The 56,856-nt window shown below is 62.8% G+C and carries 52 protein-coding genes, 1 tRNA gene and 1 riboswitch (2 of these 54 cut by a window edge); of the genes, 20 read left to right on the top strand and 33 right to left on the bottom strand.

Features of this window, described 5'->3' with window-relative positions:
* A protein-coding gene (locus tag GO014_RS15740) for a cobalt-precorrin-6A reductase (protein ID WP_246204667.1) crosses the window boundary here: on the top strand, positions 1–258 show its final stretch. Its footprint begins 474 nt before the window's first position; 258 of the gene's 732 nt are visible here — the last part of the coding sequence; its start codon lies beyond the left edge, outside the window; its stop codon occupies positions 256–258.
* On the opposite strand, the gene GO014_RS15735 is transcribed toward GO014_RS15740, so the two are convergent.
* Complete coding sequence (locus GO014_RS15735; protein ID WP_157291240.1) at positions 189–662, bottom strand: cobalamin biosynthesis protein; 474 nt, start codon at positions 660–662, stop codon at positions 189–191. The genes GO014_RS15740 and GO014_RS15735 overlap by 70 nt on opposite strands.
* A 287-nt stretch (positions 663–949) precedes the next feature.
* Between GO014_RS15735 and GO014_RS15730 the strand changes: the two genes are divergently transcribed.
* Positions 950–1,843: a cation diffusion facilitator family transporter gene (locus GO014_RS15730; RefSeq protein WP_157291239.1), complete on the top strand. Its 894-nt coding sequence runs from the start codon at positions 950–952 to the stop codon at positions 1,841–1,843.
* A gap of 40 nt (positions 1,844–1,883) precedes the next feature.
* Positions 1,884–2,354, top strand: a complete 471-nt coding sequence (locus GO014_RS15725; protein ID WP_157291238.1) for a hypothetical protein — start codon at positions 1,884–1,886, stop codon at positions 2,352–2,354.
* Here the strand turns inward: GO014_RS15725 and cobO are convergent.
* The 5 genes from cobO to GO014_RS15700 all read right to left on the bottom strand — a co-directional run bounded on the left by cobO (position 2,351) and on the right by GO014_RS15700 (position 9,657).
* Entirely contained in the window at positions 2,351–2,992 is a 642-nt protein-coding gene (gene cobO, locus GO014_RS15720; protein WP_246204666.1) for a cob(I)yrinic acid a,c-diamide adenosyltransferase, read from the bottom strand. The genes GO014_RS15725 and cobO overlap by 4 nt on opposite strands.
* A complete protein-coding gene (gene cobN, locus GO014_RS15715; protein ID WP_157291237.1) occupies positions 2,989–6,861 on the bottom strand; it encodes a cobaltochelatase subunit CobN in 3,873 nt (1,290 codons plus the stop codon). The genes cobO and cobN overlap by 4 nt, the downstream gene beginning before the upstream one ends.
* Before the next feature lie 3 nt (positions 6,862–6,864).
* The gene (cobW, locus tag GO014_RS15710; protein WP_157291236.1) at positions 6,865–7,914 is read right to left on the bottom strand and encodes a cobalamin biosynthesis protein CobW; all 1,050 of its coding nucleotides are present in this window, start codon (positions 7,912–7,914) and stop codon (positions 6,865–6,867) included.
* A 70-nt stretch (positions 7,915–7,984) separates the two neighbouring features.
* On the bottom strand, positions 7,985–8,656 hold the full coding sequence (locus GO014_RS15705) for an energy-coupling factor ABC transporter permease (protein WP_157291235.1): 672 nt from the start codon (positions 8,654–8,656) through the stop codon (positions 7,985–7,987).
* Between the two features lie 149 nt (positions 8,657–8,805).
* Positions 8,806–9,026, bottom strand: a riboswitch (cobalamin riboswitch).
* Positions 9,027–9,057: 31 nt separating this feature from the next.
* Positions 9,058–9,657 carry a hypothetical protein gene (locus tag GO014_RS15700; RefSeq protein ID WP_157291234.1) on the bottom strand — a complete coding sequence of 200 codons (600 nt, stop codon included), beginning with the start codon at positions 9,655–9,657 and terminating at the stop codon, positions 9,058–9,060.
* Between the two features lie 99 nt (positions 9,658–9,756).
* Between GO014_RS15700 and GO014_RS15695 the strand changes: the two genes are divergently transcribed.
* On the top strand, positions 9,757–10,011 hold the full coding sequence (locus GO014_RS15695) for a DUF2164 domain-containing protein (RefSeq protein ID WP_157291233.1): 255 nt from the start codon (positions 9,757–9,759) through the stop codon (positions 10,009–10,011).
* Between the two features lie 50 nt (positions 10,012–10,061).
* Here the strand turns inward: GO014_RS15695 and aztD are convergent, their stop codons facing one another.
* Together aztD and GO014_RS15685 are read right to left on the bottom strand one after the other, a co-directional pair.
* On the bottom strand, positions 10,062–11,243 hold the full coding sequence (gene aztD / locus GO014_RS15690; RefSeq protein ID WP_157291232.1) for a zinc metallochaperone AztD: 1,182 nt from the start codon (positions 11,241–11,243) through the stop codon (positions 10,062–10,064).
* A gap of 296 nt (positions 11,244–11,539) precedes the next feature.
* A complete protein-coding gene (locus GO014_RS15685; RefSeq protein WP_157291231.1) occupies positions 11,540–12,544 on the bottom strand; it encodes a zinc ABC transporter substrate-binding protein in 1,005 nt (334 codons plus the stop codon).
* 194 nt (positions 12,545–12,738) lie between these two features.
* Here GO014_RS15685 and GO014_RS15680 point away from each other — a divergent pair, with 194 nt between their 5' ends.
* The 3 genes from GO014_RS15680 to GO014_RS15670 are packed head-to-tail and all read left to right on the top strand — an operon-like array spanning position 12,739 to position 14,768.
* Positions 12,739–13,557, top strand: coding sequence for an ATP-binding cassette domain-containing protein (locus tag GO014_RS15680; RefSeq protein ID WP_157291230.1), 819 nt, complete (start codon positions 12,739–12,741; stop codon positions 13,555–13,557).
* The gene (locus GO014_RS15675) at positions 13,547–14,365 is read left to right on the top strand and encodes a metal ABC transporter permease (RefSeq protein ID WP_157291263.1); all 819 of its coding nucleotides are present in this window, start codon (positions 13,547–13,549) and stop codon (positions 14,363–14,365) included. The genes GO014_RS15680 and GO014_RS15675 overlap by 11 nt, the downstream gene beginning before the upstream one ends.
* A complete protein-coding gene (locus GO014_RS15670) occupies positions 14,349–14,768 on the top strand; it encodes a Fur family transcriptional regulator (protein ID WP_425482090.1) in 420 nt (139 codons plus the stop codon). The genes GO014_RS15675 and GO014_RS15670 overlap by 17 nt, the downstream gene beginning before the upstream one ends.
* A 43-nt stretch (positions 14,769–14,811) precedes the next feature.
* Here GO014_RS15670 and rsmD read toward each other — a convergent pair whose 3' ends face one another.
* The 5 genes from rsmD to ileS form a co-directional block, all read right to left on the bottom strand.
* Positions 14,812–15,366 (bottom strand): 16S rRNA (guanine(966)-N(2))-methyltransferase RsmD, encoded by a 555-nt coding sequence (gene rsmD, locus GO014_RS15665; protein WP_157291229.1) that lies wholly within the window; start codon positions 15,364–15,366, stop codon positions 14,812–14,814.
* 6 nt (positions 15,367–15,372) lie between these two features.
* A complete protein-coding gene (locus tag GO014_RS15660; RefSeq protein ID WP_179952992.1) occupies positions 15,373–17,088 on the bottom strand; it encodes a pseudouridine synthase in 1,716 nt (571 codons plus the stop codon).
* Between the two features lie 125 nt (positions 17,089–17,213).
* Positions 17,214–17,906, bottom strand: a complete 693-nt coding sequence (locus GO014_RS15655) for a hypothetical protein (protein ID WP_157291227.1) — start codon at positions 17,904–17,906, stop codon at positions 17,214–17,216.
* A gap of 87 nt (positions 17,907–17,993) precedes the next feature.
* On the bottom strand, positions 17,994–18,530 hold the full coding sequence (gene lspA, locus GO014_RS15650) for a signal peptidase II (RefSeq protein WP_343030988.1): 537 nt from the start codon (positions 18,528–18,530) through the stop codon (positions 17,994–17,996).
* 33 nt (positions 18,531–18,563) lie between these two features.
* Positions 18,564–21,488 (bottom strand): isoleucine--tRNA ligase, encoded by a 2,925-nt coding sequence (ileS, locus tag GO014_RS15645; protein ID WP_157291226.1) that lies wholly within the window; start codon positions 21,486–21,488, stop codon positions 18,564–18,566.
* 381 nt (positions 21,489–21,869) lie between these two features.
* Between ileS and GO014_RS15640 the strand changes: the two genes are divergently transcribed.
* Complete coding sequence (locus tag GO014_RS15640; RefSeq protein WP_157291225.1) at positions 21,870–22,871, top strand: helix-turn-helix transcriptional regulator; 1,002 nt, start codon at positions 21,870–21,872, stop codon at positions 22,869–22,871.
* On the opposite strand, the gene GO014_RS15635 is transcribed toward GO014_RS15640, so the two are convergent.
* Both GO014_RS15635 and GO014_RS15630 read right to left on the bottom strand, forming a co-directional pair.
* On the bottom strand, positions 22,868–23,842 hold the full coding sequence (locus GO014_RS15635) for a bifunctional riboflavin kinase/FAD synthetase (RefSeq protein ID WP_210252468.1): 975 nt from the start codon (positions 23,840–23,842) through the stop codon (positions 22,868–22,870). The genes GO014_RS15640 and GO014_RS15635 overlap by 4 nt on opposite strands.
* A gap of 8 nt (positions 23,843–23,850) precedes the next feature.
* Positions 23,851–24,717 carry a TIGR01459 family HAD-type hydrolase gene (locus tag GO014_RS15630; RefSeq protein WP_116589330.1) on the bottom strand — a complete coding sequence of 289 codons (867 nt, stop codon included), beginning with the start codon at positions 24,715–24,717 and terminating at the stop codon, positions 23,851–23,853.
* 226 nt (positions 24,718–24,943) lie between these two features.
* Here GO014_RS15630 and GO014_RS15625 point away from each other — a divergent pair, with 226 nt between their 5' ends.
* A complete protein-coding gene (locus GO014_RS15625) occupies positions 24,944–27,388 on the top strand; it encodes a methyl-accepting chemotaxis protein (RefSeq protein ID WP_179952991.1) in 2,445 nt (814 codons plus the stop codon).
* Between the two features lie 15 nt (positions 27,389–27,403).
* Here GO014_RS15625 and GO014_RS15620 read toward each other — a convergent pair whose 3' ends face one another.
* Both GO014_RS15620 and GO014_RS15615 read right to left on the bottom strand, forming a co-directional pair.
* Entirely contained in the window at positions 27,404–28,660 is a 1,257-nt protein-coding gene (locus GO014_RS15620) for an EAL domain-containing protein (RefSeq protein WP_179952990.1), read from the bottom strand.
* Positions 28,661–28,771: 111 nt separating this feature from the next.
* Entirely contained in the window at positions 28,772–29,992 is a 1,221-nt protein-coding gene (locus tag GO014_RS15615; protein WP_157291221.1) for an ROK family transcriptional regulator, read from the bottom strand.
* A 121-nt stretch (positions 29,993–30,113) separates the two neighbouring features.
* Between GO014_RS15615 and GO014_RS15610 the strand changes: the two genes are divergently transcribed.
* Positions 30,114–31,541, top strand: coding sequence for a sigma-54-dependent transcriptional regulator (locus GO014_RS15610; protein ID WP_157291220.1), 1,428 nt, complete (start codon positions 30,114–30,116; stop codon positions 31,539–31,541).
* Here the strand turns inward: GO014_RS15610 and GO014_RS15605 are convergent.
* From GO014_RS15605 to GO014_RS15590, 4 genes are all read right to left on the bottom strand, one after another.
* Positions 31,538–31,918 (bottom strand): hypothetical protein, encoded by a 381-nt coding sequence (locus GO014_RS15605; RefSeq protein ID WP_157291219.1) that lies wholly within the window; start codon positions 31,916–31,918, stop codon positions 31,538–31,540. The two genes, GO014_RS15610 and GO014_RS15605, sit on opposite strands and share 4 nt — an antisense overlap.
* Before the next feature lie 267 nt (positions 31,919–32,185).
* Positions 32,186–33,154, bottom strand: coding sequence for a DMT family transporter (locus GO014_RS15600; protein ID WP_157291218.1), 969 nt, complete (start codon positions 33,152–33,154; stop codon positions 32,186–32,188).
* 18 nt (positions 33,155–33,172) lie between these two features.
* Positions 33,173–33,364: a hypothetical protein gene (locus GO014_RS15595; protein ID WP_157291217.1), complete on the bottom strand. Its 192-nt coding sequence runs from the start codon at positions 33,362–33,364 to the stop codon at positions 33,173–33,175.
* 61 nt (positions 33,365–33,425) lie between these two features.
* Complete coding sequence (locus GO014_RS15590; protein ID WP_116589338.1) at positions 33,426–33,785, bottom strand: DUF427 domain-containing protein; 360 nt, start codon at positions 33,783–33,785, stop codon at positions 33,426–33,428.
* Positions 33,786–33,982: 197 nt separating this feature from the next.
* On the opposite strand from GO014_RS15590, the gene GO014_RS15585 reads away from it, so the two are divergent.
* Complete coding sequence (locus GO014_RS15585) at positions 33,983–34,273, top strand: co-chaperone GroES (protein WP_104891883.1); 291 nt, start codon at positions 33,983–33,985, stop codon at positions 34,271–34,273.
* Between the two features lie 59 nt (positions 34,274–34,332).
* Positions 34,333–35,976, top strand: coding sequence for a chaperonin GroEL (gene groL / locus GO014_RS15580; protein WP_157291216.1), 1,644 nt, complete (start codon positions 34,333–34,335; stop codon positions 35,974–35,976).
* 484 nt (positions 35,977–36,460) lie between these two features.
* On the opposite strand, the gene GO014_RS15575 is transcribed toward groL, so the two are convergent.
* The 7 genes from GO014_RS15575 to GO014_RS15545 form a co-directional block, all read right to left on the bottom strand.
* Complete coding sequence (locus GO014_RS15575) at positions 36,461–37,210, bottom strand: TSUP family transporter (protein ID WP_157291215.1); 750 nt, start codon at positions 37,208–37,210, stop codon at positions 36,461–36,463.
* A 14-nt stretch (positions 37,211–37,224) separates the two neighbouring features.
* Positions 37,225–38,436 carry a glycosyltransferase family 2 protein gene (locus tag GO014_RS15570; RefSeq protein WP_210252467.1) on the bottom strand — a complete coding sequence of 404 codons (1,212 nt, stop codon included), beginning with the start codon at positions 38,434–38,436 and terminating at the stop codon, positions 37,225–37,227.
* A 63-nt stretch (positions 38,437–38,499) separates the two neighbouring features.
* Positions 38,500–38,658 (bottom strand): hypothetical protein, encoded by a 159-nt coding sequence (locus GO014_RS15565; protein WP_157291214.1) that lies wholly within the window; start codon positions 38,656–38,658, stop codon positions 38,500–38,502.
* A 3-nt stretch (positions 38,659–38,661) separates the two neighbouring features.
* Positions 38,662–39,354: an ATP phosphoribosyltransferase gene (gene hisG / locus GO014_RS15560; protein WP_157291213.1), complete on the bottom strand. Its 693-nt coding sequence runs from the start codon at positions 39,352–39,354 to the stop codon at positions 38,662–38,664.
* Entirely contained in the window at positions 39,351–40,415 is a 1,065-nt protein-coding gene (locus tag GO014_RS15555) for an ATP phosphoribosyltransferase regulatory subunit (protein WP_179952989.1), read from the bottom strand. Before GO014_RS15555 ends, hisG begins: the two co-directional genes overlap by 4 nt.
* A complete protein-coding gene (gene hisS / locus GO014_RS15550) occupies positions 40,412–41,830 on the bottom strand; it encodes a histidine--tRNA ligase (RefSeq protein WP_157291211.1) in 1,419 nt (472 codons plus the stop codon). The genes GO014_RS15555 and hisS overlap by 4 nt, the downstream gene beginning before the upstream one ends.
* Before the next feature lie 404 nt (positions 41,831–42,234).
* Positions 42,235–42,501 (bottom strand): hypothetical protein, encoded by a 267-nt coding sequence (locus tag GO014_RS15545; RefSeq protein ID WP_157291210.1) that lies wholly within the window; start codon positions 42,499–42,501, stop codon positions 42,235–42,237.
* A gap of 475 nt (positions 42,502–42,976) precedes the next feature.
* Here GO014_RS15545 and GO014_RS15540 point away from each other — a divergent pair, with 475 nt between their 5' ends.
* From GO014_RS15540 to GO014_RS15530, 3 genes are all read left to right on the top strand, one after another.
* The gene (locus tag GO014_RS15540; RefSeq protein WP_157291209.1) at positions 42,977–43,396 is read left to right on the top strand and encodes a response regulator; all 420 of its coding nucleotides are present in this window, start codon (positions 42,977–42,979) and stop codon (positions 43,394–43,396) included.
* Between the two features lie 136 nt (positions 43,397–43,532).
* Positions 43,533–44,162 (top strand): L,D-transpeptidase, encoded by a 630-nt coding sequence (locus GO014_RS15535; protein ID WP_157291208.1) that lies wholly within the window; start codon positions 43,533–43,535, stop codon positions 44,160–44,162.
* A 57-nt stretch (positions 44,163–44,219) separates the two neighbouring features.
* Entirely contained in the window at positions 44,220–46,085 is a 1,866-nt protein-coding gene (locus GO014_RS15530; RefSeq protein WP_157291207.1) for a TadE/TadG family type IV pilus assembly protein, read from the top strand.
* Positions 46,086–46,100: 15 nt separating this feature from the next.
* On the opposite strand, the gene GO014_RS15525 is transcribed toward GO014_RS15530, so the two are convergent.
* Positions 46,101–46,177: transfer RNA gene (locus GO014_RS15525), tRNA-His, on the bottom strand.
* Positions 46,178–46,497: 320 nt separating this feature from the next.
* On the opposite strand from GO014_RS15525, the gene GO014_RS15520 reads away from it, so the two are divergent.
* The 5 genes from GO014_RS15520 (at position 46,498) to GO014_RS15500 (ending at position 54,296) form a co-directional block, all read left to right on the top strand.
* On the top strand, positions 46,498–49,254 hold the full coding sequence (locus tag GO014_RS15520) for a histidine kinase dimerization/phospho-acceptor domain-containing protein (protein ID WP_157291206.1): 2,757 nt from the start codon (positions 46,498–46,500) through the stop codon (positions 49,252–49,254).
* A gap of 68 nt (positions 49,255–49,322) precedes the next feature.
* Positions 49,323–50,801, top strand: coding sequence for an ABC transporter substrate-binding protein (locus GO014_RS15515; protein ID WP_157291205.1), 1,479 nt, complete (start codon positions 49,323–49,325; stop codon positions 50,799–50,801).
* 141 nt (positions 50,802–50,942) lie between these two features.
* A complete protein-coding gene (locus GO014_RS15510; protein ID WP_157291204.1) occupies positions 50,943–51,893 on the top strand; it encodes an ABC transporter permease in 951 nt (316 codons plus the stop codon).
* Positions 51,890–52,738, top strand: coding sequence for an ABC transporter permease (locus GO014_RS15505; protein ID WP_179952988.1), 849 nt, complete (start codon positions 51,890–51,892; stop codon positions 52,736–52,738). Before GO014_RS15510 ends, GO014_RS15505 begins: the two co-directional genes overlap by 4 nt.
* Positions 52,725–54,296: a dipeptide ABC transporter ATP-binding protein gene (locus GO014_RS15500; RefSeq protein WP_157291203.1), complete on the top strand. Its 1,572-nt coding sequence runs from the start codon at positions 52,725–52,727 to the stop codon at positions 54,294–54,296. Before GO014_RS15505 ends, GO014_RS15500 begins: the two co-directional genes overlap by 14 nt.
* 10 nt (positions 54,297–54,306) lie before the next feature.
* Here the strand turns inward: GO014_RS15500 and GO014_RS15495 are convergent, their stop codons facing one another.
* The 4 genes from GO014_RS15495 to GO014_RS15480 all read right to left on the bottom strand — a co-directional run.
* Positions 54,307–54,888 carry a UPF0149 family protein gene (locus GO014_RS15495; RefSeq protein ID WP_116589351.1) on the bottom strand — a complete coding sequence of 194 codons (582 nt, stop codon included), beginning with the start codon at positions 54,886–54,888 and terminating at the stop codon, positions 54,307–54,309.
* Positions 54,889–54,933: 45 nt separating this feature from the next.
* Complete coding sequence (locus tag GO014_RS15490) at positions 54,934–56,247, bottom strand: GH1 family beta-glucosidase (RefSeq protein WP_157291202.1); 1,314 nt, start codon at positions 56,245–56,247, stop codon at positions 54,934–54,936.
* 104 nt (positions 56,248–56,351) lie between these two features.
* The gene (locus GO014_RS15485) at positions 56,352–56,693 is read right to left on the bottom strand and encodes a type II toxin-antitoxin system PemK/MazF family toxin (protein ID WP_157291201.1); all 342 of its coding nucleotides are present in this window, start codon (positions 56,691–56,693) and stop codon (positions 56,352–56,354) included.
* On the bottom strand, positions 56,680–56,856 hold the 3' portion of the coding sequence (locus GO014_RS15480) for an AbrB/MazE/SpoVT family DNA-binding domain-containing protein (protein ID WP_116589354.1). It continues 39 nt past the right edge of the window; the window shows 177 of its 216 coding nt (coding positions 40–216); its start codon lies off the right edge, out of view; its stop codon occupies positions 56,680–56,682. The genes GO014_RS15485 and GO014_RS15480 overlap by 14 nt, the downstream gene beginning before the upstream one ends.

The following is a 56,856-nucleotide window of genomic DNA, read 5'->3' as shown; positions in this document are numbered from 1 at the left end:
CCCCTCCCCGTCCATGCGGAATTGATCGTCAGTCGCCCGCCCTATCGGCTGGACGATGAGATTGCCCTGATGCGGCGTCATGGCATTACCCATCTGGTCAGCAAGAACTCGGGCGGCGGACAGACCGCGGCCAAGCTCGAGGCGGCGCAGCATTTGGACGTTCGCGTGGTCATGATCGAGCGTCCCATTTACGGCCCCGCCCTTGAGGTCGAAAGCGTCGATGCGGCCATTGATGCACTCGAGTGGGCCAGTTCATGAGGCCGATCCAGCCGCGCAAATGCGCATGTCACGCCAGCACCGCGGCGCTTTTCAAGCACAAGGGCGCCGTACCGCATGGCCGTAGCTTCTGCAATCGAGCTGATACCGCTGTGACGGCGAACCCGCTCCGAGGGATTGGGCGCATCAATTGCAAGCTGAGATTCAACAACGGACACGATCGGCACAGCGAGGGCGCTTGCGGCCTCGCGTAGGGCGGGATGTGCCTGCTTGCGGTTCAGCGTGGCCAGCGCCGCGATATCGGCCCGGACAAGGCTTGCCTCTGCCAGGCATGCTTCGATCAATTGCAGGATGTCGCTGGCCTGAGCGCCCGCACGCAGGCCGATGCCGGCGACAATGCCGCTCGTCGTGAAACCCGCGATCGGGTCTGAATAAGAATCGACCATATTTGCCTCGTTCGGACGAGGCAGCTTCACTCAAAACCGGAGCAGCCCCGGGCTTGGTCCCGCAAATTGGTCAACCGCACCGAGCTCTGTTTCAGTTCCGTCACGGGAACGCTGCGCTATCATTGCTTCTAGGCCGAGCAAAGTTCTTGGTCAATCAAAGGCTTGGCCCCGGCGCCGACAGAATGACCCGCAGTTACGAATGCTTCTGAAAATCGTTCGCAAATACAATGACTTGCGACCGGACGGCGGGTCCGCTATGGCCAGTATTCCAGACCAAGGAGAGCACAATGGCGGCCAACCGCACCCTGGCCATCGCCGCGTCCAGCATTCTGGTGGGGCTGATCGTTCTGGGGCTCAAATTCCTGGCCTGGTGGCTGACCGGCTCAATCGCGCTTTACTCCGACGCGCTGGAATCCATCGTCAATGTCGTGACCGCCATGGGTGCGCTGATCGCGGTGCGCCTAGCACAGCGCCCGGCCGATGCCAGCCTGCCCTATGGCTATCATAAGGCCGAATATTTCTCCGCCGTACTGGTGGGGGTGATGATTATCGTTGCCGCCATCCTGATTTTGCGCGAAGCCATCATGGGCTTTCTGGCGCCGGAGATGCCGACAGCACCCATGCAGGGGTTGGCGATCAGCGGCGTGGCAACAGCGATAAACCTGGTCTGGGCCTTTGTGCTGCTACGCCAGGGAAATGCCGCGAAGTCGCCGGCGATTGCGGCCGATGGCAAACATCTGATGACCGATGTGATCTCGACCTTCGGCGTGCTGGCTGGGCTGGCGCTGGTCTATGCCACCGGCTGGGCGCAGTTGGACGCCGTGTTGGCCGCACTGGTTGCGCTCAATATCCTTTGGTCCGGCTGGGGCGTCATCCGGGACAGCGTGGGCGGGTTAATGGATGTGGCCGTTCCCGGCGAGACGCAAAAAACCATACGCGAAGTGATCGCAACCAGCGCCGACGGGGCGATCGAAGCACACGACATCCGTACACGACAGGCCGGCAAGATGACCTTTATCGACTTTCACCTCGTCGTGCCCGGCGCAATGAGCGTGGACGACGCCCACGGCATCTGCGACCGCATTGAAGGCCAGTTGCGCAAGGCGGTCCGGGATGTGCAGATCACTATCCATGTCGAGCCGGAAGACAAAGCCAAGCACGCCGGAATTGTTGTTCTCTGAGCGGCTTGCCCGGTGGGGGAAGGACAGGCACAGTGCTGCCATGCGCTATCTGATCGCCATCGCCCTGCTCCTGGTTGCCGCCCCCGCAATGGCGCAGTTCTGGACGCATTATACGAACGAACGCTACGGCTACGAGCTTGATATCCCGCCCAGCTTTGAAGGCGGGGGCGAAAGCGACAATGGCGACGGGCAGGCCTTTTACCGGCCGAAGTCAGAGCAGGTCCTTACTGTCTGGGGCGGCCATCTTCTGGAGAATTTCGAAGCCGAGGTCGCACAGCGGCAACGCTTCGCCAACGAGCAAAACTGGGCGATCACCTACCAGGCCTCAACACCGCAATGGGCGGTGTTCTCTGGCCAACGCGATCACCGCATTTTCTATCAGCGCATGATCCCACTCTGCGACGGGGCCAGCTATGCCGCTTACCGGATCGAATACAATGTTCGTGATCTGGCAGCGATGGAAGGCATTATCGACGGACTGACGCGATCTTTCATGCCAATGGGCTGCTAAAACTCGATGCCCTTCTGCGCTTTAACGCCGGCCCGGAAATGGTGTTTGATTTCGGTCATTTCGGTGACCAGATCGGCGATTTCGATCAACTCGTCCTTGGCATTGCGGCCAGTGACGATAACGTGCTTTTCAACTGGCTTGCTGTGCAGTGTCTCAACCACTTCCTCGAGCGGCAGGTAGTCGTAGCGCAGGCAGATATTGAGCTCATCGAGCAAAACCATATCGTAGGCCGAGTCAGCGATAAGCGCCTTGGCCTGATCCCAGGCCTTTCGGGCGGCCGCTAGATCGCGCTGCCGGTCGGCAACGTCCCAAGTGAATCCCTCGCCCATGGCATTGATGGTCACCTGATCGGGGAACTTGTCGAGTACGTCGCGTTCCCCGGTATTCCACACGCCTTTGACGAACTGCACCACGCCGACGCGCATGCCATTGCCCAGGGCCCGGAACACCATGCCGAAGGCCGCCGTCGACTTTCCCTTGCCCTTGCCGGTATGGACGATGAGCAGGCCCTTTTCCTCGGTCTTGGTGGACAGGATCTTGTCACGCGCCGCCTTCTTTTTCTTCATCTTTTCGGCGTGATAGGCGTCGCGCTCCGCCTCGGTCATGAGGTCGGTTTTCTTGACGGGTTTTTCAGTCATGCGAGGCGCTCCAGATAGGCGAAGGCGGAATTGGATCGTGGCGACCAGAGGCCGCGCCGGCGGGCGTCGTTCAGCTTAGCGAGCAGTTCGTCATAGCCGAAACGATTGACCTCAATCAGCCATTCGCGCACGGCATCGTCCTCGACAAAAGCCTCGAAAGCGAGGTCGAAATGATGCGTTTTCACCGCGCCGGTGGTGGCTGCGAAGGCGAACATGAAATCGACCGTGGCTATCATCTCGAAGGCACCGCGATAGCCGTGGCGCTGCATGCCCGCGATCCACTTGGGATTGACCACGCGCGAGCGCATGACGTGGCTGACTTCCTCGTCCAGCGTGCGGATTTTCGGCGTTTCCGGACGGGAATGGTCATTGTGATAGGCGGCGGGCTTGTGGCCGGAGAGGGTCTCGGCCGCGACCGACAGGCCACCCTCGAACTGGTAGTAGTTGTCGCTGTCGAGCAGATCGTGCTCGCGATTATCCTGATTGTGAATGACGGCGTCGATCTGGCCCAGGCGGGCGCGGAAACGATCCTGCATGGCTAGTCCCTCGGCAGTTGCGCCATAGGCATATTGGCCCCATGAAACGGCCTGATGGGCGAGTTCGGCCTTGTCCGACCAGGCGCCATTGTCGATCAACTGACCCAGGCCGGCGCCATAAGTCCCTGGCCTGGAGCCGAAAATCCGGGCACCGGCTTCCAGGGCTGATGCGCTTTCCGACTTGCCAGATGCCATCAAGCCCAGCGCCTCGGCGCGCATGCGGGCGGCGAGTGGGTTGTCGTCTTCCGGCTCGTCCAGCGCACCGATGGCGCGAACGGCCCGGTCGAACAGGGCGATCTGGGCCGGGAAGGCATCGCGGAAAAAGCCGGAGATGCGCAGGGTCACGTCAACGCGGGGGCGGCCAAGTTTGGCCAGCGGGATGATTTCATAGCCCGAGACGCGCAGCGAGCCCGGGTCCCAAGTGGGGCGCGCGCCAATGAGGGCAAGCGCCTGGGCGATATCGTCCCCGCCGGTGCGCATATTGGCCGTGCCCCAGACCGAGAGGGCGACGGCGCGGAGGTGTTGACCATGGTCCTGCAGATGGCGCAGGGCCAGACTCTCGGCCGATTTTCTGCCGAGTTCCCAGGCACTGGGAGTGGGGACGGCACGGGCATCAACCGAGTAGAAATTGCGGCCCGTGGGCAGGACGTCAAGGCGGCCGCGTGAGGGAGCGCCGGAGGGGCCGGGGACAATGAACTTGCCGTCGAGCGCGTCGAGAAAAGCCTGCATTTCTGCAGGTCCCGAGGCGGCAAGGCGGGGCTGGATAATGGTTTCGACAGTGTCGAGAACGGCGCGGGTCGCGGACCAGTCGGGCGGGCAAGTGCGCGTGCCAGCGACGAGGTCGGCGGCGATGATTTCGAGTTGCTCGACCATGTCGCCAACCCGACGCACCCTTCCCTGCATGGAAGTCGGGGCGTCCAGTGATGGCCCGGTCCAGGGGTTGCCCAGCTTGGCGGTGAGCGGGTCGAAACCGAGTTTCAGATCATCGGCGAGGGCGCGAATGAGCGAGTTATCCCCGGCCGCTTCCCCTCGGGGTATTCTGGCCAATGCGACGGCGAGGTCTCGCGCGAAGCCTCCCGCGGGCGATGACCCGAACACATGCAGACCGTCGCGTATCTGGGCTTCCTTCAAATCGCAGAGGAAGTTGTCGATCTTGATCAGGGCTTCGGTGTCGCCTTCGGGCAGACCGATGTCCTGGTCGAGGCGACTGTCGCGGGTGAAATCGAGAATGCGACGCTTGAGATCGGCGAGGCGGCGGCGATCCATGCCGGAGGCGGCGTAATATTCATCAAGCAGGGCCTCCAGATCTTTAAGCGGCCCATAAGTCTCGGCGCGCGTGAGCGGGGGCACCAGATGGTCGATGATGACAGCACCTGTGCGGCGCTTGGCCTGGGTGCCCTCGCCGGGATCATTGACGATGAAGGGATAAAGATGCGGCAGCTGGCCCCAGAGCGCATCTGGATAGCAATCGGCATCGAGCGCCGCCGACTTACCGGGCAGCCATTCAAGCGTGCCATGCTTGCCATTGTGGACGAGCGCATGGGCACCGAACTCGTGACGCAGCCAGAGATAGGCGGCGACATAGGCGTGCGGCGGCACCAGGGCCGGATCGTGATAGCTCTCGGTTTCGTCCAGATGATAGCCGCGGGCGGGCTGGAGCATGAGAACCACATTGCCGAAGCGATGGGCGGGCAGGTGGAAAGCGTTGTCCCTGATGAAGGGATCCGTTGCCGGATCGCCCCAGCGGGCGGTGACCGCGTCCTGAATTTCGGCGGGTAGCGCGGCGAAGAGTTCGATGTAGCGTCGGAGCGGCAGGACAGCGCCGGAATGACAGCGTTGGGGATTGGCGTTGGTGGGCCCGGATTGCAGGCAGGCGACGAGGTCGGTGGAAGTTTTAGGGTAGGCCGCACGGCCTGCGGCCGCCGCGCAATCGTACCCCGCCCTATCCAGCGCCATCAGCATCTGAACGGTCGATTCGGGCGCGTCGTAGCCGACGCCGTTGGCAAGTCGTCCGTCGCGGATGGGATAGTTGGCGAGGACGAAAGCAACTTTGCGATCTGCGCGGGGGGTGCCCCGGAGGCGAGCCCAGTTGAAGGCGAGATCGACGGCGCGCCTGACGCCCCCTTGGTCGGGGGTATAAGCAGAAAGCGGGCACTGGGTGCGCTCATGCCAAACCGCGTCGGCCTTATGGCCCACCAGAAGGCCGCCAATACGGCCATCAACTTCGGGCATGACGAGATACATCGCCATGTCTTTGGATGAGAGGCCCTGCGGGTCGGCTGCCCATTGGCCCATGGAACGGCCAGTCTGGATGAGCTGGATCACCGGGGCATCGGTGCCGGCGAAGGGGTTTGATGCCTCATCGAGATCGGCAACCCCGAGGGCGAAAGCGGTGAGATTGAAAATGGCGGCAGGAGGGAAATCGGCGAAGACCTGCTGCACGAAGGCGATGCAGCCCGCTTCCTTGAGCGAAGACACGACGATGGGCACCGGGGTGAGGCCACGGGCTTCCAGTTCGGCAATGAGGGCCTCGAGCGTGGCGGTGCCAGCGCCCTCAAGAGCGGCGCGGTAGAAGAGGATGGGGATGTGGGGCGTTGCATCGAAGTACCCCCTCCCGGCCTCCCCCTTACAGGGGGAGGTGTCGGCCGGTGGCCGTTCGTGGGTGGCGCGAAGACCCGCTTCATCGGTCATGCCGGTTCTTGGGTGCCAGAGGCCGAAGCGGGGGAAGGGGTGCGGGGCGCTTCCTCCGTCCAGTCGAGCGTAGCTCTCCTGGCCTTCTTGCCTCAAATCGCTCCGCTGGAGCGATTTGCCCTGCGGGACAGCTCGAAGCCCCTCAAGGGGGAGGGTGGGCAGGACCGCCAGTCTCGAGAATGCCTGCAGAATTGCATCGGCATTGTCGGGGCCGCCGGCGATGAAGAATTGGTGCAGGCTCGTCCAATCGTCGGGGTGAATGGTCGAGCGCGATTGCAGGATCGGATCGGGATTGGCGTCGCCGGGGAGGAGTGCCAGCGGGATATTGTTGTTCGCACAAAGGGCCGTCAGTTCGTCCACGCCATACTGAAAATAGGCCGCGCCGCCGATGAGGCGGAGCACGACCAGCCTGGCATGAGCGACGGTTTGCTCCAGCCACATATCGACGGACAAATTGTTGGTGAGGCGCAGCGTATTGGCGAGGCGTAGTCCGGTCTCCCCTGCCCGGTCTGCGGCGCCCGCCAGCATGGCCAGTTCGCTGTCTGCCGAGGATGCGAAGACGTAGTCCCCGGGGGACTGGGCGAGGTCGATGGCCTCGCCCTCCTGCTGGATCGCGCCAGCCTGGGCGGAGAGGAGGTGCATGGATCAGGCCGCCGCCTGCTCCAGACTGGCCGTGATCGCCGCGCGATCCAGCGGCTGTTCGCCGATGACGACGAGCGAGGTCACCTTGGGCTCGCCGGGTTTCCAGGGCCGGTCGAAATAGGCGGTGACGCGGGGGCCCACGGCCTGGATGGCGAGGCGGGCCGCCGCACCAGGGACGGCGGCAAAGCCCTTCAGCCGAAGGACATCGTGGGCCTTGATGGTGCGCTCAATGGTGGCCAGCAGATGATCCTTGTCCTGAATGGACGGCAGGGTCAGCGAGAAGCTGTCGAAATCGTCGTGCTCATGGGTTTCACCGCCATGCTCCAGCTCGTGGTGGCTGGGGCGATTGGCGATGTCGTCCTCTGAGGACATGCCCATGCCGAGGAGCGCGGTGATATCGACATGCCCATTGGCGGCCCGGATGACACCAACGCCGGGCCTGAGTTCGGCCCGAATATTGGCTTCCACCACATCGAGCATGGTTGGATCGACCAGGTCGGTCTTGTTGATGACGATCATGTCGGCGGCGGAAAGCTGGTCCTCGAACAATTCCCCGAGAGGGGTTTCGTGATCGAGCATTTCGTCCTGCCGGCGCTGGGCATCCACCGCGGCCTCGTCACTGGCAAAGCGGCCTTCTGCGAGGGCAGCGGCATCGGCCACTGTGACAACGCCGTCAATGGTGACCTGGGCCTTGATCTCTGGCCAGTTGAAGGCGCGGATCAGTGGTTGGGGCAGCGCCAGACCCGAGGTTTCAATGACGATGTGATCGAACTTGTCCTCGCGGGCCAGCAGCGCCTGCATGGTGGGAATGAACTCGTCGGCCACGGTGCAGCAGATGCAGCCATTGGAGAGTTCGACCATGTCCTCCTCACGGCAGGTTTCATCGCCACAGCCGGCCAGGATGTCCTTGTCGACGCCCAGATCACCGAATTCGTTGATGATCAGGGCAATGCGCTTGCCCTTGGGCGCGTGGGCCAGCATGTGGCGCACCAGCGTGGTTTTTCCAGCACCGAGAAATCCGGTGATGACGGTGGTGGGAATCTTGGTGGTCATATCGGGTCCGCCTGCATGAAGAAGACGCGCCTCCCAAAAGGATGCGCGCCTTGAGGATTGAAACGGTGGATCAAGCGTAGAGGCGCGGCGTGACGAGACCCGTTTTTGCCAGGCCCCGCGCCAGCTTGGCACCGGCCAGAACCGCCAGGTCGACCAGTGGTTCGAGCAGCACGACCAGCATGTAAGCGCCGCCAAAAGTGACAATGGAGGTGAGGTTTTCAGCGCCGAAGCCCTGGCCATAGAGGGCCCAGAAACCCACCCAGACGACAACGCCGCCCTGGTAGGTCGTCGACAGCGCAAGGGCCTGGCCGTAGCGCAGATCGACATAGGCGGTGCCGGGCGCGATGATACGATCGGCCAGGAACTTGATTGCGACCAGTGGCGCCACCAGCGTCGTCACGTTGGCGAAATATTGCGGCAGATCAAATGGCGCAAAAAACAGTCCTTGAAGCAGCAGCCCAATCGCCAGGCCGATGGCGGCCGGTGCCGCGCCAAAGACCAGCAGCAGGGTCGAGCCGAGGATGAAATGTACCTCGCTGATGCCTACGGGGAAGTGCGGGAAAATTTCAAAGAATGTGAAGACGGCGGCAGAAGCCAGCACGGTTCGAGCCGCCAGGGAAGCAGCGCCACGCTCGCCGACGGCATCGGTGGCAAATTTGACCGTCATGGCGCCGGCGGCGGCAGCGGTACCATAGGCAAGCAGCATTTTTTCGGGGGATACGAGTTCGGGTTCGATATGCATGATCAAGTGTCCAGAATCGGAATGATGAGGATGTGGGAACAGCGCGCAATGGTGCTCTCGCAGCATGGCGCATGGGACTCCGGGTCCCGTACCAGGGTTAGCCGGACGGCTTGAACATCTTGGCCTCCATCTGTCCCACCGACAGTCGAGCAATCGATCAGAGGCTGGCAGGTCTCCTGGCTCACGGGTCAATGTGCCGCTCCACCTTCCCAATCTCCCAAGGCAGATCAGTGGCTTTTCTGGAGGGCACTCGCCGCTTACAGTTGCGGGGGCAGCCACGGATTTGGTCCCTGATGGGTACGCCGCACCGTGTTCCCTTTTGATCCCGTTGCGCCCTTGCGCGCGGGGAACCAACCTGAAACCAGTGTTAGGCGCAGCCAGGCCACCGGTCAATGGCGGGCTTACTCGCGATAGTCGGGATGGGGGTAGCTGACAAAGACCAGATCGACCCGGGCATTGACCTGTTCAAGCAAGGGGTTGGTCGATTGCACCGGGCGGTCGCCGATAATTTCGTCCACCTCGAGCCCTTCTGGATAGTTTTCGGGGCTGAAGGTGACGCCGACCGCGCAGCCGCCGGGGAGGTTGGACAGAGCCCCTGCTTCGAAACCGGCATGGCCGCCATAGTCCCAGCCGAAACCGCTCAGGGTGAAGGGCGCGCCATTGAGCGCTTCGACTTGAGCCACACTCATTCCGTAGCGCACGCCACCGGGACCAGTCATTTTAGGCGGCAGTTCGACATAGCTGAGATCGGTGCGCGCCTCTTCGTTCCACCAGACAAATTGCAGCCGCCGTTTGGCGCTGTCGGGATAGACCTCGGTGGCAAGCATCTCGGTGCCCTCCGGGCCGGGCACAATGCCGGTGCGGACATTTTCGGCGCCATAGATCCCAATCAGCCTAGCTTCGGAGGAATCGATGGCAAAGGCGTCTTCGCAGGCAATCTCGAGAGCAGCAGCCGGGCTGGTCATCAGCAGCAGAGGCAAGAGGCACAGGCGCAATGTCATGGTGTGATCTCCTCCATTGGCGCCAGATTGGCTCAAACGCACGTCCACAACAAGGAGCGACTCGCTTAATGAACGGGACCAGAAGCAGGGAGCAATGTCATGAAACCGATTACCTTCAGCCGCGAGGAAACCAAGGCCATAGTCGGAGAGATCCAGGACTATTTCCGCGAGGAGCTGGACCAGTCGATCGGCGCCATTCCGGCGGAGCTCCTGATGCAGTTCTTCGCCGAGAAGATGGGCGCCTATTTCTACAATCGCGGCCTTTATGACGTGCAGGCGCTGGTCAGGAAAAAGATCGACGATGTCAGCGACGAGATATTCTCGCTTGAGCAGGTGACCAAGCACGCACGCTGATTGCGCAGGCCTGCTCCGGCGCACCGGAGCAGGCTCGATCCAAGCTGGTTTTAGTGCTCGGTCCCTGAACCACCGACGGCGACGATGGTATAGGGCAGGCCTTCAACGCTGAGCTCGCGGGTGATTTCGAAGCTTCCGGCATCGACCAGATGCACCTTGCCGGCCAGCGGGTCGGTGACGGCAATGACGTCGCCGGCGACAACCAGGCGGGGGCGCGGCAGACTCCATTCGCCATCCATGGAATAGGGCTCGGTGATGTTCACGGACCTGGTGATCTCGCCCTTGAGCACGTCGAGCTGACGAAGCTGGCCATCCTCGGTGAAGATGTAAGCGAATTTGGGCCGTACCGGATCGGTGACGAAATGCACCCGGCGGGTGGGGAGGTCGATCAGCCGATAGGGCTCGGCTTCGGCGGGATCGATGATGACCAGCTTGTCGGCGCCGTAATTGCCCAGGAAGTATTGCAGCCCCTGCCCGCCAATCAGCGTGGTCACCTTACCCTGGGGAAGGCCCGCATAGTCGAGCTTTTCGATTGTGGGCGCATCTGAGCCGGAGACGATCAGCAGACCATCGCCGCAGCCGACCGCGACGAGATTGCCCGAACCCGCCTCGCCATGCAGATCCGGGCACGGATAGGTTTCACCCACCTGATCGCCATTCGCGTCGAGCACGTCGAGGCCGAGACGTGGCTTTTTCTCGTTATCGGCATCGGCGGTCGAGACGAGCGTGTAATCGCCCCAGGGGATGGCCACGCCGTGATGAGCGGTGCCGCTGTCCAGTTCGGACGTTACGAGCTCGCCGCCATGTGCCCAGTCATGTGCACTGAACAGATTAACCAGGCCCGAGCCGTCGAAGAATACGGCGACCTTGCCGTCGTGCTCGACGAAATGGGCGGGTTTCTCGCCGGTGAGCACAGCCTCGACCAGGGACGGCGCGGTGATCTCGATATCGCCGTGGTCACCGTGATCGTCCACGGCAATCCCTGCGTCTATGGCCGAGACCTGATTGCCGGCGCCTTGCACGGCCAAGACAGCGCCATCTGTGGTGTAGAGACTGGCCGAGCTGGCCATCGGAAAGGTGGCAATGGCTTCGCCGGTATCGAGGTCCAGCGCCGTCACCTGTGGCGCAGTATGATCGCCGATGAACAGGCGCCAGGCGCTGGTTTCATCAGCAAAGGCGGGGACGCTGAGCACCGTGGCGGCGAGCAGCGCCAGGGAGAAGGTCTTGTGCATATCAAACTCCGGTATGTTAGCACATTACATCGTAGGAGGCGCGAATGGACGGGATTAGGTCGTGGGAGGAATGTGTTTGGGAAATGGAGAGCTTTTGGGTGGCGGGCTGTGGGGGCAGGTCTGACGCGTGACCGCTCAGGCGGTGACAAGGTGTACTTGGCCTCAAGACGCCAGGTGTCGCCATGTTCGGATGTGGACATAGCGCAGGCCCACCCTCCTGACACGCTCAGGATAGGCCCCGGTCTGCGCCGGGGAGACATTGATCGTGGCGAGGATTTTCGGTCAGCCCGCGACCTTTACCCCAGGCACTCGACCAGCCCATCGGCGAGGCTGCGCAAGAGCGCGTGATAGAGGTCGGCCCCCTCGGTCAGGGCACTGCCCTCGGGATCCAGCGTACCCGCCTGGGCAGTTGTGCCTTCAACGATGGTGCGGACGATGGCCGGCTCGAAATTGGGTTCGGCAAAGACGCAGGTGGCGCCCAGCTCGTCCACCCTGGACCGCAATTCGTCGATGCGCGCGGCGCCAGGCATGGCTTCGGGCGAGACGGTGACCGTGCCGGCGACCATCAGGCCAAAGCGGTTCTCGAAATACTGGTAGGCATCGTGAAAGACGATGAAGGGCTTATCGGCGACCGGCGCCAGGGTGGCCGTCAGTTCGGCGGAGAGGGCGTCCAACCGGGCCGCTTCGGCCTCGGCATTGGCGGCGTAAGCGGCGGCATTGTCGGGATCGGCGGCGGAGAGCGTCTGAGCGATATGGGCGACCATCAGCCTGGCGTTTTCGGGGTCGAGCCAGAAATGCATGTCGCCGTTCCCTTCGGCATGATCGTGCCCCTCGTGATCGTCACCCTCGTGCTCACCATGGCCATGTTCATCGGCATCATCGTGACCGTCGTCCTCATGGTCCCCGTCGTGCGGGTCTTCTCCCTCATGCATATGCGCCTCAAAGGCCCCACCTTCGCGGATAGGCAGCAATGCGATGCCGGGGGCTTCGGCCAGCTCGACCACATGGGCATTGGTGGACAAGGTCTCGAGTGCTTCGGCCAGGAAAAGCTCCATGCCATGCCCAGTCCAGAAGACGATGTCGGCTGCCTCAAGAGCTGCCGCATCGGATGGACGGAGCGAATAGGTGTGCGGGGAGGCGGCGCCTTTGACGATGAGGGCAGGCGCTCCAACATCACCCATGACGGCGGAAACGAGCGAGTGAACGGGCTTGGTTGACGCCACGACAGCGGGGGCAGCGAATGCCGTGCCGGTCAGTAGCAGGGTTGCGAAGGCGGCGAGAGGGAGGGTGAATCTTGTCATGGTCTGGCCTCTTGGCAACGGAAGGGTCGAGAACGATATGTTATGTTATTACGCTTGCAGCAGCGTTATGCTATAACGTATTGATTGGCGTCAAGACGGGTTGTTGGGCTTTTTTGGTCGCGTAGGCGAAGGGGCCACCAACCGCCACCGACCTCCCCCGAAGCAGTGGGAGGAGCGAAGGAAACCTGAATTTCATGCATGACCATCGGCAGAGAGAAACCCTGATCACCCTTGCCGGCGCCGGCGTGCGCAGCGGCGGGCGGGTATTGGTGGAAGGCGTGGACCTGACGATTTCACGCGGCGAGATCGTCACCCTGATCGGGCCGAACGGATCGGGCAAATCGACAACGGCCAAGATGGTGACCGGCGTCTTGCGTCCGGGCGTGGGCACCGTGACCCGCAAACCGGGCCTGACAATCGGCTATGTGCCGCAGAAGCTGGCCATTGACTGGACGCTGCCACTGACCGTTGAGCGGTTGATGACATTGACGGGACGGTTCTCACCCGGCGAGATTGAAGAAGCCCTCGAGGCGGTCGGGGCAGCACGCCTGCGCAAAGCGGCCGTGCAGGAACTTTCAGGGGGTGAGTTTCAGCGCGTGCTGTTTGCCCGAGCCATGATCCGCAAGCCTGACCTTCTGGTGCTGGACGAGCCGGTGCAAGGGGTCGACTTCTCCGGTGAAGTGGCCCTCTACCAATTGATCCGGCAGATCCGCGACAAGACGCAAGCGGGCATATTGATGATCTCGCATGACCTGCATGTGGTGATGGCCGAAACGGATACTGTCATCTGCCTCAATGGCCATGTCTGCTGCCGGGGCACACCAAATGCAGTCAAGACCAGCCCGGAATATCTGCGGCTGTTCGGCGACCGGGCGGGTTCGGCCCTGGCGATCTATGAGCATCATCACGACCATGAGCACCACGAGGATGGGTGCGTGGTCGGTGTGCATGGAGAGCATGAGCATTCCCACGGCCATCAGCACGAGCATGGAGAGCCCGGCCATGTTCGGTGATTTCTTTTCCCGCGCCCTGATTGCCGGAGTGGGTCTGGCCGCCGTGACCGGTCCGCTGGGCTGTTTCGTTGTCTGGCGCCGCATGGCCTATTTCGGCGATACCATGGCGCATTCGGCGCTGCTGGGCGTCGCCCTGTCGATCCTGCTTTCGGTCAATGTGACGCTGGGCGTCTTTGCCGTTGCGGCGCTGGTGGCGGGAGCACTGTTGCTGCTGCAGAAGCAGAACACGCTGTCGACCGATGCCCTTCTGGGGATTCTCAGCCATTCGAGCCTGGCTGTCGGGCTGGTGATTGTCGGCTTTCTGACCCAGGTGCGGATCGACCTGATGGGCTTTCTGTTCGGCGATATCCTGGCCGTCTCGGTGGAGGATATTGCGATCATCTATGGCGGGGGCATCGCCATTCTCGCCATCCTGATGCTGAACTGGCGACCGCTGCTGGCCGCAACGGTCAGTCCGGAACTGGCCGAGGCAGAAGGATTGCGCCCGGAAGTCAGCCGCATCATCCTGATGCTGCTGATGGCAAGTGTGATCGCCATTGCCATGAAGCTGGTGGGGGTTCTGCTGATCACCTCCCTCCTGATCATTCCAGCCGCCACAGCACGCCGGCTGAGTGCCACGCCGGAAATGATGGCCGCGATCGCGGCGGTGCTGGGCGGGCTTTCGGTGGTCGGCGGCTTGTTCGGGTCGCGGACCTGGGATACCGCTTCTGGACCATCCATCGTGGTGATGGCGCTGGCGCTGTTTTTACTGTCGCTGGTGGTGCCCACAGCGCGGCTGTTTGGCAGGAGGGATCACTATGGCACATGACCATGTCATGCCCACGGACCTGACCCGGAACCAGGAACTGGTGCTGGGCACGCTCAACCACGCCCCGGCTCCGCTTTCGGCCTATGACATTCTCGACCTGCTGCGCAGTGAAGGTCTGCGCGCGCCATTGCAGGTCTATCGGGCGCTGGACAAGCTGGTGGAACGCGGCCTCGCGCATCGGCTGGAATCACTCAATGCCTTCGTTGCCTGCGCAGACGAGCACTGCCATCGCAAGGGGCTGATCGCCTTTGCCATTTGCGAGGGTTGCGGCAAGGTTGATGAATTCGCCGATGCGGTGATCGAGGAGCGGCTGGGCACATGGGCAGGTACGACCGGCTTCAAGGTCGAACGGACAACCATGGAAATTCGCGGCAAATGCGCGGAGTGCCTCAAGGCGGCATGACGCACGGGCTGCCGCTTTTCTCTTCATGGCCGCATTGCAGCCGTTAGCCGAATGTCAGAAACCGCACGGCGGCCGCGCCATATTCACGGGTGTCGTCGAGCTCGAAGCCAACGGGAATGGTGACCTCGGCATTGGCGGCCTCTTCCCAGACAATGGTGGCACCGGGCGCGATCCAGCCATTGGCGGCGAGCTCGGCGAGGGCCTTTTCGCCCAGTCCCTGCCCATAGGGTGGATCGAGAAAGATCAGGTCGAACTGACCAAAGGTGCCCGGCGTGCCGAGCGCGGTGGCATCGCGGCGCAGCAGCTTGGTGATGCCGGCGGCGCCAAAGGCCTGGATGTGATCGCGAATGAGGCCGCGCGCCTCTGCCCCGGTGTCGACAAATGTGACATGGGCCGCACCGCGGGAGAGCGCCTCGAGCCCCAGGGCACCCGTGCCGGCGAACAGATCAAGCACCCGCTTGCCCTCAAGCACCGGCCCAAGCCGGGACCCGAGAATATTGAACATCGACTCGCGCGCCCGGTCCGAGGTGGGGCGGATGCTGTCATCCGTGGGGGATGACAATTGCTTGCCGCGAAATTTGCCGGCGACGATGCGCATGCGCGATCAGCCCCTCGGCTTGCGCGGGCCACTAGAGGGGCGCCCGCCTGTGGGACGTCCGCCAGTAGGCCGCGGGCCACCGGGTTTGCCTGCAAAGGGTCTGGTACCGGGACGACCGCCCGCAGGACGCGCGCCAGGCTTGCCGGCATAGGGCTTTGCCCCGCCGCCAGGCTTGCCGGCGAAAGGTTTGCGGTCACCGAAGGATTTGCCGCCTGGGCGGGCGTCGGCGCGCTGCGGGCGGTCACCATAGGGTCGCTCGCTTCGGGCCGGACGATCACTCTGGGGGCGTTCGGTACGGGGACCACGGGCCGGCTTGTCACCGTAAGGCCGCTGCGGACGATCGCCATAATCACGCTTGGGGCGATCATCGAAATTCCGCTCGGGACGCGGCCCACGGGCAGGACGCTCGCCCTGCGGACGGACAGGCTTGTCACCAAAATCGCGTTTCGGGCGGTCACCAAAGTCCTTCTTGGGACGATCGGAGAAACCGCCCCGTGCCGGCTTGTCGCCAAAACTGCGCTTTGGCCGATCCTCGAAGCCACGGTCTGTTCGCGGACCACGTGCGGGCCGGTCACCAAAGTCGCGTTTGGGGCGGTCCGCAAAGCCTCCGCGCGCCGGCTTGTCGCTATCGCGGCGGGGTGGCCGGTCGCCAAAGGACTTGCGGCCCTCGGGGCGATCGGACCGCTCGGGACGGCCGGCGGATTTGCCGAAGCTGCGGGCGGGCTGTTCATCGCGATCCCGACGCGAGCGACCGTCGCCCTTGGGCTCGAAGGCCTCAGGGGCGCGCCCATCATCCTCGAAATGGATGCGGCGCGGCCGCATCGGGCGACCCTCGTCGCGATCCCGCGCGCCGTCCCGACCCATAGGGGGGCGTGGACGCAGCGGCTGCCTGTCACGCGGGGAACGCACCGGGCGTTCATCGCGGACCGGGGCCATATCGGGCATCTCGCTTTCGAAATCGACACCGGCAGATTCGGCCAGCTTCTTGCCGAGCTGATCGCGCAGCATGCGCGCCTTGACCATCTCAACGCCCCCTTCGGCCAGATCGCCAAGCTGAAATGGTCCATAGGAAATACGGATCAGCCGGTTCACTTCGAGGCCGAGTGAGCCCAGCACGTTCTTGACTTCGCGGTTCTTGCCTTCGCGCAGGCCTAGCACCATCCAGACATTGGAACCCTGTTCGCGCTCCAGCGTGGCCGTGATCGGGCCGTATTGCACGCCATCAACAGTGATGCCGTGCTTGAGGCTGTCGAGCTGGGTCTGGGTGACCGAACCGAAGGCACGCACGCGGTAGCGGCGCAGCCAGCCGGTGGAGGGGAGCTCGAGTACGCGCTTGAGCCCGCCATCATTGGTGAGCAGCAGCAGGCCTTCGGTGTTGATATCGAGGCGGCCCACGGTCAGCACACGGGGGAGCCCCATGCGGTCGAGTTCCTCGAAGATGGTCGGGCGGCCTTCGGGGTCCTTTTCAGTCACCACCAGACCAGCCGGCTTGTTGTAGAGCCAGACGCGGGTACCCTGGCGCGCGGCGAGCGGCAGGCCATCGACCTCGATCTTGTCACGGCTGGTGACATTAAAGGCCGGGGTGAGCACGGTCTTGCCATTGACGGCTACGCGCCCGTCGGCAATCCAGCCCTCGGCATCGCGGCGGGAGCAGAGACCGGCTCGGGCAATGACTTTTGCCAGACGGTCGGCGGATTCGGGCTGTTTTGGGGTGTCGCTCATTGGAGCACTTTCTGACATGCGGGACCCATGATGCCACGAGCGGGATCGCAGTGGCGGGCGGCGCAAGAAATGAACAATGCGGCCAGAGCACTCCGGCCGCTAAACTTCAGGCAACGACAAGATTACTAGAGCTTGTCCCTATCGGTAAATTTGGCATCCTGCGAGGCGAGGCCTGTGGAATTTGGGCCTCGAGACTGCAGTGCCCGGCGCACGTCGGCGGGGCAGCGGTCATCCCGCAGGGAGACCAGTTCGCCCGAGGCGGTGCGGCAGACCAGTTGCGAATCGCCAACGCGGGTGAAGTATTCGGCCGGCGGCAGGTAGAGCGGACGCTCATTATTGGCCGTGACCGCCATGTTGGCGGCCTGCATGCGCGCTGTGAGCTGGCGCGCTTCAACCTCGGTCAGCGGGCGGCCACCCAGAGTGCGCATATCGACAACGCGGGCGTCACGCAGCAGGCGGATATCGGCCTCGCTGAGATTGGTGGTGTCGATCTGCACCGTGTCGCTGTCGGCGGGCAATTGCGCCGCGGCGACCTGGGTGCGGGGCGCTGGCAGATTGGCGTCGGATTTGGGCAGCACCAACGGGGCACGCGCGGCGGTCAGATCTTCCTTTGGCGGGTCGCCCGGGATCAGGCCGACGCCGCGGGCAGTCGTGTTCATCACTTCACGTTCGAACGTGCCGAAATCGGTCAGGGCATTGGTGCCTTCCACCGTCGTGCAGGCCGCAAGCGCAAGGCTGGCCAGCAGCGCTAAAGCGGCGAGGCCCGCGCGTGTGGCGGCAGAAATGGCAGCACCCTGCCCGGTCAATGCGATCCGCATGCAAATTCCCTTACGATATCGGCGGCCTCTATAGCGCATTCCCTGCCGTAAGACCAGATTCTGGCAGCACGATGATGAATTTGCCGCTCAGCCCGATTTAGCCGGGCGGCGGCGGAACAGGCCCAGCAGATCGACAACGAGCAGTATGACGCCCAGCGTGATGGCCACGTCTGCCAGGTTGAAAATGTAAAATGACCAACTTCCCCAATGAAAGTGGAAGAAATCGGCCACAGCCCCATAGAGGAGCCGATCGAGCGCGTTGGAGAGGGCCCCGCCCACGCAAAGGGCCAAGCCAAGCCGCACCAGGAATTCGGTGCTGCGCCACCACCAGACCGAGAGCGCCACGATGGCAACGAGCATGATCGCGCCCAGCGCCCAGACCGGCAGACCATCGAGCAGGCCATAGGAAATGCCAGTATTCCAGACCAGAACATAGTCGAAGAACGGCGTGACGCTGAGCAATTCACCGCCGCGCCAGCCGGTCATCGTGATCGGCTCGAAGAAATAGGGGACGCTGACGCAGGCGGCCTGACCAATGGCGTAGCATTCGGCGGCGATGTGGTAGGCCTTTTGCGCGCGATCCAGCCCAAAGGCGATGACCGCCACCATGAGGGAGGCGATCACCGAAATGTCAAAGCGGCGCAAGGTGGCCAAAGGTCAAAAGCCCGCGGCAGCGCGTTCGCGCAGCGCCTGGGCGTCGCGCGGCGAGACATCAGGATAGTCCGGGTCGGTGCCGACTTCGGGCAGCACCTTCCAGGAGCGGGCGCAGCGCTTGCCCTCGGCCAGGGCCGGCATCACGGAGACGCCCGACACGTCATCGAGGCGGAAGGCCTCGCCGGGGCCTTCGTTCTGCTTGATTTCGACGGCCGAGGTGATGGCGATTTCGGCCAGATCCTGGCCTTCGAGCGCAACCACATAGCGGGCGTCGGCGATGAACACCTTTGGTGCGGCTTCGAGCGAGGAGCCGATGCGCTTTTCGCGCCGTTCGATCTCGAGCGCGCCGGTGACGACGCGGCGGACAGCACGGATGAGCTGCCATTTTGTCGCCAACTCATTGTCCAGCCAGGACTGCGGAATGTCAGGGAACTGACGCAGGTGGACCGAGGCGCCCTCCTCCGGGTGCCGCTCGAGCCAGCATTCTTCCATGGTGAAGACCAGGATCGGCGCAAGCCAGGCGGTGAGCGCGTTGAACAGGTGGTCGAGCACGGTCAGCGCCGAGCGGCGCTTGATCGAGGAAATCGGATCGCAATAGAGCGTGTCCTTGCGAACATCGAAGTAGAACGCCGAAAGCTCGATATTCATGAAGTTGGTGAGCAGCGTCACCACCTTACGGTAGTCATATTCGTTATAGGCTGTGCGGACGCCGGTATCGAGCTGGGCCAGGCGATGCAGCATCAGCCGTTCAAGCTCGGGCATGTCCTTGGGGTCGACGACGTCGTCTTTCCTGAAATGGGCCAGATTGCCGAGCAGCCAGCGCAGGGAGTTCCTCAGCTTGCGATAGCTGTCGACCGTGGTCTGGATGATCTCCTTGCCCAGGCGCAGATCTTCCGAATAGTCGGACGAGGCGACCCAGAGCCGGAGGATATCGGCGCCGAACTGCTTGATGATGTCCTGCGGGGCAACGGTATTGCCCAGCGATTTGCTCATCTTGCGGCCTTCCCCATCCATGGTGAAACCATGGGTGAGGACGCTGTCATAGGGCGCGTGGCCATTGGTGGCGCAGCTTTCGAGCAGGGACGAATGGAACCAGCCGCGGTGCTGGTCCGAACCCTCGAGATACATTGAGGCCGGGAATTTCAGATGCGGCCATTTCTGCTTGTTGCGCAGCACGAATGAGTGGGTCGAGCCCGAGTCGAACCAGACGTCGAGCACATCGCGGACCATCTCGTAGTCCTCGACCTTGTAGTCGGCACCGAGATAGCGTTCGGCAGCCCCGGGCTTGTACCAGGCGTCGGCGCCTTCTTCCTCGAAGGACTGGGCGATGCGGTGATTGACCGTTTCGTCGCGGAGGATTTCGCCGCTCTGCTTGTGTACGAAAACCGTAATCGGCACGCCCCAGGCGCGCTGGCGCGACAGTACCCAGTCGGGACGATCGGCGATCATGGCGCGCAGACGGTTCTGACCGGTAGCAGGGTAGAATTTCGTCGCGTCGATGGCGGCGAGGGCGCGGGCGCGCAGGGTGTCGCCCGCCTCCCCTTCAATGTCCTTGTCCATATAGACAAACCACTGCGGGGTATTGCGGAAGATCACCGGCTTCTTGGAGCGCCAGGAATGGGGATATTGGTGTTTTACGCGGCCGCGGGCGATGATGTTGCCGTGCTCGGCGAGCGCCGTGATGACGCGTTGATTGGCGTCGCCCTTCTTGCCATTGTCGTCGATGACACGGGCGCCGTCGAAGCCGGGGGCATCCTTGGTGTAGAAGCCGCCATCGTCGACGCAGTACGGGATCTTCGGATCGATGCCGCGCTCGTTGAGCAAGCGGGTCGACTCCATCCAGATGCCAAAGTCATCGAGACCATGGCCGGGCGCGGTGTGCACGAAGCCGGTACCGGCATCATCGGTGACGTGTTCGCCGTCGAGCAGGGGAACGTCGAAGGTGTAACCGCCAGCGAAGCCGCGCAGGGGATGGGCTGCGGTGATCGCAGCGAGTTCCTCAGCCGTGACAGTTGCGCGCTTTTCGTAGCCGGTAACCTTGGCCTTGGCGAAAACTTCGGCGGCGAGCTTGTCGGCCAATATCAGCTTGTCGCCGACCTTGGCCCAGTTTTCGGCCGGCGCCTCGGTGACCTCGTAGAGACCGTATTCGATACGTGACGAGAAGCTGATGGCGCGGTTGGCCGGGATGGTCCAGGGCGTGGTGGTCCAGATCACGACGGAGGCGCCAAGATGCGAACCGGCAGTGACCGGGAACTTCACCCAGATGGTGTCACTCTCGTGGTCGGCATATTCGATTTCGGCTTCGGCCAGCGCGGTGCGCTCGACCACAGACCACATCACGGGCTTACTGCCGCGATAGAGCTGGCCGCTCATCGAGACCTTCATCAGTTCGCGGGCGATCTGGGCTTCGGCGTCAAAGCTCATGGTGAGATAGGGGTTGTCCCATTCCCCCAGGATGCCGAGGCGCTTGAATTCCTCGCGCTGGATATCGACCCATTGCTCGGCAAAGGTGCGGCATTCCTGGCGGAATTCGACCACCGGAACCTCGTTCTTGTCCTTGCCCTTGGCGCGGTACTGCTCCTCGATCTTCCATTCGATGGGCAGGCCGTGACAATCCCAGCCCGGCACATAGGCCGAGTTGAACCCCGCCATCTGCTTGGAGCGGGAGATCATGTCCTTGAGCGTCTTGTTCAGCGCATGGCCGATATGGATGTTGCCATTGGCGTATGGGGGGCCGTCATGCAGGGTGAAGAGCGGCCGGTCCTTGGCCTGTTCGCGCTGCAGGGCGTAAATGTCCATGTCTTCCCAGCGCTTGAGCCATTCGGGCTCGCGCTGGGGGAGACCAGCGCGCATCGGGAAATTAGTTTCCGGCAGGAAGAGCGTGGCCGAATAGTCTTTTTCGGTCGCGCTGGGTGCGGTGTCGTTCATGGATCGGCAATCGGTTTGGAAGATTTCGCGCGCCTTTTAGCAAGGCATGGCGCATGGGGCAAAGACTGATTTTTCTCGACCTGATGCACAACAGCGCGACGCCCGCACGGAGCAGTGGCTCGACACCGCTGAAAGGGTATAAATCAGGGTCAGTCGAAGGGGTATCGCGGTGTAAGTAGCGCCGTCAACAAGAACGCTCCCCTCCCTGCTTTAACCATTTGTTGACGATACTACACTGGCGCGTACAATCATGTGCTATAGCTAAGAACTATTCTACGACAAGGTCCTCGATCAACATCAGGCGCGCGCGTGGATTTACATGAGCGACTACGCGGTGAATTGCAGGCAACGGCTGTGTCGGACGCGGCATGGCAAGAGTTCTTGCTGAAATTAACCGACCTGATGGGCGCCCGTGAATGTGTGTTTGGCGGAGGGCAAGGCGGGCGCACCAACGAACTCTTTGCACCGCATTCGGATCCGGATTACGTGACCCGGTATCTCGATGTCTATCACCAGCAAAATGACATCATGCGCGCGGTGGCAGACCAGGGCGCGGGAGCGATCACGCTGGCAGATGACTTGCCCGAAATTTCCGATTTCAGACGCAGCGATTTCTACCATCTCTATTGTGTGCCGCAGAAGTTCATCCACGCGCTGGCCCTCAATCTGGCCTGCAGCACAGGGTGGTATGGTACGCTGGTGATCAATACGAGCAGCGAAATAACCGGAACCCAGATCGAGCAATTGCGGGCTTTGGCCCCCGATTTGCAAGCTGCAGTGGAGCGGTGGAGATGGCTGGCACAACTGCAAGTGGCCAATCGCATGACCCTGAGCACGCTGGACCTGGCCGGTCAGGGCGCCATGTTGCTCGATAGGTCCGGGCGCGTACTGGATTGCAATGACACGGCCCAGTCCATGCTGGCTGATGGACGCTTATTGCTCCGCGACGGACAGATTGGCTGCGCCGAAACGGAGAGCCATCAAACGCTGGTGAGCCTGATCGCCCACTGCCTCGCACAGCCGGATCAGGGTGGCGGGCGGGCACAGTTGTCCGGAAGTGACGGGGACATGATAGTCCAGTGCGTTCCGTTCTTGGCCGAGATGCACTATGCCGCGCCGCAGCGTCCATCCGCCATACTGATGATCACCGACCCCAGACACCGGATACGCCAACGCCTGCGGGGGCTGACCCAGCGTTTCGGCCTGACGCGCGCTGAAATCGAGCTGGCGCTGGCGGTGTTGGAGACCGGCAACCGCAAGGCCGCAGCCCAGATGCGCGGAGTGTCGGACGCAACGGCACGCGCGCAATTGACCAGCATATTCGACAAGACCGGGGTGCGCCGGCAGACCGAGCTGGTGCGTCTTTTGATGTATGATGGCTAGGCGAAGAAGCCCAGCTTTTCATCGACCGGGCTGACTGGCGTGGCATTGGCGAGCAGGTCACGAGCCTTGCTGGCATCACGATCCATGGCTGCCATCAATTCGTCGAGACCGGAAAAGACTTCCTGCCCGCGGATGTGCCCGACCAGGGCGACGGCCAGGGTCTGCCCGTAAATATCCTCGTCGAAGTCGAACAGATGCGTCTCGAAGGGCGGCAATTGATTGTCGAACATGGGCTTGCCATAGGCCGCCACGCCGTCGAGCAGCCGGTCGCCAAGGCGCGCCCGGACGGCATAGACGCCCTGGGCAAGCTGGAACCCGGCCGGGGTCATGGTGTTGGCGGTGGGAAAGCCCAGCTCCCTGCCCCGCTGGTCACCCTTGACCACGCAGCCTTCGAAAAACCAGTGATAACCCAGAAGCCGATTGGCGGCGGTCACCGCGCCTTCGGACAGCGCGGCGCGAATGCGCGAGGACGAAATGGGTTCATCGCTCTCGTCCATCAGGTCCAGAATTTCGACATCAAAGCCCAGGCGCTCGCCCGCCGCCCGCAGAAAGGCCGGGGTGCCGCGGCGCTGGCGGCCGAAATGGAAGTCGGCGCCAACGATCACGCTGCGGACACCGAGCTGTTCTACAAGCATGGTTTCGACAAACACTTCCGCCTCGTTCTGCGAAAAGGCCTTGTCGAAAGGCAGGATGATGATGCCGTCGAGCCCCATGGCCTGGGCCAGGCGCGCCTTGGCGTCACCCTGGGTCAGGCGGAACATGAAGGGCGATGGCGCGAAAACATCTCGCGGGTGCGGTTCGAAGGTCAGCATAAGGGCCGGAACATCAGCCGCCTCGGCGCGGGCGCGCAAGGCCGCCACGATGGATTGATGGCCACGATGCAGGCCGTCGAAATTGCCGATCGCCACACAGGCGCCACGCAGATTCTCAGGAAGATCGGCGAGGCTGGAAAGGCGCGTGAAGCCGGTCACTTCAGTCCTCACCATGAAAGGCGCGGCAGATAGCCTGCGACGCGGGCGCGGCTGGGCGCGATCAGATCGGCGATGGCCTGCGGATCGGGCTTGCCGAAGGCGTCGAGTTCGGCGGCGTGGATGGACCCGGTGATGAACAGCAGATCAATATCGAACTGGGCTGCGCCAGCCGCATCGGTGCGCACACTGTCGCCAATGGCCAGGACGCGGGATTTGTCCAGCGTGCCGCCGGCGGCCTTTTCGGCCAGGGCAAAGGCCTGTTCGTAAATCGGCGGATAGGGCTTGCCGGCCATGTGCACCATACCGCCCATCGCCGAATAGAGGTCGCCCAGCGCGCCGCCGCAATAGATGATCTTGTCGCCATGTTCGACCACGCGATCAGGATTGGCGCAGATCATGGGTAGTCTGCGGCTGAGCCAGAGCTTGGCCCGCTCGCGATACATTTCGGGGGTATCGTCATCGGTGTCGAGATCGGTCACCACGACGACCTCGGCCTCCTCAGCGCCAGTGCGGCGCAGGTCGAGCCCTTCATAGAGCGCGTCGTCCTCGGTCGGTGGGCCGACATGGTGGATGGCTTTGCCGCGATATTTCTCGATCATGGCGCGGGTCGAATCGCCCGAAGAAACAATGGCGTCATAAGCGTCGCGCGGCACGCCGAGACGGTCGAGCATGGCGACAATCGGCGCGGATGGACGCGGTGCATTGGTGATCAAAACTGCCCTGCCCCCAGCCCGGCGGAATGCCCGCAGCGCCTCGACCGCCTCTGGAAAGGCCGAGACCCCATTATGGATCACACCCCAGACATCACTCAGTACCGCGTCATAGCGGCCAGAGAGTTCTGAAAGTCCGGAAATGGTTGGCAGGGGCGCAGTCATGGGTTGCCTTGGCTGGTGTGGCACATGGGGTCCTATGTGGCAGTTTGCGGCGCAGGATCAAGCAAAAAGCAGATATGGCAGCACTGTGACAGACGCAGACTCGCTTCGTTAACCACTGGTTTTCTATGATTTGCCAACGATCTGGACGCGGATGGAGGGGCCGCAACCGGACAGATGTCATTCGGTGCACGATACAGTCAGGTACGACCCTTCGATGTTCAGCAAAATGAAACTCTCGCTCCGCCTGCCGATCCTGGTCATCGGTATTGCCATGGCGACCGGGGCAGGCCTGGGAATTGCAGCCTATTTCAGCGGCGATGCCATTGTCACGAGCCAGGCCCAGCAACGCCTCAATTCAGCGGCAGACAACGCGACGGCTGCGCTGGACGCCTATCTTTCGGAGGTGCGGCAGGACCTGACACTGTTCGCCGGCCGCAAGGATGTGGCTGCAGCGATCTATTCGTTCACCGGTGCCGTGCACTCGCTCAAGAGCCAGGGCGAGCCGGCCGATCTGCTGCAAAACGCCTATGTGGCGAACAATCCGCACCCGGAAGGTGAGCGCCTGTTGCTCGACACCTCGGAAAAGCTCTCGGTCTATGACCAGATCCACCGCGCTCAGCACAATGAATTCCGCAATTTGCTGCAGACGCGCGGCTATTACGATGTGTTCCTGTTCGACCTGAATGGCACCAATGTCTATTCGGTGCAGAAGGAGGCCGATTTCGGCACCAGCTTTGGCGAGGATGGTGGACCCTGGGCAGACTCGGATCTGGGCAAGGTGGTGCGTGCCGCCATGGTGGGTAATCCCGGCGATGTGTTCCTGACCGATTTTGCCCCCTATGGGCCGAGCAACGGCGTGCCGGCCAGCTTTATCGCCGCACCGGTTTATGATCAGGGCCTGCAGGCAGGCGTGCTGGCCTATCAGATGCCGCTGGGACGGATCAGCGAAGTGCTGGCCCGCACCAAAGGTCTGGGCGAGAGCGGACATGTGTATCTGGTGGGTCAGGACGGGCTGGTGCGCAACGACCCGCCCGAGACCGAGGCCGATGAGGCCTTCAACCTGACGCTGGAGGGTCCTGTGGTTCTTGCCGCGCTGGAAGGCACGCCTGGGATTGGGACGCTGTCCGATTTCGACGGTGTCTCGCATGTTGCTGCGGCGCGGCCGCTCTCTTTCGGTGGATCGGACTGGGCCGTTGTGGCGCTGGAGAACACCGCGGAAATCCTGGCTCCGTCGGCAGGCCTGCGCAACACAATGATCCTGATCGGCGCGGTGTTGCTGGCGCTGTCAGCAGGGTGCAGCGTGTTGATCGCGCGGACCATTACCCGCCCGGTTGCGAAACTGACCAATGTGATGAGCGAGATTGCCGGCAATCATTTCGATGCAGTCGTGCCGGGACTGAAACGTGCTGACGAGCTGGGCGACATGGCCAAGGCGGTGGAAGTGTTCCGTCAGAACGGGCTGCGCATCGCCGAACTGCGCGCCAGTGAAGATAGCCTCAACGAGGAGCGCGCCGACCAGGCCCTGCGCATGCAGCAACTGCAGGCCGATATCGACCGCGTTGTCGGCGCGGCCATCGAGGGCGACTTCACGCTTCGGGCCCATACCGACTTGTCCGACCCTGACCTCAAGCAGCTGGCGAGCAATGTCAACGAGCTGCTATCAACCGTTGATCGCGGCATCGGGGAAACGGGCGAGGTGCTGGCGGCGCTGGCCAAGGCCGATCTCAGCCTGCGGGTGACCGGCACCTATAAGGGCGCCTTCGACAGGCTCAAGACCGATACCAATGGGGTGGCAGAGCAGCTGGGTGAGATCATCAGCCAATTGCGCGACACCTCGGGCGCGCTCAAGACCGCCACGGGCGAAATCCTCTCGGGCGCGAACGATCTCTCCGAACGGACGACGCGGCAGGCCGCCACCATTGAGGAAACATCGGCCACCATGGAGCAATTGCGCGATACCGTGGCGCAGAACGCCGTGGAAGCCGCCAATGCCAGCAAGCAGGCCCGTACCGTGTCGAGCGAGGCCGAGGCCAGCGGCACCGTAATGGGCCAGGCCAACAGCGCCATGGAACGCATCACCCAGTCTTCGGCCAAGATTTCCAACATTATCGGGCTGATCGACGATATCGCCTTCCAGACCAACCTGCTGGCGCTGAACGCCTCGGTAGAAGCCGCAAGGGCTGGCGAGGCGGGCAAGGGCTTTGCCGTGGTCGCCGTGGAAGTGCGGCGCCTGGCGCAGAGTGCTGCCGAAGCCTCTTCAGAGGTCAAGGTCTTGATCGAACAGAGCGCCAATGAGGTTCAGGGCGGCTCGAAGCTGGTGGCGGAGGCCGCAGAGCGCCTGCTTGCCGTACAAGGCGGGATCAGCGCCAATGCCAGCCTGCTCGAGGGCATGGCGCGGGCCAGCCGCGAACAGGCTTCGGCCATTGAAGAGGTCAATGTCGCGGTGCGTCAGCTCGATGAGATGACCCAGCACAATGCGGCCCTGGTGGAAGAAACCAATGCCGCGATCGAACAGACCGAAGTCCAGGCGGCCGAACTTGACCGGGTGATCGGCACATTCACGCTGGGGCGCAGCGGCCAAGAGGCGAGCCTTGTTGCCGATCCCGAGCCAATCGGTGCACGCAGGCTGTCGGGAGGACTAAAGCGGGCCGTCGGTGGCTTCGGCGGCTAAACGGTTGGCAGGGCCTTACAGCTCCGCCCGGCGCAGAGGCTGGGCGGAGGCACGGCCGGGCTCAAGGACCAGATCGCTGCGGACCGGACCGGCCGCCGCGATATGGTCGCCCTGCACCTGCAGGATGTCGTTGTCGAGCAGTTCCACGATCTGCCGTTCGCTGGTGATGCCGGTCGCCAATAGCGAGACTTCGAAGCGCGCCATGTAATTGGCGATATCGGAGATGTGGAAATCGGTGAACCTGTCCGGTCTTTCGATGAAGCTGGCGGCGTCGACACGCATGGACCGAACACCAAGCGCGGCGGCATCGGCCAGATCGATGCGCAATGATTTCATGCGGGCAATGGAGAACCCGGCGCCCTTGCGCGCAATCTGCTCCACCATTGCGCGTTCGCGTGTGGTCAATTCCAGCCAGTCGCTCTCGCTCACCAGAAACGTCAAGGCGTCGGCAATGGCGCGATTGGCATCGAGCGTCGCCAGCAATTGCTCGGCTGACGCCTCGTCACCAAGGCTGGCCCGCGACAGCGGGATATGCAAAACGGCCGGCCGCCCGCCTGTGCGCGAGCGACGGGCAATTGCCACCGCCTCAACCAGCCCGGTCCTCTCGATGAGCCGGACAATGTCCTTGCCGCCGCGACGTGGCATGAAGTCGGGCGCGTCAGCCAGTTCGCCATCCTCAAGCATCAGCCTGGGCACCAGGTCGTAGCCAATTGCGCGGCGCTGCGGCAGGCGCACAATCGGCCGGATATGGTGGACGAGGCGGTTTTCCTCGAGGGCCTGGCGCAGGACTTCGAGCGGAATGACCGGCTCGGGGTCCGGCACGACGATTGGCGCAGCTGGGGCAGGCGGAGGCGCGGCAATCATCCGCGCATCGGCCGGGCGGGTGTCAGCAGGGCGCGCGGCATTGACCTTGGCCAGCTTGTCCTCGACTTCCGCCACTGCCTCTGCCACCTGACGAATGACCGTGCCGAGCACGGAAATATCGGCCTCGACCGTTTCCAGACGCTGGCCCGGATTGAGATCGGCAATGGCATTTATACGCTGCCCCAGAACGGCGCCGGCCTGGGCATCGGTCGAGAGCAGCCTGGACAAGTCCTCGATGGCCCGTTCAAGACGATTTTCTGCGCGTTGGCGCAGCACACGCTCCATCAACACGACACAGGCGCAGCCGAACACCACTGCGACAAGAATCGCATTGGCCGGGGTGAAGGTGAGACCAAAATAGGCCAATGCCCCCAATCCGGCTGCGGATAGCGCAATGAACGAATACACAAGTGCCTGCACGGCGGACCTGAAACCCCTTGTCATTCGCCGGGATTCGGCCTGTTTTACTTAGCACCCCCGACACTTGGGAAAAAGCACCGCAAATGCGCTCTCCCCGGCCTATTTGTCCTGTGCAGGGTCAAACAACTCCCAGGCGCGCGAAAAATGCCGCCGGAACAGCAGCAATTGCGCCGCCCCGAATGCTGCAGCCGAGGGACCGCCCAGACCCGTCGTCAGCCGTGGCCGATGGGCGAGCAGGACCGGAAACTGGGCAAGATGGGCGCTGGTGGATTCAACAAGGCGCGACAGGACCGATTCAGGCAGATCGCCGTTGAGCGCAACGATATCTACCTCGGTCATTGCTGCCGTGCTCAGGATGGCTTGTGCGAGAGCATGGCCAGCATCGTCGAGCCATTGCGTCACGACCGGAGCCAGTCCGGCCCAGTCCCATTTGCGGGGCGATCCGACTGGCGCGGCATGACCGGCATCGATAGCCTTCAGGACAAGGGCGTGGAGTGAGGCGGTCAGGTGCAGATAGGCGGGTTTGCCTGCCCGGTCGTGGACGACGAGAGCGCCCAGGTCGGCGCCGTTTCCATAGGGCCCTTCAACAAGCGTGCCCTCGGAGACGACGCCGCCGCCGACAAAGGTCCCGACAAAAAAGCTCGCCAGGCCTTTGGGACGTGGCGTCGGGTGCGCGGTGATCTCGCGCCACGCCGCAGCGCTGCCATCATTGACCCAAAGCGCGGGCAGGCCGGTTTCTTCTGCCAGGCGCGGCCCCACATCGACCTTTGCCCAGGCGTCGATAGCACAAGGGGGCGCACCGATATGGGCGAGCAAGGGGCCAAAATTGCCTGGCGAGGTCACCCCGATGCCTGCGACGCGCCTGCGCTGGTCATTGGACAGGCCAACGAGCAGCGTTTCGACGTCGGCAGCGATTTCGGCGAAAATGGTCTCGGGATCGGGAAAGTTATGGCAGCGCCGCGTGGCGGCGATGGGCTGGCCGGCAATATTCTGGAGCAGGATCTCGACGTGCTGCCAGCCGATTTCCACCCCTATCGAATACCCGCCCTGCGGGTTGAGGCGGTATGGGGTCGCAGGCTGGCCGCGCCGCCCGCGCAGCACCTCGCCCCGAATGATGAGGTCGCGTGATTCGAGATCGGTCAGGATGCGCGCCGTGGTCTGAGGGCCAAGCCCGGAGCGGCGCGCAATATCGGCGTTGGAAACGCCGGGAACCCCCGCAATCAGGGTCAGAACCGCGCGTTCATTGGCCAGCCGCACCCCCGATTGGGTGATGCCGCGCACGATCGGTTCGAACACATCCTGATCTGGCAAGTCACGCATGGCGCAGAGATAAACGCTGTTTGGCTGGCAGGTGCAAGAACGGAATATTTACCCTAATCGACAACAATTGGACGAACGACAAGAACGGTCCGGTTGCGGACGGAGCAAGGTATATAGCGGCATGACGAAGACGAGCGGAAGCGACAATGTGCTGTGCGGCCGGCTTCTGCTGATCGACCACGATGCCGCATGCGCGCGCCAGACCAGCGCCGAATTGACCGAGGCCCTGCTGGTTGCTCCACAGATAACCCATGCCGGTACCGGCCGCGAGGCGGCGGACCATCTGCGAAAATTGCGGTATGACGTCATCATCTGCGAACTGGCCAGCCTGGGCGATCTGGCCGCCAATGTGGAAGATGCCATGAGCCGCCTGGTGCGCCTGGCCAATGGGGCGCTGATCCTGGCCGTGGCCGATAGCGGTTCGGTGAGCGCGGCGCTGGGCGCCATGCGTGCCGGCGCGCACGATTATCTCGCCAAGCCTGCCGGAGGCAGTACACTGGCCGGACGACTGGCCGAACTGGCGCAGCGGCATGGCCGGCCGCGCTCGCTGGGTGTGGAAGTCACCCCCGAGCCTGAAATCTCCGATTATGCCGGCTTTGTCGGCGCGTCCAGCGCCATGCAGTTTCTCTACGAGCAGATCGGCCGGGTGGCCGCCTCTGCGGCGCCGGTTTTCATCACCGGGGAAAGCGGCACCGGCAAGGATGTCTGTGCCGAGGCGCTGCACAGCCGGGGCCCGCGGGCCGGCAACCGGTTCGTGGCGATCAATTGCGCAGCCATCCCCCGCGACCTGATGGAAAGCGAATTGTTCGGCGTGGTGCGTGGCGCCTTTACCGGCGCGCATGAAGACCGCAAGGGCGCCGCCGAGTTGGCCGATGGCGGCACGCTGTTTCTCGATGAAGTGGGCGAACTCGACCTGTCGCTGCAATCCAAGCTGCTGCGGTTCCTGCAGAGCGGCTGCCTTTCGCGCGTTGGCGAGACGGCGGCCCGCAAGGTAGATGTGCGGGTGATCTGCGCCACCAATCGCAATCCCATGCAGATGATTGCCGACCGGCAGTTCCGCGAAGATCTGTTCTATCGCCTGCATGTGCTGCCGATACATCTGCCCCCGCTGCGGCAGCGTCCAAGCGACATCATGCTGCTGACCCGACATTTTCTCGCGCGCTATGCCCAGGAGGAGCACAAGAGCTTCTCGGACGTCACCCCGGACGCCGCGCAGCGGCTGACGGCGGCGGACTGGCCGGGCAATGTGCGCCAATTGCAGAATCTGGTGCGCCGGCTGGTCGTGATGTTCGATGGTGGCCAGATCACCACGGACATGATCGAGGCAGCCGACATCGAGTCGCGGGTCTCCACGCCTGCCCCGGTCGAGGCGCCCCGCTGCGAAAAGCGCACAGTGCTGCCCATGTGGCAGCAGGAACAACGCATTATCGAGGAAGCCATTGCCACTTTCGGAGGCAATATTTCCATGGCCGCGGCGGCGCTGGAAATCAGTCCTTCGACAATCTATCGCAAGCGCCAGAGCTGGTCGGAACTGGCGGCGGCCGGCTAGGACAGCGCAACGATCAGGGTCAGCCCCAACAACACGGTGATTAAAGGCGTCATGGTGAGGCGTTCGGGCAGGCTGCGTGAAATCGCGTTCATCACCACTCCCAGCGCCAGATAAGCCAGAATGATCCAGCTGGCGGGCATGATCCAGCTCATATCCGGCCATGACGCGAGAAGCCCGGCTCGCATCATCAGGATAAGCGCAAACAGCCCGTAGAGCACAATGGCCACTGCACTGCCGATGCGCAAGCGACGTGGCAGGACGCGATGCTGACCGCCCCAGGCAAAATGTCCCAGGGGTGCGCCTACGATGAGCGCAGCCTGAAAGATGGCCAGAGCGCCCATCAGGACCGTAAAGATGATTGCCGCCGCTTGTGCCATGCTGCCCCAGTGTAACGTGAACAAGTTCGATGCAACCCGCCGCAGCACAGGAGCATTATTCACCTGAAAACAGAGGTGAATTCAAGTGCTTACCATCGCCCAAAAACGCAGAAGAGCCAAGAGGCTCAAGACAGGCGTAGCGGCAGCTCTCGCAATCGCCGTGCTCACACCAAAGCTGGACAACGTCCAATGGCCCGAGATCGGTTTCCCATTGGTTGCGACGGCGGTAGCCGCGCCATCTAACTAACGCTACGATATCGAGGCGTTTTAGGGCGTGTTGGCCTGGCGCGACTTGGCGCGATCCAGGCCCAGATAGCGCTCGCGCAGGATGACGGCAATGCCCGAGGCGACAATGATCAGGGCCCCGACCAGCATGGCCGCGGTGGGCACATCGGCGAAGATGACGAAGCCGATGATGATGGTGAGGAGCAGCGAGACATATTCGAAGGGCGCAATGACCGACATGTCGGCATAGCGATAGCACGAGGTCAGCAGGAGCTGGCCAATGCCGCCAAAGAACCCTGCTCCGACCAGCAATGCGGCCTGTTCGGGCGTGGGCCAGACCCAGCCGAAGGGGATGGTGAACAGGCTGATGACGCTGGCGCTGATGAAGAAATAGGTGACGATTGCCTCGGTGCGCTCGGTCTGGACCAGGGTGCGCACCTGCAGCATGGCGAAGGCAGACAGGACAGCGGCACAGAGCGCGGCAATCGCGCCGATGGATTGAGCATCGCCCATCGGCGTTTCGCCGGAGAATACCGTCAAGCGCGGCCAGAGAATGACCAATACGCCTGCCAGCCCCACCAGGACGGTGGTCCAGCGGAAGACATGCACGCTTTCGCGCAGCAGAACTGCCGATAGAATGACGATGATCAGTGGGGCTGCGTAGCCGATAGCCGTTGCTTCGGGCAGCGGCAGGCGGGTGAGCGCAAAAAAGCCCAGGCTCATGGACGACACGCCGATCAGACCGCGCAGGATGTGTCCCAGCGGCCTTTTGGTCTGGAAAGCGCGCGCCAGATTACCCTTCCAGGCCAAATAACCCAAGACGGGCAGCAGGGCGAAGAAGGAGCGGAAAAACACCATCTGTCCCGAAGGAATGGTGAGCGTGGCCTTGAGCATGGTCGCCATGACCACGAAGCAGCAGACCGACGCGATTTTGAGCGCGATACCACGCAGCGGGCCGCCCAAATCGCGTTTGGCGGTCGCGGCGGCAGGCTCGACAGGTGGCGCGGTCAATTAGGTCCTGTCCGGGGCCTACTTGCCCGCAGCTTCCAGCTTTTCCTTGGCGATGCGGGCGGTGGCAAAGGCCTTGTGCTCAGGGCCGACGGCGCTGCCGGTCTTGAGGACCGCGCCAGAGGCGTCCTGGACCTCCCAATGCCAATTGGTGTTGGCCCCAACGCCGCCGGTGCGGCGCAGTTTGATCTGCAAAGAGGATTGTTCGGTCATGGGTGTGCTTATGGCCCAGACTTGTATCGGGGGGAAGGGGGAATATGCAGCTTTGCGCGGGTCAGACCTGGGTCACGCGGACCGATATGCGTTTCCCGCCGAAAGTGAGCATGTCGCGGATCGGCGCGTAGTCGCCCTCTGCATAGGGATAGTACCAGGCCTCATCGGCGCCGTTGGCTGTCAATGTCTTGATGGTATAGAAGTGCGCCTCACCCGGGCCGGCATCGGTGCGTTTGGTATCGGATGCCTCCAGAATGCCGGGATGAACGTCATCGAGCGGCACGAAAATCTGAGAGTCCATGCCGCCGCGTTCAAGCCGCAAGGCCTTGGTTGAGCTGACGATCTCGGCATCGTCGAAAGAGATGTGCACCCGCCCCTCCACCGGGACAATTTTGGGCGTCGATTGGGTCGTCTGGGCCATGTGAATCACCTTGTACTGGACGATGTCTCGGATTTGTCGTGCTGGCTTGCTAACGCATGAGTGAAAACTTCGGTTCACGCGCCTTGACTCTGGACCGGCTCGATCCCTATATCCCCGTCAGCCTGTTAGCACTCACTCAATGCGAGTGCTAACAGGTCCGAAATTGCATTCAGAAATGATGCCAAGAGGAACAAAACATGGGCTTCCGTCCCCTGCATGACCGCGTGGTCGTCCGTCGCGTCGACAGTGAAGAAAAGACCAAAGGCGGGATCATCATCCCCGACACCGCCAAGGAAAAGCCCTCTGAGGGCGTGATCGTATCCGTGGGCCCCGGCGCCCGCGACGAGAGCGGCAAGGTTGTCGCCCTCGACGTCAAGGCCGGTGATCGTGTGCTGTTCGGCAAGTGGAGCGGTACCGAGGTCAAGCTCAACGGCGAAGACCTGATCATCATGAAGGAAAGCGACATCATGGGCGTGATCGAAGCCTGATCCGGCTTCTCTCGTCTTTTTGTCGTTCCCACTCAACAGATATTCTCAAGGAGCCATAAATGGCCGCCAAGGAAGTCAAATTCTCGACCGACGCCCGCGATAAGATGCTGCGCGGCGTCAACGTCCTCGCCAATGCGGTGAAGGTCACGCTCGGCCCCAAGGGTCGTAACGTCGTTATCGAAAAGTCGTTCGGCGCTCCGCGCATCACCAAGGACGGCGTGACCGTCGCCAAGGAAATCGAACTGGAAGACAAGTTCGAGAACCTGGGCGCGCAGCTGCTGCGTTCGGTCGCTTCCAAGACCAACGATGTTGCCGGTGACGGCACCACCACCGCGACCGTCCTGGGTCAGGCCATTGTCGTCGAGGGCGTCAAGGCCGTCGCTGCCGGCTTCAACCCGATGGACCTGAAGCGCGGTATCGATCTGGCCGTCTCCGATGTGATCGAGAGCCTCAAGGGCTCGGCCAAGGGCATCACCTCGTCCTCCGAAGTGGCTCAGGTCGGCACCATTTCCGCCAATGGTGAGACCTCCATCGGTGACATGATCGCCGAAGCCATGCAGAAGGTCGGCAATGAGGGTGTGATCACCGTCGAGGAAGCCAAGACCGCCGAAACCGAACTCGATGTCGTTGAAGGCATGCAGTTCGACCGTGGTTACCTGTCGCCCTATTTCGTGACCAACACGGAAAAGATGACGGCAACCCTGGAAGACCCGTACATCCTGCTGCACGAAAAGAAGCTCTCCAACCTGCAGGCCATCCTGCCGATCCTGGAAGCTGTCGTTCAGTCCCAGCGCCCGCTGCTGATCATTGCAGAAGACGTCGATGGCGAGGCTCTGCCGACCCTGGTCGTGAACCGTCTGCGTGCCGGCCTCAAGGTTGCTGCCGTCAAGGCCCCGGGCTTTGGTGACCGCCGCAAGGCCATGCTGGAAGACATCGCTGTCCTCACCGGCGGCCAGGTAATCTCCGAAGATCTCGGCATCAAGCTTGAGAACGTGACCCTGGACATGCTCGGCACTGCCAAGCGCGTCGAGATCACCAAGGAAAACACCACCATCGTCGATGGCGCCGGCACAGCCGACGACATCCAGGCTCGTGTTGGCCAGATCAAGGCACAGATCGAGGAAACCACCTCGGACTACGACCGTGAGAAGCTGCAGGAACGCCTGGCCAAGCTCGCCGGTGGCGTTGCCGTGATCCGCGTTGGTGGCTCGACCGAAGTGGAAGTCAAGGAACGCAAGGACCGCGTCGATGACGCGCTCAACGCGACCCGCGCCGCTGTTGAAGAAGGCATCGTGCCAGGTGGTGGCGTTGCACTGCTGCGCGCATCGGCCAACATCAAGTCCAAGGGCGCCAATGCCGATCAGGACGCCGGTATCGCAATCGTGCGCCGTGCCCTGCAGGCACCGGTTCGCACCATTGCCAACAATGCCGGTGCCGAAGGCTCGGTCGTTGTGGACAAGATCCTGGAGAACTCGGAGATCTCGTTCGGCTACAACGCCGCGACCGGTGAGTATGGTGATCTGGTTGTTCTGGGCGTTATCGACCCGGTCAAGGTGGTTCGCACCGCCCTTGAAGACGCCGCTTCGGTTGCTTCGCTGCTGATCACCACCGAGGCCATCATCGTCGAGGCTCCCAAGCCTGACGCTCCGGCAATGCCGGGCGGCGGCGGCGGCATGGGCGGCATGGGCGGCATGGATTTCTAATCCAGCCGACCCCGACAAGCTTCGAGGTTCGTCTCTTCCCAGTCACGAACTTCGTGGAAAGCCCCGGTGGAAACACCGGGGCTTTTTCGTCTTCCGGATACTGCCGCGCCGGCCAACGTTTCTGAAGGCCTGGTACGCGGCTCAAGACCACTTATCCCCGCGGCCTGTCGCCGATGCATAATGCTCGCATCACTCCCGCGCGGACGGACTGCAGCGAACTTTGCGGGGGGAGCCGGTTGGGTTCTGGGTCGCTCCAGGGCCTGCCTGCTGGTCGGGCCACCTTGCGACGAGCGATCAATAGGGGCCGCGACAGCAGGAGAAACCCGGCGTCCCGAGGCGGCGACGTCTCTATTTACTTAGTTTTACTGAGACGCACGCGCCTCGGGATACGTCCACTCCAAGCGAAGCCGATGGCCTGCGGGCCGATCGGGGTCTTGTCTTGCACTATGATTTCCCACACCCCAGCGATCTGGCAATCGCCGTCTCACGGAAAGAACAACAACTTGATGGCCATGGCGATGGACACCACCACGACCAGCGGCCGGATGACCCTGGCGCCATAGCGAATGCCGGTGCGGGCGCCGATATAGCCGCCGACGATCTGGCCGATGGCCATGACCAGCACGACCGGCCAGACGACATGGCCCTGCGGGATGAAGATGGCCAGCGCGGCCAGGTTCGAGATGAAGTTCAGCGCTTTGGTATTGCCGGTGGCGCGGGTGAGGCCCAGACCGAATAGCAGCACAAAGCCAATGGTGAAAAAGGACCCGGTGCCGGGGCCGAAGACGCCGTCGTAGAAGCCGATGGCGAAGCCCAGAATGGGCACGAAAGGTCCAAAAGGTAGTCGTGCCGCCTTGTCTGCGTCAGACAGTTTTGGCGCGAACAGGAAGTAGAGGGCAATCGCGATCAAAGCTACGGGCACGGCGATGTCGAGCAGCCCGGTATCGAGCTGGCTCACCGTAAGGGCGCCGAGAAAACTGCCGGCGAAAGTCAGGGCAACCGCCGGTACCAGATTGCGAAAATCCACAAAGCCGCGTCGCCAATAGGTCAGGACCGCCATAGCGGTGCCGACCACCGACTGCATCTTGTTGGTCGCCAGTGCGGCAACGGGCGGCAGGCCGGCAGAGAGCAGCGCCGGCACGGTCAGCATGCCGCCGCCCCCGGCGATGGCATCGACGAAACCGGCGAGCAGGCCGACGCCCATAAGGGCCAGAAGGATAAGTGGATCAAGCATTTGGAGGATCAAACCTAGTCGGTGCGGCGGCGGAATTGATCGTCAGGAATGACTTGATCGGCCAGGCGGCGCTCGTAGATGGGAATGTTGATCATGGAGGACATGAAGGCGCTCATCATCAATTGGAAGCCGGTGACCAATGCGGTCATGGCCAGGATGAGGGCCCGGAGGGTTGCAGTGGAGCTCAATGGACCGAAATCGCGCTTGGCCCATTCCCAGGTGCCCCAGCCCATGGCTGCGAGCCCGCCAGCCATCAGCAGGATGGCCAGCAGCAGCAAGCGCTCGAGGGTCAGGCTTTCGAGGACGCGGTCATAGACGCCCGAGCGAGGAATAAAGCCGTAGCGTGAGGCAAAGCGACGGCCAATGATGGCAAAAGCGATAGATTGGGTGCCCATGATGACGCAGAGCGCCGCCACCAGGAGGCTGTGCACGCTCAGGGTGACCGTACCGATCCGCAAGGGACCGCCGGCGAGCAAGGAGCCAAAGACCAGCCCGACGATCAGCAGGAACAGGCCGGGATAGAGAAACAGCCAGCGCGGCGAAAACAGCAGCAGGAAACGCAGATGGCGCCAGCCATCGCGGAACGCGCGCAGATGCGGCTGGCGGGAGCGGCCATCGGGCCGGAGCGCAGTGGGAACTTCGCGGATATCCAGGTGGGACAGGGTCGCCTTGACCACCATTTCAGAGGCGAATTCCATGCCGGTGGTGCGCAGGTTCAGACCGGCAATGGCGTCGCGGGAAAAACCGCGCAAGCCGCAATGGAAATCGTGTACCGGGGTCTTGAAGAACAGGCGCCCCACAAAGCTGAGCAAGGGATTACCGATATAGCGGTGGTGCCAGGGCATGGCGCCGGGAGCGATGCCGCCGGCAAAGCGATTGCCCATGACCAGATCGGCACCAGTGCGCAGCTCGCTCACAAATGCATCGAGATTGGCAAAGTCGTAGCTGTCGTCGGCGTCACCCATGATGACGAATTTGCCCCGTGCAGCAGCAATGCCAGAGGCAAGGGCCGCGCCGTAGCCGCGCTGCTCGGCATTGACCAGACGGGCGCCGCTGGCTTCGGCAATGGCCTGGGAGCCGTCGGTCGAGCCATTGTCAGCAATCAGCACTTCGCCGGCGACGCCGGAGCGTGCAAGGTAATCCCTGGCCTTTTCGATGCAGGTGGCCAGCGTCTCTGCCTCGTTGAGGCAGGGCATCAGGATAGTCAGTTCAAGTGCGTCGGCCACCGCGCCCCCCGCCGGACCCCTATGACGTTGTGCCGTGATTTGGGCTGCGGCGGCAATCGCATTTCAGTCGCCGTCTCCCGCGCTGCCGCTGTCCGCATCATCTGCAGCATCGTTGGGCTGTGCGGCGTCCTGGTTTTCGGCTGTCGGCCGCTGCGCCAGACCGGCATAGACGATCATGCCGACGCCGCAGACAACCAGGAGCATGACAAAGGCCAGTTCCATCGCTCAGCCCTGCAATTGTCCGAGAAGCGTGTTCAGGGTTTCCCGGCGCTGTTCGGTCCACTCGGCAGTGCGCGAAACAATCAGGTTGGCCTCGCTTTTGAGCATCACACCATCTTCGAGCACGCGCAGGCCATTGGCAGCCAGGGTCGAGCCGGTGGAGGTGATATCCACCACGATATCGGCGACACCCGAGGCGGGCGCGGCTTCAGTGGCACCGAGGCTTTCAACAATGCGATATTCGGCAATCCCGGCCTTGGCAAAGTGCTGGCGGGTGATGGTGATGTATTTGGTGGCGATGCGCAGCCAGCGCCCGTGACGGGAGCGGAAATCGGAGGCGACATCGGCCAGATCGTGCATATGGGTGACGTCGATCCAGGCTTCGGGCACCGCGATGACCACATCGGCATGGCCAAACTCGAGATCGCGCGCGAATTCGACCGCCTCGGGGCCGGCCTCGCTGGTCTCGTGGATCAGGTCACGGCCGGTAACACCGAGATCGATATTGCCGCGAATGAGTTCGCGAGCAATCTCCGAGGCCGGGAAGAAGCGCACCGTGACCTCGGGCAGGCCTTCGATGGCGCCGAGATAGGAGCGGGCGCCACCGGGACGGGTGATGGTTAGGCCACGCCGGGCAAACCAGTCGCGGGTGAGTTCTTCGAGGCGGCCCTTAGAGGGGACGGCGAGGGTGATGGTCATTTGGGCCACTCCGCTTCCATCCGATCGACCCAGAGGGCGCAGCCAGAGGCAGCGATTGGGGCGGTGGCGCCGAGGCGTTCGAGGAGACGGTCATACTGACCGCCCGAGACCAGGACGGTGCCCCCCTGCCCCCGCATTTCAAAGACGATGCCGGTGTAATAGTCGAGACGCGGCGAGAAGCTGGCATCAAAGGTGACGCGCGCTTCGCCCAGATCATCGAGATGACGCCGGATCGCCTTGATGGGTGGTCCGAGGAACAGGCGGTGCTGTTCGGCCAGTGTCTCGATCTGGCGCAGGGCCGAGAGGGCGTCGCCCTTGATGGCGAGAAAGTCGCGCAGCAGTTTCAACGTGGCGGCCGGAACATGGGCCGCGTCGAGCGCCTGCTGTTCGAGATAGCGGTCAGCGATCTCCTCGGGCGAGCGGCCATCGGAAAGGCTGAGGCCAGCCGAGACCATGCGAGCGGTTACATCCTCTACCAGTTCGTCGCGGGTGGGCTGTTCGGTGCGGGGCAGATCGGGGGCCTGTTCGAGCCGGGACAGCAAGCGGTCCATGGCTTCAGTATGGCCGAAGCGGTGGCGGATGCGCGGGCGCCAGGCGTCAGGCATGTCGGCCTGTGCCAGCAGGGCCTCGAACAGGCCAACGCCGCCCAGTCGCACATTGGGAGTGATGCCATAGAGCGAAAGCGCGGCGCGGGCGAAGGTGAGCACCTGGTCGAGAGCTATGTCGCCATCAGGCTGAGCCAGGAGCTCGATGCCTGCCTGATCGAACTCGGCAGGGCCGGTTTCGCGCTGGCGAAAGATCGGACCGAGATAGGAAAAGGCGGCCGGCTCCCCTGCCCCATTGGCGATGTAATCGGCCACGATGGGCAGGGTGAAATCGGGGCGGAGGCAGTATTCGGCGCCGGTGACATCCGTGGTCAGCAGCAGGCGGCGGCCGAATTCCTCGCCGGCAAGATCGAAATAGGGATCGGCGCTGAGCAACAGCGGCGGGATGGCGCGGCACCCACCCTGGGCCTCGACGAGGGATTCGAGCTGGCTGCGGCGATAAGCGGCGTTGGTCATTGCTCGCTCAGCAGTTTCTGGACCGCGGAGACCAGATCTTCGCGCTTGATCTCGAACTGGCCGGGGCGGGCGGCTTTCCATTCGGCATTGTCGGTGATGGCCTGGGCGGCCTGTTTGCCGGCGATCAGGTCTTTCACCTGCAAGATGCCCTGTTCGCGCTCCTGAGACCCTTCGATGATGACGGCGGGAGAATTGCGCTTGTCGGCATAAGCGACCTGCTTGCCGAAATTCTTGGTCTGCCCCAGGAACATTTCGGCGCGGATACCTGCCTGGCGGAGTTCGGAGACCATGGCCTGGTAGCGGGCGGTCTCGGCCTTGTCCATGACGAGGACGACGACCGGGCCCGCCGGTTCGGTGGCGCCGAGATTGCCGGTGAGCTTCAATGCATTGGCGAGGCGCGAGACGCCGATGGAAAAGCCGGTGGCGGGCACGGGTTCGCGTCGGAAGCGGGAGACCAGGCCATCATAACGGCCACCGCCGCCGACCGAGCCAAAGACAACGTCCTGGCCCTTTTCGTTCTGCACCTTGAAGGTCAGTTCGATCTCGAAAACCGGGCCGGTGTAGTATTCGAGGCCGCGGACGACGGAGGGGTCGATCTTGATGCGGTCGGGACCATAGCCGGCGGCGTCAAACAGGGCTTGCATCGCGGCGAGCTCAGCGACTCCCTCATTGTCGGCCGGCGGCTTGCCGCCAACATAGTCGAGCACAACAGCGGCCTGAGTGTCTGAAAGGCCTGCGCCCTTGGTAAAGTCGCCGCTCTCATCCTTGCGGCCGGCGCCGAGCAGGAGTTTCACGCCTTCGGAGCCAAACTTGTCCAGCTTGTCGACGGCGCGCAACACGGTCAGCTTCTGCTCATCGCTGGCGACACCGGCGGCCTCGAGCACACCATCCAGCACCTTGCGGTTGTTCACCCGGACGACGTACTTCCCCGCAAGACCCAGCGCGTCCATCACGTCGGCCATCATCATGCACATTTCGGCGTCGGCTTCCGGGCCGGGGGCGCCGACGGTGTCGGCGTCGAACTGCATGAACTGGCGGAAGCGGCCGGGGCCGGGCTTTTCGTTGCGGAAGACATAGCCCTGCCGATAGGAGCGGTAGGGCTTGGGCAGGGTTTCGAAATTTTCGGCGAAGAAGCGGGCGAGCGGCGCGGTGAGGTCGTAGCGCAGGCTCATCCACTGCTCGTCGTCGTCCTGCAGGGAGAAGACGCCGGCGTTGGGCCGGTCGGTATCAGGCAGGAATTTTCCCAGCGTCTCGGTATATTCAAACAGAGGGGTTTCGACGGGGTCGAAGCCATAACGCTCGTAGACGGCCTTGATCTTGTCGATCATGGCGCCGACGGCGGCGATTTCGCCCGGCGTGCGATCTTCGAACCCGCGCGGCAGGCGGGGCGTGATGAGCTTGGTCTTTTCGGTCATTTCTTCGCCCTGGAAAGTCGGTCGTTTGCTTAGACGATCAAAGCCAGTGAGACAATGGTTGCGCCAATGGCCCGAGCGGCAAAAGCCGTCGGGTTGGGCCAGGTGGACGTGTTCCGAGGCGCGTGCGTCTCAGTAAAACTAAGTAATAGAGACGTCGCCGCCTCGGAACGCCGGGTTTCTCCTGCTGTCGTGGCCCCTATTGATCGCTCGTCGCAAGGTGGCCCAACGAGCAGGCAGGCACTGGAGCGACCCAGCACCCAACCGGCTCCCCCCGCAAAGTTCGCTGCAGTCCGTCCGCGCGGGAGTGATGGGTGCAGTGTGAGGCGGTTTTCGGCACCGTGGATAAGTTCGCGAGGCCATTCGAGCCGAAAGGACAGCCGGGGCGAACCCCGGCTGTCCTTCTCTCATCTTGAGATGTCCTGATCCGGCGGGCGGAACTGCCAGAGCTGGGCGGGCACGGTAAACAGGTTGCGGTATTCATCCTCGGGCGGCAGGCCGACATCTTCGCGCAGATAGCCGGGAACCTGAGGATAGCGGACCGGACGCTGGGCCCACCAGGCGCGAATGGCTGCCCCGACGACGGGGACCAGACCGCGCTGCTGGACAGCATCGGCGATGGAGAATTCGAGACGCAGCACCACGCTGCGCTCATTGAGCACGTTCGAAGTCATTGGTTGTTCCGGCAGGTCACCCTGCCGGCCTCTAATGTGAAAAGATGGGAGAACAGCGGAATCGGGGCGTGGAACGACCCGGTTCAGCGATTCAGGGTGGAGAGTTGGGGGTGTCCGCGAGCCGCGAGGCGGCCGAGGGTACCGTCAGAGGGTTACGCGGTGGCGTGACCGTGATGAAGGTAATTTGGCCCCGAGTGGCGGGTTACAGTTTTGAACATTAAACGCCTCCCTCGGTTGGCTTTTGCAGACGGAACTTGGGTAACTCACGACTTCGTGAGCTGCAAGCCAAGATGTGTCAGTCTGTCGCACTCTGTGATGAGTGTTGCCCGGAAGCCACGATGCCGATCGGGCCCGGTATTGGACCGGATTGACAGGGCCGCGCTGGCTGCTATCCAGCGGGCCATATCGGCAGTGTGGCACACAGAGTTCATGCGCCCTTCGGGGCGTTGGGCGCGTGCGACGTTGGAGGGGCGGCATGATCATACCGGGACGGTTGCGGGCGCTGGTGGTGGACGACAACACCTATGCGCGCGCGATCTGCACGGTGGGCCTCAACAAGCTGGGCATTGCCGATGTCGAGGAGGCCGAGAACGGCGCCGAGGCAATTCTCAAGCTGATGGGCGCGCCGTTCCACCTGGCGCTGATGGACTGGTATATGCCCGACATCAATGGCGCCGGGGTGATGCAGGTGTTGCGCGATGCGCGGTTTGGCGCGCCGCGGACCACACCGGTGATCCTGATGACGGCCTATCCCTCGCGGGAAAATATCGCTCGGGCGCGCGAGCTTGGGGTCAACGAAGTGCTGCCCAAGCCCTTTACCACCGAGCAACTGGGCCTGGCGGTGCAGCGCGTGCTGCCGCCGGCCGAAGAACTGGACGATTCGGTTTTCCTCTAGATTCAGGCGTTTCGCAGCAGGGCGGCAAGGGTTTGTTAAGGGCCCTTAACCACGCGCGGTTAACCACGCGGCTTGAGGACTCCTTTGCGCTTGTGCGGGACAATATGGCCAAACGCATTATTGGGGATGCAAGGCCATGATCGTCCGAAACCTGCCCCGGCTGGCCATTGCGCTGGCCACATTCGCGCTGGTGAGCACGGCGCTGCCAAGCCAGGCCGAAACCTTTCGCCCCGGCTGGCGGTTTGCCCCGCCGCCCGGCGTGACCATCACCGAAGGCCGGCCACGCCATGCGCTGGCGCTGCAGGCCAATCTGCATGTCTCGCCAGTTTATCTGCGACAGGTGGTGCCCTATGCCACCAATGAGCGCAGCGGCACCATCGTGGTCGATACGCGGCAGCATTTTCTCTATTTCGTGCTCGGCGATGGCCGGGCGCTGCGCTATGGCATCGGGGTGGCGCGGGACGGGTTCGAATGGCGCGGCACGCACCGGGTCAGCCGCAAGGCGGAATGGCCGGGCTGGACGCCGCCGGCCGAGATGCGCAAGCGCCAGCCGGGGCTGCCGGCGCATATGCCGGGCGGCATCGACAATCCGCTGGGCGCTCGGGCGCTTTATCTGGGGTCAACCCTCTACCGCATTCACGGCACCAATGAACCGTGGTCGATCGGCCAGAACGTCTCTTCAGGCTGCATCCGCATGACCAATGAGGACGTGATCGACCTTTATGGCCGCGTGCAGCTCAACTCCAAGGTGGTTGTTCTTTCCTAACAAGTTTGCGCGAAGGTGAGAGCTGCTCAACCCTTCGTGGCGCAACCAGGTGTCGTGATGTCCAGATTTGTTCCACTGTTGCAACGGTTTGCCAAGGACGAAAGCGGCGTGTTCGCGGTGCTGTTTGGGCTGATGGCGATTGTGCTGATCGCGCTGGGCGGCGCCACGGTGGACTATGTTTCGCTCGAGCAGACCCGGCAGCGCGCCCAGGTGGCGCTAGATGCCGCGGCTCTGGCGCTGCAACCGGAGATCTACCGGTCAGGACTGACCCAAAGTGAACTTGAGGCGGATCTGCTGGCCAAGGCGCAGGCCATCGTGCTGGAGCGTATTGGCGATATCGATGTGACTGAAGCCCAGGTTGACCAGATCGGCATCGACACCGAGGCTGGACGCTTGACGCTGGGAGGTAATTTCGCCCTGCCGACCCGGTTCGTGCGACTTGTCGGGGTAGAACAGCTTGGCGCCTCGTTGACTGCGGAGGCGGTGCGCGGCGCGGTGGATGTCGAAGTCGCGGTGGCGCTGGATGTGACCGGATCAATGAGCGGACAGCGGTTGAGAGACCTGCAGGATGCCCTGGATGATTTGATCGATGCGATCGTGCAGGACGAGCAAGAGCCGAACTATACCAAGATGGCCCTGATCCCCTATGCGCAGGCGGTGAATGTGGGTGGTTTTGCCGAGGCACTGCGCGGGCCGATCCGCGGGCCGGCAGACATTTCTTCGATGTCGTGGGCCACTGGAGGCACCAAGAACATCTCGGGCATCACGAAGAGCTCTCGCGCGAGCGTGACTGCCGACCGGCACGGCTTCCGGAACGGTGCCTGGGTCTATATCTGGGACGTGAATAACATGAACCAGATCAACCAGAGGGCCTACCAGGTCGCCAACAGGTCGCGGGACACTTTCGAACTCCAGGACGAAAATGGCAACTGGGTCGATAGCCGCTGGTACGACAATTATTGGGGCGGTGGACAGGTCGTGGAATGCCTGGTTGCCCGTTGCGAAACGGTGGTCACCGCCAACGACCATGGGTTTTCAGAAGGGGATTATACCTACGTAAGGGACGTCTCCTGGCTCAACGGCATTAACGACCGTACTTTTCGGGTGACCAATGTCACGACGAATACGCTGCGGCTCGAAGGCTATTCGATGATCGGCCAAGGGACCTATAGGGCCAACACCGGAAAGCTGCACTGCACCAAACAAAGCGCCTTGGTCGGCTGCGACTACTATCTGTTCACCAGCGCGTCGAATCGGACAACGGTGCACGGGATCACCAGTTGCGTGACCGAGCGCGGCGGCGCGGAAGCGTTCACAGATGCAGCGCCCAGCATACGCTATGTGGGTCGCAACTATCCGGGCAGCAATGGTTGCCCGACCAACCAGATTGTTCCGCTGACCTCCAACAAGTCTGTGCTGCACGACATGTCGGACGCCCTCGTGGCGCGTGGATCGACCTCGGGGAGCCTTGGTATCCTGTGGAGCTGGTACATGCTCTCACCTGAATTCGGCTATGTGTGGCCAGAGGCCAGCCGCCCGGCCAACTACAAGCGCGAACGCCTGCTCAAGGCCGCGATCATCATGACGGATGGTGAATTCAACACGGTACATTATGACGGCGTGATCGCGCGGAACTCAGCAAGCGGCAGTGGCAGCAACAATGAAAAGATCAACCGCGACGCCCATAATGGCGCTTCCTATGATCAGGCGCGCGCCTATTGCGATGCCATGAACGATGCCTCGACTGGCATCGCGGTCTATACGGTTGGCTTTGGGATCGTGGAAGGCAGCAATGCCGCCAATGTGTTGCGCTACTGCGCCAGCAGCGCGGACAACTACTTTCTCGCCGCCAATGCGTCGGACCTCTCGGCCGCGTTCGAAAAAATTGCACGCAACATCTCATCGCTGAGACTGGCGCAGTGAAGACAGAAAAGTGGGTGGTACCGCCTCCCCGGATTGAACGGGGGACCTCTAGATCCACAATCTAGCGCTCTAACCAACTGAGCTAAGGCGGCAGGACCCGCTGGGAACCGAGGTCTGTGACCGGGCTCCGAAAGCGGGCGGAACATAGGTCGAGATGACCGAGATGACAAGCACCGATTTTGCGCTGTGGACAGAGCCCCCAAAATGCCCCCTTGGCAGCGAATTTTGTGGGCCGGCGTGACCAATCCTTAGGAAAGCGCACTTAACCATGGTCCGCATTTGGACCCATGCCGCCTGCTGCCGGGGTGGATTCGCCCGCCGCTGCACTATATTGAAGAACACTTAAGGAACTTCGGACGTTTGTACCGGAATGGGACAAATCAACGGGGTCGCGACCAGACAAAGGCAGTCCATGGATGACCGCTGGAACACATTGCCAGACGCGCGGCGCGTGCAGCAGCATGAGGATGATTCACGTCCCGCATGGCTATGGTCCCAGGATGGCCGCAGGCTGATCTGGTCCAACCCGGCGGCTGATCTGTTCCTGGCCAAGGTGAAGAAACATGGCCTGAAGCGCTCGGCGCCGGCCGTGCCGATCAAGGGACAGGTTGCGCGCATTATCCGCCTGGGATCGACCGGCCGAACGAGCCTGGCGCGTATCCAGTTCCTTGCCGGGGAAAAGCCGGCCTCGGCCACCTGCGCCACGACACCGCTGCGCTGGGACGACAATGAACCGGTCCTGCTGGTCGTCGGGGTCGACCCGATTGCGCCGGAGGTGCTCGCGGCAGCGCGTGCCGAGACGGACGCGGCAGACCCCGATGACGTCGCACCTGCCCAGGCAACGGCGGAGGCCGTGGAGCCGATGCAGGCAGTGCCTGCCGATGATGAACCGGCTGATACAAATCAGGTGCAAGAAGAAGCCGTGGCCGCTGAGCCGGTGCCGGAAGATGACAACGGCGCAGAGACGGCTGATGCAGACGCCGTATCCGAAGCCGATGAGGCCGCGCCGGAAACAGAAGGCGGGATGGCTCCTATTGCCGCGGACGAAGCCTATGCCCACGAGTTGCAGAGCTGGCAGGACAACGATGCCGAGATCGCCTATGAGCCGGCTGAACCGCATCGTCCGGCCCCCGAAACTGACAATCCGGAAAGCTGGTCTGATCCGCAGGATGGCGCTCCGGCAGAAGGCGACGGGGCAGCGCCGCGTCGGGTGCCCAGCATTTTCGAGGCCATCGCGGCCGTTTCCGAAGAACAGAGGCTGCAGGACGCAGATAATGACGACGCGAACGCCGACGAGGAAGTCTCTCAAGACGAGGACCAACCGGAAGCGTCCGACGAATTGCCAAGAGTGTCGCGCCGGCTAAGCGATCTGGTGGACAAGCTGGCCGATGACGAGGCGCTTTATGCGCCTCTGGGCGAAGACGATGATACGCCGCCAACAGGCATTGATCCAACGCCTGTCGGAGCTGACGAAGATTTCGTCGAAGCGCCGGGGACGCAGCATTACAAGATCACCGGGCGTGGTTTTACGCCATCCAAAGAAGCTGGTGCCGAGCTTTCCGAGACGGCATCGGAGACCGAAGCTCAGCCCGACCTCGAAACGGTTGAGCGCGTGTCGCGCTATAATTTTGACGAGCTGTCGCGCATACTCAATGATCGGGTGGGCGAGCGCGCCCAGCCGAGCAATGGACCGGCAGAACCTGCACTACCGGCCGTACAGGGGGCAAGCGGGTCTGGTGCGCTGGTCAATCTGGGCGGCGAAACGCTGGTTCTGAACCGCTTGCCACTGGGCATTCTGGTGTTCCGCGACCAGCAGGTTCTGTTTGCCAACCGTGCCATCACGGAGATGGTGGGCTATGACTCGGTGGAGAATTTGCGCCAGGCCGGTCTGAGCGCGATTTTCCCGGTGCTGGGTGGTGAAGGTCGGGAGGCCGGGCCGGTCAACCATCTGGTGCAGCGCGACGGCACGCTGGTGCCGGTGACCGCGCGGCTGCAGTCGATCTCCTGGCATGGCCGCCCTGCCCTGATGCTCTCGGCCAGCACAACCGAAGTGCGCACGGGCCACGAAGATGCGGTGAAAGCCTTTGCCCAAACCTTTGCCGATATTCGCGGAGACGGATTTGTCGAGGCCAATCGCAATGGCATGGTAAGCTCCGCCAGCGCGGCCGCCACAACGATGCTGGGCGATGGCAAGGCGCTGACCGGGCGGCCGATATCGGCGCTGGTCGGGCAGGACGACGCGGTGGCGTTGCGGGCGTTTCTGGAACGGCCGGCGCGCTTTGCCGAAACCGCCCGCCCCTGCCTGACATTGCGCTCGGTTGATGGCAGAGCAGATATCCTGCTGTTTGCACTGGGCCAGGCCGGGGTTGTTTCGGGCTATTTCGGGCTGGTCAAGCCGCGCGAATTGAGCGCGGCACGGGTCAGGTCGGCCAGCGATATCGACCCGGCGCTGCTGGGCCGGATCAGCCGCGGGGTGCGGCGCCCACTCAATACGATCATCGGCTTTTCCGACATCATCCGCTCCAAGGCATTTGGCGAGCTGGATAGCGAACGCTACGCGGCCTATGCCGACGACATCGCCCAGGCCGGCCAGGAAATCTCGGCGCTGGTGGATGAACTGGACGATTTTGCGCGATTGCGCGATGGCCGCTATCTGCCGCAGCGCGCGAGCCTGGACCTGACGGACCTGCTCGAGCAATGCGTAAGGCGTATCCGAAACCAGGCCAATGGGGCCCGGGTGATCGTACGCAATGCGATCTCGGAGATGCTGCCTCGCATCACCGCCGACCGGGCCTCGCTGGCGCAGGCGGTGTTAAACCTGTTGGCCAGCGCCATCGACCAGACCCCGATGGGGGGCGCGGTGGTGATTTCAGCGCAGCGCCATGATGACGGCTCGATCGCCATTCATGTGCGCGACGCTTCGGTCAACGCGGTGGACATGGCCGAACGCTTCGTGGTGTTCCGCGATGGCATCGGGCGCGAGGGTCAAGCGCTGATGCCGGTGCGCTCCAGCGTCGGCCTGGCGCTGACGCGGGCGCTGCTGGCGGTCAATGCGGTATCGCTTTCAGTGGACCCGGCTGGGCCCGAGGGCATGCTGTTCACGCTCAGAATTCCGGCCGATCTGGTCGATGAGCGGCCGCTGATCGAAAATGCCGAGGAAGCCGAGTAGCCCCGCTACGCAAGGGCGCGCACTTCCTCTATAGCTGAAGCCATCTGGCCACGATGGAGGAGACCACCATGACTGCACGCAACACACTGGCGCTGACGGTGGCGGGCCTGCTGCTGATGGCCGGGCCGGCCTTGGCCCAGCCGACCGAAATCCGCATCGGCGTGGCGCTGGAACCCCCTACCCTGGACCCCACTGCCGGAGCAGCCGAAGCCATCGACGTGGTGGTGTATCAGAATGTTTTCGAGGGGCTGGTGCGGATCGACCAGACCGGGGCGGTGCAGCCGGGGCTGGCGAAAAGCTGGACCATTTCGGAAGACGGGCTGACCTATCGGTTTGCACTCAATGAGGGCGTGACCTTTCACGATGGTACTGCCTTCGATGCCGAGGACGTCAAATTCAGCTTTGACCGGCTGCTGGCCGAGGACAGCGTGAATGCCCAAAAGGCGCTTTATGCGCCGATTTCGGCAGTGACCGTGATCGACCCGATGACGGTGGAATTTACACTGTCGCGGCCGGACGGGCTGTTCCTGTTCAATCTGGGCCGAGGCGACGCGGTGATTGTGGCGCCGGAAAGCGCGGCGAATAATGGCGCCGAACCGATCGGTACCGGGCCCTTTGCCTTTATCCAGTGGGATCGCGGCAGCCGCGTGGTGCTAGAGCAATACGGTCCCTATTGGGGCGAGGCACCGGCCCTGACCCGTGCGAGCTTCGTGTTTATCTCGGACACGGCGACGCTGACCAATGCGCTGCTGGCCGGCGATGTAGACGGCACGAACAATTTTGCCGCCGAGGCGCTGGCCGTGTTTGAGAACAATCCGCAGTTCAAGGTGCTGGTAGGGTCGACCGAAGGCGAGACCATTCTTTCGACCAATAACCGCAAAGAGCCCTTCACCGATCTCAAGGTGCGCCAGGCCATGGCTCATGCGCTGGACCGGCAGGAGATCATTGAGGGCGCAACCTATGGTTATGGCGTGCCAATTGGCACCCATTTCGCGCCGCACCACCCCTATTATCTGGACCTGACCGACACCTATCCGCATGACGTCGAGGCGGCCAAAACCCTGCTGGCCGAAGCGGGCTATACGGACGGCTTTTCCGCCACGCTGAAGCTGCCGCCGGTGGCCTATGCACGCCTGTCGGGCCAGATCATTGCCAGCCAGTTCGCCGAAGTGGGGATCGAGCTCGAGCTGATCAACATGGAATGGGCGCAGTGGCTGGAAGATGTGTTTGCCAACAAGGATTTCGACCTGACCATCATCAGCCATGTGGAGCCGTTCGATATTGGCATCTATGCCAACCCCGACTACTACTTCGGCTATGACAACGCGCAGGTTCAGGCCCTCAACGAGACGCTCAATGCCACTACGGACGAGGCCGATCGCCTGGCGCTGGCGCAGGAGATCCAGACCATCATCGCCCGCGATGCGGTCAATGGGTATCTGTTCGAACTGGCCCAGACCGGGGTATGGAACGCCAAGCTGGACGGCATGTGGCAGAACGCGCCCGTGGAGGGTGTGGTGCTGCGCGACATTTACTGGGTGGAATAGCTTTATCCCCGCCAAAGCCCCCCACCCAACCTTCCCCCCACGGGGGGAAGGAATGGTCGGCGTGTGCTATGGATTTCAGATTCTACCGCGAAAGTGCCCCTCCTCCTGGCGGGGGGAGGCTGGGTGGGGGGGGGCTTCCACATGACCCTTTTCCTCGTGCGCCGCATGGCCGGGTTTGCGGCGACGCTGTTTGTGGCCGCGCTGGTGATCTTTCTGTTGCTTGATCTCCTGCCGGGCGATCCGGCGCGGTTTATTCTGGGGATCAATGCCACGCCCGAGGCGGTTGCGGCGCTGCGGACGCAGATGGGGCTCGATGCGCCGGCGCATGAGCGGTTCCTAGCCTGGGTCGGAGGCATGCTGGTGGGCGATTTCGGGCTCTCGACCACGCAGCGGCTGCCGGTTGCCGAGCTGATTGCCGAACGGATGGCGGTGACGCTGCCGCTCTCGCTGATTGCCATGGTGGTTTCGGTGGTGGTGGGGCTGCCGATTGGCATCTTGGCGGCGATGCGGCGGGGCAAGGCGACCGACACGGCGCTGATGGTTTTGGCGCAGACCGGGGTAGCCATTCCCAATTTCTGGTTCGGCATGCTGCTCACGCTGGTGTTTGCGGTAACGCTACGCTGGCTGCCGACAGGCGGGTTCATACCCTGGGACGAGGATGCGGGCGCGGCCATGCGCGGGATGACCCTGCCGGGGCTAGCGCTGGCCCTGCCGCAGGCTTCGATCCTGGCGCGGGTGATGCGCACGGCCCTGGTCGATGTGACCGAGCAGGATTTCATACGCACGGCGCGCGCCAAGGGCATGACCAAATCCGAGGCGATCTGGCGCCATGGCGTGCGCAATGCGCTGTTACCGGTCTTGACCATTCTGGGGCTTCAGTTCGCCTTCCTCATCGCCGGGACCATTATCGTGGAGAATGTGTTCTACCTGCCGGGGCTGGGGCGGCTGATCTTCACTGCGATTTCCGAGCGTGACCTGGTGCTGGTGCGCGGCGCCACGATTGTGCTGGTGGTTGTGACAACGGCCACAATGCTGGTGGTCGATCTGGCCTATGCCTTTGTCGACCCACGGCTGAAAGGGCGGGACGCATGAACTGGCAACAGTTGGGGCGGCATCCGAGTCTGGCCATCGGGCTCATGGCGGCAACGCTGTTCGCCCTTTTGGGACTGGTTTCCCTGTGGTGGACGCCGTTTCCCATCGAGCAGATCAGCATTGCCCGGCGCTTTCTGGGACCGGCGACCGAGCATTGGCTGGGCACGGATCATCTGGGGCGGGACATGTTTTCGCTGGTGATGCGCGGGACGCTGACCAGCTTCGTAGTCGCAGGGCTGGGCGTGATCATCGGGATTGGCGTCGGCGTGCCGCTCGGGTTGGCTGCCGTGGCCTGGGGCGGCATGGTGGAATGGCTGGTGCTGCGCCTGTCCGACATTACCTTTGCCTTTCCTGCGGTGATCGTGGCCATTCTGATCGCGGCGTTGTTCGGGCCGGGCGAAATCAATGCGGTCATCGCCATCGGGATCTTCAATATTCCGGTGTTTGCGCGGGTGGCGCGGGGCGGCGCGCTGGCCATTGCCACGCAGGATTATGTGGCCGCCGCCAGGCTGGCGGGGCTCGGGAATGCGGCGATTGCGGCGCGGCATTTGCTGCCCAACATCATGAGCCTTCTGATCGTGCAGGGCACGATCCAGCTTTCGCTAGGGATATTGGCTGAAGCGGGCCTGTCTTACATCGGGCTGGGGACGCAGCCGCCGGCAACGAGCCTGGGGCTGATGCTGCGCGATGCGCAGAGCCTGTTTCTGATCCACCCCTGGCTGAGCGTGGTGCCGGGGCTGACCATCGTGCTGATCGTGATCGCGCTCAATATTTCCGGCGACGGGCTGCGCGATGCGATCGACCCGCGGCTGCGCCATGAAGGATTGAACCATGGCGCTGGTTGAGATCGATCACCTGACCATCGGGTTTGATGGGCGTAAGGCCGTGTCGCACCTGTCGTTGCGAATCGAGCGCGGCGACCGCTTTGGCATTATCGGAGAGAGCGGCTCGGGCAAGTCGTTGACGGCCCTCTCGATTGCCGGCCTGCTGCCGGACGCGGCGCAGGTCTCAGGGCACATCGCGTTTGACGGGACGCCCTTGCCGGATAGTGAGCAGGCGATGGCGCGCCTGAGGGGCAAGCGCATTGGCATGGTGTTTCAGGAGCCCATGACGGCGCTTAATCCGCTGATGACAATTGGCGAGCAAATCGAGGAAGCCATCAACCTGGCCGGCATTACCGAGGTGATGCCGCTGGCCCTGCCCGATCTGCTCGATGAGGTGGGACTGGCCGCTGGGCATGTGGGGCGGTTTCCGCACCAGCTTTCGGGCGGGCAGCGACAGCGCGCGATGATCGCCATGGCGCTGGCCAGCCAGCCCGAGCTGATGATTGCAGACGAGCCGACCTCGGCACTCGATGCCATTACCCAGCGCACCGTGCTCGACCTGATCACCGATATCTGCAAGCGGCGGCACATGACACTGTTGTTCATCAGCCATGACATTCGCGCCGTGGCGGCGCTGTGCGACCGGGTCGGGGTGATGCGGGCGGGCGAGCTGGTCGAACAGGGCGATACTGGTGACGTGTTCAGGGCGCCCCAGGCCGACTATACGCGCAAGCTGCTGGCGGCCAGCCAGATGCAGCGACGGGACAGGCCAGCCGCGGCGACGCAAGCGGATGGTGCGCCCTTGCTGCGCATCGAAAATGTCAGCCGGGTCTATCGCCATGGTGGCCTGTGGCCATGGCGCGACGCCCCCGTCCGCGCTGTGGATGGCGTGTCCCTCGACATCGCGGCGGGCGAATGCGTGGCGCTGGTCGGCCCATCCGGCTGCGGCAAGACGACCCTGGCGCGGATGATCGTGGGTCTGGACGATGTCAGCGCGGGGCAATTGGTGTTCGATGGGGCGGCCTATCGCGGCCGTAACCTGCCGCCACTGCTGCGCGCGGGCCTGTCGCTGGTGTTCCAGGACCCGTTCAGCAGTTTTGACCCACGCATGACAATCGGCGACTCGCTGGGCGAGCCGCTGCATCTGTTGGGGCGCCTGTCGCGAGCCGAGCACGAAGCCCGGCTAGCGGAGGCCATTGAGGCCGTTGGTCTGAGCGTGGCAATGCTGGAGCGCTATCCGCATGAATTTTCCGGCGGACAGCGCCAGCGCCTGGCGATCGCCCGCGCGCTGGTGACACGGCCGCGTCTGGTGGTGCTGGATGAACCAGTTTCGGCGCTCGACGTTTCGGTGCGCGGCGACGTCCTCGACCTGCTCTCGCGGCTGCAAGTAGAGCATGGCCTGACCTATCTCATTATCAGCCACGATCTCGACATGGTCGCGGCCATGGCTGACCGGGTGCTGGTGATGGAGAAGGGGCAAATCGTGGAAGAAGGCGCGCCGCAGCGGCTGTTTGCCGAGCCGCAGCACGACCTCACCAAGGCACTGATGGCGGCGCGGCTGCCCGAGATTGCAGCCTAGACAGAGCGCTTTAGTTCGGCTTGTGCAACTGATGGAGCAGGACTGCAGTGCGGGCGATGACCATGGGCATTGCCTCGTGCATCTCGTCAAACTCGGCCCATTCCTCGTCGCCGGCCGTATCGTCGGGGCGGGTATCGGGCTGGGCCAGCATCAGGGCGGATGCCAAACCCATTGCGGCTTCTCCCCGGATGTCGCTCTCGGTATCGCGCAACAGATCGTCCCAGGCCTCGAAGCGCAAGAGCATGGCCTGCTGAAAGCCAGCGATCCAGACCTCCCAGATGATGTCGTCGCTCTCTTCGTCCACCTCGAAGAGCGGCGCATAGGCATCGGCGGCCAGTTCGGCACTGATTTCGGCCAGTCGGGTCTCGATCAGGGCAGCAATCTCTTCGCTGCCGCTGCGCAGCACGCCGCGCTCGTCGGTCAGCCAGTCGAAGGGCCACCATTCGCTGTTGGCGATGGGCTCGGGTCCGACCGCCAGGCAACAGAGGAACCCATCCAGCTCGGCAAGCAGCATGGACTGCTCTCCGGCTTCATCGAGAAGCTGTTCGAGCCGAAGCAGCGACGGCGAGAGTTCAGCGTATTCTTGTTCCATGCAAAAGGGCCCAGGCTGGTATCTATCAGCCTGAACCCTACAGGATCAGCGCGCGTTGTGCAGCAGGCCCTGGAAGGCCCGGTAGCTGGATTTGGGCGTGCGCTTCTGGGTTTCATAATCGACATGGACGAGACCGAAGCGCTTGTTGTAGCCCTCGGCCCATTCGTAATTGTCGAGCAGTGACCAGGCAAAATAACCCCGCACATCAGCGCCGGCCTCGCGCGCGGCGAGCACGGCCTTGAGGTGGTCCTCGTAATATTTGGTGCGGCGCGGATCGTTGTCGCCCTCTACTTCGGCCATGCCGTTCTCGGTGACGTAGATCGGCAGCTTGGTGTAATCATTGGAGACGCGGACCAGCAGGTCGGTGAGACCCTGAGGATAGATTTCCCAACCGATATCGGTCTTTTCCAGCGGCCCCTTGACCTGCTCAGCGGGGCGGCCAGGTTCGGAAGAGGCCTGGTATAGACCGCGTGTGTAGTAGTTGATGCCCAGCCAATCGATCGGGCGCGAGACCACGGCCATATCGTCCTGATAGTTCGCCGGCAGATAGGGCGCGAGCCAGTCGGTCATTTCCTTGGGATACTGGCCCTTGAGGACACCGCCGAGATACCAGCGATTGAAGACCGCATCACCGAAATTCGCGGCCGATTTGTCTGCTTCGCTTTCGCTGGCGGGCTCGGATTTTTCGAGGTTGAGCACGATGCCGAGGTTTTTCGCGCCGGATGCACGAAGGGCATCGATTGCCGTGCCATGAGCGAAGAGCACGTGGTGCATGGCGCGCGCCGCCGCGCGCAGATCGCGATAGCCGGGGGCATGCACGCCGAGATAATGGCTGAGAAAGGCCACGCACCAGGGCTCGTTAATGGTCGCGGTGGCTTCGAGGCGATCACCGAACTTCCGGGCTACCACCGTGGCATAGTCGGCGAACCAGCTGGCGATGTCGCGGTTCATCCAGCCGCCGCGATCCTGCAGGGTCGAGGGCAGATCCCAGTGGTAGAGGGTGGCATAGGGCTTGATACCGCGCTCGAGCATACCGTCGATCAGGCGATCATAGAAGTCGATGCCGGCCTGATTGACGGCGCCAGTGCCCTCGGGGATGAGGCGCGGCCAGGCGAAGGAGAAACGATAGGCATCGAACCCGCCATCGCGGATCAGGTCGAGGTCCTGCGGCCAGAGTTCGTAGTGGTTGCAGGCGTTCAAGCCGGTGTCGCCATTGTGGACATTGCCGGGCGTCGCCGCAAAAGTGTCCCAGATGGATGTGCCGCGCCCGTCGCCCTGCCCACCTTCAATCTGATAGGCAGCGGTGGCCACGCCAAAGGTGAAATCGGAGCCGAAATCGCGGCGATCAAACGAGAACATATCCCCTCCATGCGGGCATTTTACCCTTGTGGGGAAGGCCGATAACATTCACGCGGGAGGTTATGCAATCGATTTCAGCAATCGATTTAAATGGTGTACGTGCCTCAAAGTGCCAGGGTGTGGCGAAGGATTTCATCCACCTGGCTCAGCACGGAAGCAGGGACCATGCCGATGGGGTTGGCATGGCTTGCTTGAATGGTGGCGATCTTGGACGGGCGAATAACCGACGGTGCGGGCAAGCCGCATTGGGCGAAAATATCGACCAGGGACACATCACCCGGCCAGGGCCGATTTGCGGCGCTGGTGATCATCACCACCCAGAGCAGATGTGAGGTATCGCTGAAGTGGGGGGCGGAGACCACCAATGCCGGGCGACGTTGCTGGACGGGACGATTGGTATAGGGAAATGGAACCCTGACAAGGGTGCCGCGCTCAAAGATCGGCATAGGCTTGCCGGTCGGCCTCGCTGTCCCACTCGCCAAAGGTCGCGAACGGATCTTCAGCGACTTCGCCGGATGCCCGGGTGAGGATGACCCGACCGTTTTCAATGACGTAGGCGATCTCATCGCCTTCGCGCAGGTGCAGCGCGTTTCGCACCGCTTGCGGAAT

This window comes from Devosia marina, from assembly GCF_009758415.1.
Lineage (GTDB): Bacteria > Pseudomonadota > Alphaproteobacteria > Rhizobiales > Devosiaceae > Devosia > Devosia marina.
The sequence above is the reverse complement of the archived record's forward strand: the minus strand, read 5'-3'. Positions and strand labels throughout refer to the sequence as shown.

What these genes read in the sequence shown, in the direction of transcription:
- cobO (WP_246204666.1), bottom strand. Translation starts at nt 2,992, where the DNA reads ATGACTGAAAAACCCGTCAAGAAAACCGACCTCATGACCGAGGCGGAG.
- GO014_RS15680 (WP_157291230.1), top strand. Translation starts at nt 12,739, where the DNA reads ATGCATGACCATCGGCAGAGAGAAACCCTGATCACCCTTGCCGGCGCC.
- GO014_RS15630 (WP_116589330.1), bottom strand. Translation starts at nt 24,717, where the DNA reads ATGACTGCGCCCCTGCCAACCATTTCCGGACTTTCAGAACTCTCTGGC.
- hisG (WP_157291213.1), bottom strand. Translation starts at nt 39,354, where the DNA reads ATGACCATCACCCTCGCCGTCCCCTCTAAGGGCCGCCTCGAAGAACTC.
- rsmD (WP_157291229.1), bottom strand. Translation starts at nt 15,366, where the DNA reads ATGCGCATCGTCGCCGGCAAATTTCGCGGCAAGCAATTGTCATCCCCC.
- GO014_RS15655 (WP_157291227.1), bottom strand. Translation starts at nt 17,906, where the DNA reads ATGCGGATCGCATTGACCGGGCAGGGTGCTGCCATTTCTGCCGCCACA.
- ileS (WP_157291226.1), bottom strand. Translation starts at nt 21,488, where the DNA reads ATGAACGACACCGCACCCAGCGCGACCGAAAAAGACTATTCGGCCACG.
- groL (WP_157291216.1), top strand. Translation starts at nt 34,333, where the DNA reads ATGGCCGCCAAGGAAGTCAAATTCTCGACCGACGCCCGCGATAAGATG.
- GO014_RS15500 (WP_157291203.1), top strand. Translation starts at nt 52,725, where the DNA reads ATGGCGCTGGTTGAGATCGATCACCTGACCATCGGGTTTGATGGGCGT.
- GO014_RS15555 (WP_179952989.1), bottom strand. Translation starts at nt 40,415, where the DNA reads ATGACCAACGCCGCTTATCGCCGCAGCCAGCTCGAATCCCTCGTCGAG.
- GO014_RS15545 (WP_157291210.1), bottom strand. Translation starts at nt 42,501, where the DNA reads ATGACTTCGAACGTGCTCAATGAGCGCAGCGTGGTGCTGCGTCTCGAA.
- cobN (WP_157291237.1), bottom strand. Translation starts at nt 6,861, where the DNA reads ATGCACCTCCTCTCCGCCCAGGCTGGCGCGATCCAGCAGGAGGGCGAG.
- GO014_RS15735 (WP_157291240.1), bottom strand. Translation starts at nt 662, where the DNA reads ATGGTCGATTCTTATTCAGACCCGATCGCGGGTTTCACGACGAGCGGC.
- hisS (WP_157291211.1), bottom strand. Translation starts at nt 41,830, where the DNA reads ATGACCGAAAAGACCAAGCTCATCACGCCCCGCCTGCCGCGCGGGTTC.
- cobW (WP_157291236.1), bottom strand. Translation starts at nt 7,914, where the DNA reads ATGACCACCAAGATTCCCACCACCGTCATCACCGGATTTCTCGGTGCT.
- GO014_RS15725 (WP_157291238.1), top strand. Translation starts at nt 1,884, where the DNA reads ATGCGCTATCTGATCGCCATCGCCCTGCTCCTGGTTGCCGCCCCCGCA.
- GO014_RS15515 (WP_157291205.1), top strand. Translation starts at nt 49,323, where the DNA reads ATGACTGCACGCAACACACTGGCGCTGACGGTGGCGGGCCTGCTGCTG.
- GO014_RS15540 (WP_157291209.1), top strand. Translation starts at nt 42,977, where the DNA reads ATGATCATACCGGGACGGTTGCGGGCGCTGGTGGTGGACGACAACACC.
- GO014_RS15530 (WP_157291207.1), top strand. Translation starts at nt 44,220, where the DNA reads ATGTCCAGATTTGTTCCACTGTTGCAACGGTTTGCCAAGGACGAAAGC.
- GO014_RS15490 (WP_157291202.1), bottom strand. Translation starts at nt 56,247, where the DNA reads ATGTTCTCGTTTGATCGCCGCGATTTCGGCTCCGATTTCACCTTTGGC.
- GO014_RS15505 (WP_179952988.1), top strand. Translation starts at nt 51,890, where the DNA reads ATGAACTGGCAACAGTTGGGGCGGCATCCGAGTCTGGCCATCGGGCTC.
- GO014_RS15585 (WP_104891883.1), top strand. Translation starts at nt 33,983, where the DNA reads ATGGGCTTCCGTCCCCTGCATGACCGCGTGGTCGTCCGTCGCGTCGAC.
- GO014_RS15565 (WP_157291214.1), bottom strand. Translation starts at nt 38,658, where the DNA reads ATGGAACTGGCCTTTGTCATGCTCCTGGTTGTCTGCGGCGTCGGCATG.
- aztD (WP_157291232.1), bottom strand. Translation starts at nt 11,243, where the DNA reads ATGCACAAGACCTTCTCCCTGGCGCTGCTCGCCGCCACGGTGCTCAGC.
- GO014_RS15625 (WP_179952991.1), top strand. Translation starts at nt 24,944, where the DNA reads ATGAAACTCTCGCTCCGCCTGCCGATCCTGGTCATCGGTATTGCCATG.
- GO014_RS15675 (WP_157291263.1), top strand. Translation starts at nt 13,547, where the DNA reads ATGTTCGGTGATTTCTTTTCCCGCGCCCTGATTGCCGGAGTGGGTCTG.
- GO014_RS15495 (WP_116589351.1), bottom strand. Translation starts at nt 54,888, where the DNA reads ATGGAACAAGAATACGCTGAACTCTCGCCGTCGCTGCTTCGGCTCGAA.
- GO014_RS15520 (WP_157291206.1), top strand. Translation starts at nt 46,498, where the DNA reads ATGGATGACCGCTGGAACACATTGCCAGACGCGCGGCGCGTGCAGCAG.
- GO014_RS15535 (WP_157291208.1), top strand. Translation starts at nt 43,533, where the DNA reads ATGATCGTCCGAAACCTGCCCCGGCTGGCCATTGCGCTGGCCACATTC.
- GO014_RS15685 (WP_157291231.1), bottom strand. Translation starts at nt 12,544, where the DNA reads ATGACAAGATTCACCCTCCCTCTCGCCGCCTTCGCAACCCTGCTACTG.
- GO014_RS15695 (WP_157291233.1), top strand. Translation starts at nt 9,757, where the DNA reads ATGAAACCGATTACCTTCAGCCGCGAGGAAACCAAGGCCATAGTCGGA.
- GO014_RS15605 (WP_157291219.1), bottom strand. Translation starts at nt 31,918, where the DNA reads ATGGCACAAGCGGCGGCAATCATCTTTACGGTCCTGATGGGCGCTCTG.
- GO014_RS15730 (WP_157291239.1), top strand. Translation starts at nt 950, where the DNA reads ATGGCGGCCAACCGCACCCTGGCCATCGCCGCGTCCAGCATTCTGGTG.
- GO014_RS15575 (WP_157291215.1), bottom strand. Translation starts at nt 37,210, where the DNA reads ATGCTTGATCCACTTATCCTTCTGGCCCTTATGGGCGTCGGCCTGCTC.
- GO014_RS15610 (WP_157291220.1), top strand. Translation starts at nt 30,114, where the DNA reads ATGACGAAGACGAGCGGAAGCGACAATGTGCTGTGCGGCCGGCTTCTG.
- GO014_RS15705 (WP_157291235.1), bottom strand. Translation starts at nt 8,656, where the DNA reads ATGCATATCGAACCCGAACTCGTATCCCCCGAAAAAATGCTGCTTGCC.
- GO014_RS15590 (WP_116589338.1), bottom strand. Translation starts at nt 33,785, where the DNA reads ATGGCCCAGACGACCCAATCGACGCCCAAAATTGTCCCGGTGGAGGGG.
- GO014_RS15615 (WP_157291221.1), bottom strand. Translation starts at nt 29,992, where the DNA reads ATGCGTGACTTGCCAGATCAGGATGTGTTCGAACCGATCGTGCGCGGC.
- GO014_RS15700 (WP_157291234.1), bottom strand. Translation starts at nt 9,657, where the DNA reads ATGACATTGCGCCTGTGCCTCTTGCCTCTGCTGCTGATGACCAGCCCG.
- GO014_RS15595 (WP_157291217.1), bottom strand. Translation starts at nt 33,364, where the DNA reads ATGACCGAACAATCCTCTTTGCAGATCAAACTGCGCCGCACCGGCGGC.
- GO014_RS15510 (WP_157291204.1), top strand. Translation starts at nt 50,943, where the DNA reads ATGACCCTTTTCCTCGTGCGCCGCATGGCCGGGTTTGCGGCGACGCTG.
- GO014_RS15660 (WP_179952992.1), bottom strand. Translation starts at nt 17,088, where the DNA reads ATGAGCGACACCCCAAAACAGCCCGAATCCGCCGACCGTCTGGCAAAA.
- GO014_RS15485 (WP_157291201.1), bottom strand. Translation starts at nt 56,693, where the DNA reads ATGCCGATCTTTGAGCGCGGCACCCTTGTCAGGGTTCCATTTCCCTAT.